Source organism: Hyalangium versicolor, from assembly GCF_020103695.1.
Taxonomy (GTDB): Bacteria; Myxococcota; Myxococcia; order Myxococcales; family Myxococcaceae; genus Hyalangium; species Hyalangium versicolor.
The window spans coordinates 57672-115342 of record NZ_JAHXBF010000034.1 but is presented as its reverse complement, the minus strand read 5'-3'; the positions used below and the strand labels follow the sequence as shown (position 1 = coordinate 115342).

42 protein-coding genes (1 of these 42 only partly in view) are annotated in these 57671 nt (G+C 65.9%); 22 read left to right on the top strand and 20 right to left on the bottom strand.

The features are described 5' to 3' along the window. Nucleotides 1-145 precede the first annotated feature (145 nt). On the top strand, nt 146-1411 hold the full coding sequence (locus KY501_RS45620; protein WP_224371093.1) for an alkaline phosphatase family protein: 1266 nt from the start codon (nt 146-148) through the stop codon (nt 1409-1411). A 53-nt stretch (nt 1412-1464) separates the two neighbouring features. Here KY501_RS45620 and KY501_RS45615 read toward each other — a convergent pair whose 3' ends face one another. Continuing rightward, the gene (locus KY501_RS45615) at nt 1465-2928 is read right to left on the bottom strand and encodes an ELWxxDGT repeat protein (protein ID WP_224371091.1); all 1464 of its coding nucleotides are present in this window, start codon (nt 2926-2928) and stop codon (nt 1465-1467) included. Continuing rightward, entirely contained in the window at nt 2925-4304 is a 1380-nt protein-coding gene (locus KY501_RS45610; RefSeq protein ID WP_224371089.1) for an ELWxxDGT repeat protein, read from the bottom strand. The genes KY501_RS45615 and KY501_RS45610 overlap by 4 nt, the downstream gene beginning before the upstream one ends. A 155-nt stretch (nt 4305-4459) precedes the next feature. Between KY501_RS45610 and KY501_RS45605 the strand changes: the two genes are divergently transcribed. Both KY501_RS45605 and KY501_RS45600 read left to right on the top strand, forming a co-directional pair. Beyond that, the gene (locus tag KY501_RS45605) at nt 4460-5188 is read left to right on the top strand and encodes a CTP synthase C-terminal region-related (seleno)protein (RefSeq protein WP_224371087.1); all 729 of its coding nucleotides are present in this window, start codon (nt 4460-4462) and stop codon (nt 5186-5188) included. 159 nt (nt 5189-5347) lie between these two features. Continuing rightward, a complete protein-coding gene (locus KY501_RS45600; RefSeq protein WP_224371085.1) occupies nt 5348-7402 on the top strand; it encodes a secreted glycosyl hydrolase in 2055 nt (684 codons plus the stop codon). Between the two features lie 90 nt (nt 7403-7492). Here KY501_RS45600 and KY501_RS45595 read toward each other — a convergent pair whose 3' ends face one another. Beyond that, the gene (locus KY501_RS45595; protein WP_224371083.1) at nt 7493-8530 is read right to left on the bottom strand and encodes a jacalin family lectin; all 1038 of its coding nucleotides are present in this window, start codon (nt 8528-8530) and stop codon (nt 7493-7495) included. Nucleotides 8531-8923: 393 nt separating this feature from the next. Continuing rightward, a complete protein-coding gene (locus tag KY501_RS45590) occupies nt 8924-10006 on the bottom strand; it encodes an aldo/keto reductase (protein WP_224371081.1) in 1083 nt (360 codons plus the stop codon). A gap of 170 nt (nt 10007-10176) precedes the next feature. Between KY501_RS45590 and KY501_RS45585 the strand changes: the two genes are divergently transcribed. The 5 genes from KY501_RS45585 to KY501_RS45565 all read left to right on the top strand — a co-directional run bounded on the left by KY501_RS45585 (nt 10177) and on the right by KY501_RS45565 (nt 14927). Continuing rightward, on the top strand, nt 10177-11076 hold the full coding sequence (locus KY501_RS45585) for an AraC family transcriptional regulator (RefSeq protein ID WP_224371079.1): 900 nt from the start codon (nt 10177-10179) through the stop codon (nt 11074-11076). Between the two features lie 127 nt (nt 11077-11203). Further along, entirely contained in the window at nt 11204-12181 is a 978-nt protein-coding gene (locus KY501_RS45580) for a siderophore ABC transporter substrate-binding protein (RefSeq protein WP_224371077.1), read from the top strand. A 64-nt stretch (nt 12182-12245) separates the two neighbouring features. Beyond that, nucleotides 12246-13211 carry an ABC transporter permease gene (locus KY501_RS45575; protein ID WP_224371075.1) on the top strand — a complete coding sequence of 322 codons (966 nt, stop codon included), beginning with the start codon at nt 12246-12248 and terminating at the stop codon, nt 13209-13211. Next, nucleotides 13201-14169, top strand: coding sequence for an iron chelate uptake ABC transporter family permease subunit (locus tag KY501_RS45570; RefSeq protein ID WP_224371073.1), 969 nt, complete (start codon nt 13201-13203; stop codon nt 14167-14169). The genes KY501_RS45575 and KY501_RS45570 overlap by 11 nt, the downstream gene beginning before the upstream one ends. Then, nucleotides 14166-14927, top strand: a complete 762-nt coding sequence (locus KY501_RS45565; protein ID WP_224371071.1) for an iron ABC transporter ATP-binding protein — start codon at nt 14166-14168, stop codon at nt 14925-14927. The genes KY501_RS45570 and KY501_RS45565 overlap by 4 nt, the downstream gene beginning before the upstream one ends. A 27-nt stretch (nt 14928-14954) precedes the next feature. On the opposite strand, the gene KY501_RS45560 is transcribed toward KY501_RS45565, so the two are convergent. Both KY501_RS45560 and KY501_RS45555 read right to left on the bottom strand, forming a co-directional pair. Then, nucleotides 14955-15560, bottom strand: a complete 606-nt coding sequence (locus KY501_RS45560) for a hypothetical protein (RefSeq protein WP_224371069.1) — start codon at nt 15558-15560, stop codon at nt 14955-14957. Between the two features lie 111 nt (nt 15561-15671). After that, a complete protein-coding gene (locus KY501_RS45555; protein ID WP_224371067.1) occupies nt 15672-16106 on the bottom strand; it encodes a hypothetical protein in 435 nt (144 codons plus the stop codon). A 262-nt stretch (nt 16107-16368) separates the two neighbouring features. Here KY501_RS45555 and KY501_RS45550 point away from each other — a divergent pair, with 262 nt between their 5' ends. The 6 genes from KY501_RS45550 (at nt 16369) to KY501_RS45525 (ending at nt 22943) form a co-directional block, all read left to right on the top strand. After that, nucleotides 16369-17898 (top strand): hypothetical protein, encoded by a 1530-nt coding sequence (locus KY501_RS45550; protein WP_304608717.1) that lies wholly within the window; start codon nt 16369-16371, stop codon nt 17896-17898. Nucleotide 17899: 1 nt separating this feature from the next. Beyond that, nucleotides 17900-19081, top strand: coding sequence for an ARPP-2 domain-containing protein (locus KY501_RS45545; protein ID WP_224371065.1), 1182 nt, complete (start codon nt 17900-17902; stop codon nt 19079-19081). Between the two features lie 271 nt (nt 19082-19352). Beyond that, on the top strand, nt 19353-19541 hold the full coding sequence (locus KY501_RS45540; RefSeq protein ID WP_224371063.1) for a hypothetical protein: 189 nt from the start codon (nt 19353-19355) through the stop codon (nt 19539-19541). A 144-nt stretch (nt 19542-19685) separates the two neighbouring features. After that, the gene (locus KY501_RS45535; RefSeq protein ID WP_224371061.1) at nt 19686-20099 is read left to right on the top strand and encodes a hypothetical protein; all 414 of its coding nucleotides are present in this window, start codon (nt 19686-19688) and stop codon (nt 20097-20099) included. A gap of 58 nt (nt 20100-20157) precedes the next feature. Further along, complete coding sequence (locus KY501_RS45530; RefSeq protein ID WP_224371059.1) at nt 20158-20514, top strand: AgmX/PglI C-terminal domain-containing protein; 357 nt, start codon at nt 20158-20160, stop codon at nt 20512-20514. A 50-nt stretch (nt 20515-20564) separates the two neighbouring features. Continuing rightward, nucleotides 20565-22943: a sensor histidine kinase gene (locus KY501_RS45525; protein WP_224371057.1), complete on the top strand. Its 2379-nt coding sequence runs from the start codon at nt 20565-20567 to the stop codon at nt 22941-22943. A gap of 14 nt (nt 22944-22957) precedes the next feature. On the opposite strand, the gene KY501_RS45520 is transcribed toward KY501_RS45525, so the two are convergent. Next, the gene (locus tag KY501_RS45520) at nt 22958-25231 is read right to left on the bottom strand and encodes an aconitate hydratase (protein ID WP_224371055.1); all 2274 of its coding nucleotides are present in this window, start codon (nt 25229-25231) and stop codon (nt 22958-22960) included. Between the two features lie 71 nt (nt 25232-25302). Here KY501_RS45520 and KY501_RS45515 point away from each other — a divergent pair, with 71 nt between their 5' ends. From KY501_RS45515 to KY501_RS45505, 3 genes are all read left to right on the top strand, one after another. Continuing rightward, nucleotides 25303-26187, top strand: a complete 885-nt coding sequence (locus KY501_RS45515; RefSeq protein ID WP_224371053.1) for a LysR family transcriptional regulator — start codon at nt 25303-25305, stop codon at nt 26185-26187. 238 nt (nt 26188-26425) lie between these two features. After that, nucleotides 26426-27349 carry a carboxylesterase family protein gene (locus tag KY501_RS45510; protein WP_224371051.1) on the top strand — a complete coding sequence of 308 codons (924 nt, stop codon included), beginning with the start codon at nt 26426-26428 and terminating at the stop codon, nt 27347-27349. 123 nt (nt 27350-27472) lie between these two features. Beyond that, entirely contained in the window at nt 27473-29302 is a 1830-nt protein-coding gene (locus KY501_RS45505) for a bifunctional metallophosphatase/5'-nucleotidase (RefSeq protein WP_224371049.1), read from the top strand. A gap of 301 nt (nt 29303-29603) precedes the next feature. Here KY501_RS45505 and KY501_RS45500 read toward each other — a convergent pair whose 3' ends face one another. From KY501_RS45500 to KY501_RS45490, 3 genes are all read right to left on the bottom strand, one after another. Continuing rightward, entirely contained in the window at nt 29604-31487 is a 1884-nt protein-coding gene (locus KY501_RS45500) for an eCIS core domain-containing protein (protein WP_224371047.1), read from the bottom strand. Nucleotides 31488-31867: 380 nt separating this feature from the next. Then, a complete protein-coding gene (locus tag KY501_RS45495; protein WP_224371045.1) occupies nt 31868-33703 on the bottom strand; it encodes a CBM96 family carbohydrate-binding protein in 1836 nt (611 codons plus the stop codon). A 135-nt stretch (nt 33704-33838) separates the two neighbouring features. Continuing rightward, nucleotides 33839-34450 (bottom strand): DUF4136 domain-containing protein, encoded by a 612-nt coding sequence (locus tag KY501_RS45490; protein WP_224371043.1) that lies wholly within the window; start codon nt 34448-34450, stop codon nt 33839-33841. Nucleotides 34451-34883: 433 nt separating this feature from the next. On the opposite strand from KY501_RS45490, the gene KY501_RS45485 reads away from it, so the two are divergent. Continuing rightward, nucleotides 34884-37064, top strand: a complete 2181-nt coding sequence (locus KY501_RS45485; protein WP_224371040.1) for a mucoidy inhibitor MuiA family protein — start codon at nt 34884-34886, stop codon at nt 37062-37064. 2 nt (nt 37065-37066) lie between these two features. Here the strand turns inward: KY501_RS45485 and KY501_RS45480 are convergent, their stop codons facing one another. The 3 genes from KY501_RS45480 to KY501_RS45470 form a co-directional block, all read right to left on the bottom strand. Continuing rightward, nucleotides 37067-37393, bottom strand: a complete 327-nt coding sequence (locus KY501_RS45480; protein ID WP_224371038.1) for a YqcC family protein — start codon at nt 37391-37393, stop codon at nt 37067-37069. 164 nt (nt 37394-37557) lie between these two features. Beyond that, nucleotides 37558-39243, bottom strand: coding sequence for a M28 family metallopeptidase (locus KY501_RS45475; RefSeq protein ID WP_224371036.1), 1686 nt, complete (start codon nt 39241-39243; stop codon nt 37558-37560). 81 nt (nt 39244-39324) lie between these two features. Beyond that, nucleotides 39325-42084, bottom strand: coding sequence for a YncE family protein (locus KY501_RS45470; protein ID WP_224371034.1), 2760 nt, complete (start codon nt 42082-42084; stop codon nt 39325-39327). Nucleotides 42085-42411: 327 nt separating this feature from the next. On the opposite strand from KY501_RS45470, the gene KY501_RS45465 reads away from it, so the two are divergent. Then, nucleotides 42412-43629 carry a hypothetical protein gene (locus KY501_RS45465; protein ID WP_224371032.1) on the top strand — a complete coding sequence of 406 codons (1218 nt, stop codon included), beginning with the start codon at nt 42412-42414 and terminating at the stop codon, nt 43627-43629. Between the two features lie 10 nt (nt 43630-43639). On the opposite strand, the gene KY501_RS45460 is transcribed toward KY501_RS45465, so the two are convergent. Further along, nucleotides 43640-44977, bottom strand: coding sequence for a DUF1552 domain-containing protein (locus tag KY501_RS45460; protein ID WP_224371030.1), 1338 nt, complete (start codon nt 44975-44977; stop codon nt 43640-43642). An 8-nt stretch (nt 44978-44985) separates the two neighbouring features. After that, nucleotides 44986-46656 (bottom strand): DUF1592 domain-containing protein, encoded by a 1671-nt coding sequence (locus KY501_RS45455; protein WP_224371028.1) that lies wholly within the window; start codon nt 46654-46656, stop codon nt 44986-44988. Between the two features lie 442 nt (nt 46657-47098). On the opposite strand from KY501_RS45455, the gene KY501_RS45450 reads away from it, so the two are divergent. Beyond that, nucleotides 47099-48334, top strand: a complete 1236-nt coding sequence (locus KY501_RS45450; protein ID WP_224371026.1) for an oxygenase MpaB family protein — start codon at nt 47099-47101, stop codon at nt 48332-48334. Nucleotides 48335-48337: 3 nt separating this feature from the next. Beyond that, entirely contained in the window at nt 48338-49066 is a 729-nt protein-coding gene (locus KY501_RS45445; protein WP_224371024.1) for a transmembrane-type terpene cyclase, read from the top strand. 12 nt (nt 49067-49078) lie between these two features. Here the strand turns inward: KY501_RS45445 and KY501_RS45440 are convergent, their stop codons facing one another. Continuing rightward, a complete protein-coding gene (locus KY501_RS45440) occupies nt 49079-49969 on the bottom strand; it encodes an NmrA family NAD(P)-binding protein (RefSeq protein ID WP_224371022.1) in 891 nt (296 codons plus the stop codon). A gap of 77 nt (nt 49970-50046) precedes the next feature. Continuing rightward, nucleotides 50047-51117, bottom strand: coding sequence for a heparan-alpha-glucosaminide N-acetyltransferase domain-containing protein (locus KY501_RS45435; protein WP_224371020.1), 1071 nt, complete (start codon nt 51115-51117; stop codon nt 50047-50049). A 44-nt stretch (nt 51118-51161) separates the two neighbouring features. Between KY501_RS45435 and KY501_RS45430 the strand changes: the two genes are divergently transcribed. Further along, a complete protein-coding gene (locus KY501_RS45430) occupies nt 51162-51782 on the top strand; it encodes a hypothetical protein (RefSeq protein ID WP_224371018.1) in 621 nt (206 codons plus the stop codon). A 25-nt stretch (nt 51783-51807) separates the two neighbouring features. On the opposite strand, the gene KY501_RS45425 is transcribed toward KY501_RS45430, so the two are convergent. The 3 genes from KY501_RS45425 to KY501_RS45415 form a co-directional block, all read right to left on the bottom strand. Then, nucleotides 51808-53649 (bottom strand): class II glutamine amidotransferase, encoded by a 1842-nt coding sequence (locus tag KY501_RS45425; RefSeq protein ID WP_224371016.1) that lies wholly within the window; start codon nt 53647-53649, stop codon nt 51808-51810. 157 nt (nt 53650-53806) lie between these two features. Beyond that, on the bottom strand, nt 53807-57103 hold the full coding sequence (locus tag KY501_RS45420; RefSeq protein WP_224371014.1) for a transglutaminase family protein: 3297 nt from the start codon (nt 57101-57103) through the stop codon (nt 53807-53809). A 202-nt stretch (nt 57104-57305) separates the two neighbouring features. Further along, on the bottom strand, nt 57306-57671 hold the 3' end of the coding sequence (locus KY501_RS45415) for an SDR family NAD(P)-dependent oxidoreductase (protein WP_224371012.1). It continues 534 nt past the right edge of the window; only the last 366 of its 900 coding nucleotides appear in the window; its start codon lies beyond the right edge, outside the window — the gene reads right to left on this strand; its stop codon occupies nt 57306-57308.

Below are 57671 nucleotides of genomic sequence, written 5' to 3'. Positions count from 1 at the left end.
AGCAGGAACTTCGAGGACTGCGCGGGTGTAGGCTGTGAGAATGTGGATACGTCGAAGCCTTCCTGCGCTGATCTCACTGTGCGTTTCTCTCGCCCTGGCTGGATGTGCCCGGTCGGCGCAACGCCCGGCGCGGCCAGATGATTCCGTGCTCCCGGTCATCCTTCTCTCGATCGATGGCCTGAAGCCGGATTATGTGCTGGAGGCGGACCGTCACCACCTGAAGGTACCGAACCTGCGGCGCCTCGTGAGGGAAGGCACCTTCGCTTCAGGCGTCACCGGTGTCGCGCCGACGCTCACCTACCCGAGCCACACGACACTCATCACCGGCGTCTCGCCGGCTCGGCACGGGATCTTCATGAACTCCCCCTTTGATCCTTTCGGCAAGAATCAGGGAGGGTGGTTCTGGTACAGCGAAGACATCCAGGCCCCGACGCTCTGGGATGTAGCGGGCAAGGCGGGGCTGGTGACGGCCAGCATCGACTGGCCTGTCAGCGTGGGAGCCAACGTCCGCTACAACATCGTCCAGTACTGGCGCGCCTCGACGCAGGATGATCACAAGCTGGCGCGGGCACTCTCGACCAGCGGGCTGCTGGACGAGGCTGAGAAGGACTGCGGTCCTTATCCGACAGGCTATGCCTACCTCCTCCCAGACGATGCGCGCCGCGCGAAGTTCATCTCGTGGATGATCGAGAAGAAACGACCGCACCTGCTGACCGGCTATTTCTCCTCGCTCGACGAGGAGCAGCACCTCACCGCGCCTTACAGTCAGGTGACATTCGACACGCTGGAGGGCTTGGACACGCTTATCGGAGAAGTCCGCGCCGCCGCTGAGCGCGCCTACCAGGGCAGGTTCGTGCTCGCCGTGGTCTCGGACCACGGCCATACCCTTGCCGCCAACGAGCTTCATCTGAACGCCGCGCTGCGTGCAGCGGGTTTGATCGAACTGGATACGCAGCAGAAGGTGAAGTCGTGGCGCGCCTTTGCGTGGGCCTCGGGTGGCTCGGCCAGGGTCATGCTCCGAGACGCGGGTGACGAGGATGCGCGTGGCCGTGTTCGCGAGATGCTGAGAAGCCTGGCCGCCAGTTCGAGCAGCGGCATCGAGCGCGTGCTCGAAGGTGAATCGGTGAGCGTGCTAGGCGGCTTTCCGGGAGCAGCGTTCGTCGTCGCGCTCAAGCCGGGCTTCAAGGCTGGCAGCGGTCTGAATGGGGAGACGATGCGGATGGGAAACGCAGGAGGTACGCATGGGTACCTGCCTGGCCCGCGTGACATGGAGGCCGCGTTCTTCATCGTGGGCCCAGGGATCGCGGCTGCTCGGGACCTGGGGAAGATCGACATGCGCGACATCGCGCCGACGCTCGCTGGAATCCTGAGGCTCTCTCTGCCCTCGGAAGGGCGGGATCTCTTTCGCTGAACAACCCGCCGCCAGGGGCACCCTGGGCGGGGTGTGTTCACGTCGGGCGTCTTTCATTCGGCGCAGAGGGGGATGCTCCACAACCCCTCACCCACACCCTCCTGGCTGGCGGCGAAGTAGAAACGTGTTCCCGCAGTCCCCGTGTGAGAGGGATTGGTGAGTTCGTCGTAGGAGACAGTCCCCTCGGGCGTGCCGTCGCTCATCCACGGGGTGATGCTCTTGTTGGGTTTCGCTGCGGAGAAGAAGGCGGACTGGCCCACGAGGGTAAGCTGGTAGATGAAGGAGTCGCGCTGTGCGGGTTGCACATCCGTGAGCCGGAATGTCCCCTCGGGGGTGCCGTCGCTCCTCCACAGCTCCAATCCACTCCCCTCGTCCCTGGCACTGAAGAAGAGCCGATCCTCCGAGGCCGTCAGGTTGTAGGGACCGCTGTTCAAGGGGCCGGCCGGGACCGGGCCGGAACCCGTGGGGCCGGGGAAGATGTCCTTGAGCAAGGACGTCCCTTCGGGAGTCCCGTTGCTCCTCCACAACTCGCTGCCGGCACTCTCCTCGTGAGCGGAGAAGAAGAGCTTGCCTCCCATGGAGGTGAGGTGGACGGGCGGCAGGAAGCGGTTGGTATCCGGAATGCCACCCCTCACGAGCACCGTTCCTTCGGAAGTTCCATCGCTTCGCCACAGCTCAGGGCCAAGGGTTCCGCTCTGTGCGACGAAGAAGAGCACGCCGTTCACGTCGGTGAGTTCGCCTGGAGACGAGCTGGCGATGCCCGGGGCGAGATCCTTCACGAGCACCGTCCCCTCGACGGTCCCATCGCTCTTCCAGAGCTCGTAGCCGCTGCCACCATCCGCGGCGAAGAAGAGCGTCTCTCCAATCACGGCCAACGGATGTTGCGAGCTGGAAGTCTCGCGAGACGGAGACACGGCGTCCAGGGGCCACGTGCCGTCCGGCGTGCCATCACTCCTCCACAGCCGTGGGGCCTGGTTGGCCTGCTCCGAGACGAAGAAGAGTGTCTTGCCCGCTTGGATCAGGTTCAGCACACGCGAGCCGCTAGCGGGAGGGACGACGTCCTTCACGGCCACCGTTCCCTCGGGCGTCCCATCACTTCTCCAGAGTTCGCTCCCTTCGCCCTGGGCGTTGACGGCCAGGAAGAAGAGGGTCCCGTCCATCACGGTCATGTAGCCCAGCGTCGGCCTCGGCGCACAGGGCCAGCTCGGCTTGGGAGGCTGGCAGGAGTAGGAGTCGTTCGCGAAGATCGACTTCACGAGCGTTGTGCCTTGCTCTGTCCCGTCGCTCCGCCACAGCTTGCCCACAGTGTTCGGAGCCGCGGCGGCGAAGAGGAACGCACCCTTCAGGTCGGCGACCTGACGGGGGGCATCGTCGGGGGCAATGGGAAGGGCCTTCACGAGCTGAGGGGGGCCACAGGGCCGGACTCGAGTGGGCGGTACGGGCTCGGGGACGGGGTCCTTCTTGCACCCTGCCGCCAGGCAGAGCAGGACGAGCCACACGGAGCTTCGGGCCATCATGGGGTGCTCCTGGAGATGCAGCTCGCCAGGGAGAGTGCGCGGAGTTCACGTCCGGTGGTTCCGTCCGAGGCGATGAAGAAGAGTTCATCTCTCAGCCGCGTCATCCCCGCCGGGAACGAGCCTGTCAGGCCCGGGAACAGATCTCCCGCACGTCGCGGCTCCTGAGCCGTGCCATCGGTGAACCACAGCTCGCGACCGCCGCTGGCATCATCGGCGTTGAAGAAGAGCCTCCCCTCCACCTCGGTGAACTCGATGGGAGCCGAGCTTGCGGGCCCGGGGAGGAGATCCGCGACCAGGGTGGTCCCCTCCAGGGTGCCGTTGCTCCTCCACGGCTCGCGGCCCAGGCCAGAGGCCTCGGCGCTGAAGAAGAGCGTGGACCCCATGGCCGTAAGGTGCAGGGGAACAGAGCCAGCGGGGCCTGGCTGGAGATCCGCGACGAGCGAGGTGCCGGCAGCGGTGCCGTCGCTGTGCCAGAGTTCGCGTCCCGTCTGTCTGTCTTCGATGGTGAAGAAGACCTGTCCATCGCCCGCGGTCAGCTCTTCGATGTACTGACCCTCGGGAGTGTCGAGGATCTCCTTGACGAGGACGGTTCCCTGCGGCGTCCCGTCGCTCTTCCAGAGCTGGTTCCACCGCGCGAAGAAGACGGTTTCGTTCACAGCGACGACCGAGGACACCTTCCTGACAGAATCCTCCTCGCTCAGCCGGAAGGTGCCGGCGGGTGTTCCGTCGCTCCTCCACAACGTGGATTGAAAGCCGCCGATGAAGAAGAGGGTGTTGCCCACGGCGAGCATGCGGGACGGCGGGGGGGGAAGGCCTTCGAAGTCTGTCTCGTCGAGGGAGAAGGTGCCCGCCGGGGTGCCATCCGTCCTCCAGAGCACGGCGCTGGAGCGCGGTCCCCCGGCACGGAAGAAGAGCAGCCCCGCGGCCGGAACCGGAGTGAGGAGATCTGCCTTGATGATGGGGTGAGTCGGGTCGGCGCTCTCGACGAGGGTCGTGCCCGAGGGCGTTCCATCGCTCTTCCACAGCGTGTACCCACGCCCATCGATGAAGGCCGTGAAGAAGAGCGTTTCCCCCAGGGGCGTGAACTCCAGGGGCGCCGGCCCGTCCGGATGGGGGAAGATGTCCGCGAGGCGCAGGGTGCCGGCGGCCGTGCCGTCGCTTCGCCATGGCTCCGAGCCAGAGCTGCCATCGTTCGCCACGAAGAAGAGCTGTTGTCCCACGGCAACCAGCTCGCCGGGAGGAGAGGTTGCGCCAGGCGAGATGTCCTTGACGAGCCTCACGGGTCCGCAAGCAGGGCGCTCGTCACCCGCGTTCTTCTGCCCAGCCGTCAGAGCGCACAGCATGAGCACGATGGAGCGATAGGACATCATGGCCATCCCTTGCCGCGCCTCCCGCGGCGGCTTCACCCCAGTGTGACCAGAGAGCGCGAGCGCGGCAAGAGTGTCTCTCCTCGCTGCGGGACTCGGGGCTCTTCGCAGGAGTAGGTCTCCGGCCAGGCCCCATGCCATGCTTTCGGTAGAGAGGGAGGCACATGGATATGGACGATGTGACGCAAATCGGCCTCATCGGGGACTGCAGTCCGGAAGTCCGGGCCCATGCCGCCATTCCGTTGGCGCTCCAGCTGGTCTCGAGTGAGCTGGGGCGCATCATCAGCGTGCGGTGGTTCCTCACGGACTCGCTGCGAGCGGAAGGGGGACTGTCCTCCATGGACGGGCTGTGGTGCGTTCCAGGCAGCCCCTACGCGAGCATGGAGGGGGCGCTTCGGGCCATTCGCTTCGCCCGCGAGGAGGGCATCCCCTTTCTGGGGACGTGCGGCGGCTTCCAGCACGCGCTCATCGAGTACTTCCGGAACGTCCTGGGCCTGACCGGCGCTGATCACGCCGAGTCGAATCCCCAGGCGGTCATGCCGGTCATTGCGCCCCTGTCGTGCTCTCTCGTAGGGGTGACGGGAGACATCCTCCTGTCACCGGGCTCTCGCGTCGCGGAGTCCTTTGGAGGGTCCCGAGCCCGGGAGAGCTACCACTGCAACTACGGCTTCAACGCGACCTACCTCTCGCGGCTGCAAGGCTCGGCGTTGAGCGTCTCCGGTGTGGATGAAGAGGGCGCGGTCCGGGCCGTGGAGCTGGCGGATCACCGCTTCTTCGTGGGCACCCTGTTCCAGCCGGAGCTCTCCGCCTTCTCCGGTGTCATTCATCCGCTGATCCGCGCTTTCGTGCGCGCCGCGACGGAGTTTCATCGGTCGCGGCCCGAAGCTCCGTGAGCGACGGCGTCCATGACGCACGACAGCATTTGAGCAGAAATTCCTATCGATTCCCCTCGAAATATTTCATGGTCAGGCTGTCTCTCACCGGTGAGGTTGTCACCTCCGGAGTGACCCGGGCGCGTGAAGCCTCACGTCTCGAAGAGGAGCCAGCAAACGATGATTCGTCCGATCCTCGTATCGATCTGCGCGTGCCTTCTGCTCGCTGCTTGCAACGACGACGACGAGCCCAAGCCCCCCCCTGTCGAAGATCCTGACGACAACCCCGTCCCCCGCGGCGCTACCGTACCCTGGGATGAGTACGAGGCCGAGTCGGGCACTTCCTCGGGTGGCGCCACGCTCGAACAGACCACCAGTGGCCCGTGGCTGGAGGGCACGCTCTCCGGCGAGGCCTCGGGCCGCAAGGCGGTGACACTGCATGGTCCCACCGACGCCGTCGAGTGGACGAGCCGCGTGAAGGCAAACGCTGTCGTGGTGCGTTACAGCGTGCCGGACGAGAAAGAGGCCCATCTGGATGTCTACGTGAATGGTGCGAAGGTCGGCACGCTCACCGTGAACTCGGATTTCGCCTGGCTCTACACCGGCCCGAACAACACCGAGACACACAACGCCTTGCCGCGCCAACAAGTGGATGAACTCCCCCAGAACCCGAGCGCCAGCGACGAGGGCTTTGGGCTGAAGCTGCCTTGGAACTCCGCGCACCACATCTACGATGAGGCGCACGTGCTGTTGGCGACCGACGGCAAGGAGACCATCAAGGTGGGCGATGTCGTGAAGCTCGTCTCGCCAGATGCCTCCGCGGCGCTCCCCGTCACCATCGACTTCATGGACCTCGAACTCGTGCCGGCGCCCCTCTCCGCCCCGGCGGGCTATGTCGTCGTGAGCCAATTCACCGAAGCAGCGGTGGTGCAGGCCCTCCAGGACGCCGTGGCGGGCGGAAAGCCTGGCATCTTCCTCCCGCCGGGCGACTACGTGATGTCGCACGTGGATCCGGCGAAGCCCAAGGTCTACGTCCCCGCCGGCCTGACCGTGCAGGGCGCCGGCATGTGGTACACGCGCATCGTGCCCCCGCCCACGCAGGAGGTGGGCTACAACTACGAGTTCGGTTTCCGTCTGAGTGGCGACAACATCACCTTCCAGGACTTCGCCATCTTCGGAACCTGGCGCAACCGGACGGTGCGCTACAACAAGGCTGCGGCGGATATCGGCAACTGGCCGTGGGACAGCTATGACGGCATCGGTCGCGCATTCGACCGCTACATGCACAACAACGCGGTCTTCAAGCGGCTCTGGATCGAGCGGATGATCGTGGGTGGCTGGGTCGAGGGCGGCAACAACCTCCTGTGGGAGGACTGCCGGTTCCGCAACACCATCGCGGACGGCATCAACCTCTGCAATGGCACCACCAACTCGCGGATCGTGAACTGCACGGCGCGAAACAACGGCGACGATGCCTTCGCCATGTGGTCCGCCATCACCTGGGACAAGGCGCCCATTCCTGAGACGCCCTGGGTTCACCAGCCCGAGGGCCCCGACCAGGGCAACGTCATCGAGCGCTGCACGGCGGGTCTGATCTGGCGGGCCGCTGGTTTCGCGGTGTACGGCGGCCACGACAACGTGATCAAGGACTCGGTGGTCTACGACACCCTGCGCTACCCGGGCATCACCGTGGACAACGAGTTCGCGCCGCAGCACGAGTTCTCCGGGATCACCACCATCCAGAACATGACGGTCGAGCGCTGCGGAGGCCGCATGTGGTGGGACGATGACGGAGTGCAGGGAGATGAGGCCGCGCGGCGGAAGTATGGCGCGGTGTGGTTGTTTGCAGCCAACCCGTATTCTCCGGCGGCGCCGTATTCATTCATCCGTTTCCAGGGCATCCGGATGAAAGACATCGATATCATCGACCCTGTCTATTCCGGGATCCTGGTTCAGACCACGCAGGGGCAGCGGATCGAGAACACCGAGTTCGACGGCATCCGTATCGTCATGGAGAAGTCAGGCGAGGTCGGCATGACGGCCAATGACTCGCACAAGGCACCGCCCAGCCCGCTGAGTGGAAAGATCGCCACCACCGGTTCGATCACCGTGAAGAACTCGAGCATCACCGGCTCCCGGGCAAACTCCGGAAGCCTGATCTCGAAGGATGATGTTTCCACCGGCACGTTCTCGTTCAAGGACGGTGGCGGGAACAGCTGGACGGGCGAGCGGTAGCGATCGGCCGCAAGGGATGAAGCAAGGCCCCGGAGCGCTATCAGGCGCTTCGGGGCTTTCTCTTTTCAGCCGTTCCCCTGTCACAACAGGCTACTGGACCTCGATCTCACCGATGATGGTCTCGGGCCCCGGCGTGCCGTTCACCGTCCACCAGGCCGTGTTGCAGGAGATGTCCTGGCCGTAGTGGACGCGGAGAGTGTAGGTGCCCGGCTGGGTGGGAGCCGGCAACGAGAGCTGGCTGTGCCCTGAGTCACCCGACATGGGCATCCCATCGTACACACACGCCAGGGGCTGTTGCGGCACCGCCGGATCCGAGGACACCAGGCCGACGATGATCTGGTCGTAGCATCCCGGGCAGTTCGTGTCCTGGACGGAGTAATCCAGGTCGAGCAGGAAGTTCTGGCCCGCGGGCACGGTGGCACTCGGGATGATGGAGCCGTTGATGCTCACGTTGCTGAGCGTGAAGTGGAAACCCATGTCGATGGAGGCCGGGCTCGGCACGTTGTCGATCTTGCTGCACAGGAAGCCGACCTGGTCCACCCAGTTCCCCGCATGGCCGTAGATGCCGGTGATGGCACTGCCTGCCGGGCAGGCCTCGGTCCAGAGGTCGCCTTCACGTCCCAGCGGGCTGAGCGTGCTGTCGAAGCCGCCCGTGGCGTCCTTCAGGCGCGTGGCGGTCGAGCACTGGGCGCCCACCTGGCGTGCCCACGGATCACCGCCAAGCAGCTCCTCCGTCATGATCTGATCGTCGGGGCAGCTCCCAGACGAAGGCCATCCGCCCCAGCCACCTCGCTCGGGCGTATAGGCGGTGTCGCCCAGGGTTCCATCGAGGTTCAGCTTGCGGCAGATGAGCTGGACTTGATCCAGCCAATCGCCGCTGCGGATGCTCAAGCCCGTACCCACGTAGCCAACCGGGCACGAGTCCGAAAACTCGTTCCCTCCGCTACCTCCCGTGGGGGAGAGCGTGGTGTGGATCTCGGGATCCACGGTGAGCGGCGCGGCTCGAGTCTCCACGCGCGAGGGTTCGGGATTGCCGGAGGACTCGGACAGTTCGGGGCCACAGCCGACGAGTCCTCCCACGAGGAAGGAGGCGGTGAGCAGGCCAATGCTTCGGTGAATCGACTTCATGGTGTTCTCTCCCATCTGACAGCGAAGGCACCGTTGCCGGTGCGCTGGCGAGGTGAGCCAGCGATGGGAGGCATTGCAGGTGGCGCGCCATCGGTGGCCACAAGGCTACAAACCCATTCATAGAGGGGAGAGCACCCTGCGCGGCGGCAAGTTATTGCCAGGGAGGGTTGCCAGACCCTTCCGTCTGGCAACTTCTTGCGGCCTCTGCTTTTCAGGGAGGGCTGGCAACTCCACGAAGTACGTGGACATAGTCACCAAGCAGGTGGAAGGGCACTTCGCCCGACTATGTCCAAAGAATTCGTGGACACTCCACTAGATAAAAATGGAAACCTTGCTTTGTGCGTCAAAGAGGTGAGCCTGTGCCGAGGAAGCAGCTCGGGCAGACGCGCTGGATCAGTAGCGGACCGGACTCTCGCGCAACGCCCGATAGACTTCCGTTCGCTGGCCGTCGACGGTGGCACCCGCGAAGCCCAGCATCGGTGCGAGGCGCCGATTGTACTCTGCCGGGAAGCTGTGCGTTGGCTTCGAGACCTCGTCGAGCTTCGCGAGTTGATCGCTCGTCAACTTCACGTCGAATGCGGCGAGATTGGCGCGGAGCTGCTCCAGGCGCCGCGCACCGATGATCGTCGACGTTACTCCCGGGCGGCCTTGAACCCAGGCCAGCGCGACGGCGGCGGGGTGGGCATTGGCTTCCGTGGCGACAGCGTGCAGCACGTCGATGACCCGGTAGTCCTTCTCGGAGGGGCTGCCGACCACCATGTCGCGCTTGGTGTCGACGGGGCCCGTGTTCGCACGCGAGTATTTGCCCGAGAGGAACCCGCTCCTGAGCGGGCTCCAAGGCGTCACGCCAAGGCCGTACTCCTGGGCCATCGGGATGAACTCGCCCTCCACGGTACGCTCGAGGAGCGAGTACTCGATCTGCAACGCGATCAAGGGGGACCAGCCGCGGAAGTGGGCGAGGGTCTGCGCCTCGGCGACCTTCCAGGCGGGCATGTCGGAGAAGCCCAGGTAGCGAACCTTGCCCGCGGTCACGAGGTCATCCATCGCACGCAGCGTCTCCTCGACGGGAGCCGTGCGGTCCCAATTGTGGAGCCAGTACAGGTCGATGTAGTCCGTCTGCAACCGGCGCAGCGATGCCTCGCACTGGTGGACGATGCCCTTGCGTCCGGCACCGCCTCCATTGGGGTCGCCGATGTGGAGGTTGCAGAAGAACTTGGTGCCGATGACCACGCGGTCGCGGCGGGCGGGTTGCCGTGCGAAGAAGTCTCCGATGATCTTCTCGGAGTGGCCGTTGGTGTAGATGTTGGCGGTGTCGATGAAGTTGCCGCCGCGGTCGAGGTACTCGGCGAGCATTGCCTCGGACTCCGAGATGCTGGTGCCCCAGCCGTTGTCTTCGCCAAAAGTCATCGCACCCAGGCACAACGGGCTGACGCGCAAGCCCGAACGGCCCAGGGTGACGTAGGAATCAAGTGACACGGTGTCTGCTCCTCCATGCATGTGGCGTTCATCGCCAGCCCTCACAAGAGCACTCCATGGATGAGCATCGGTAGAGCGATACTGCCGGACTCTTGCACGATCCTGCCAGGCCTGGGCGTATCGGACAGAGGCGGGTTGCGCTGCGGCATCCGCGGTGTTTCATTCATCGGATGGACGCACTCGATGACTTGCGCGCACTCATCGCCCTCTACGCGGGTGGGCAATACCGGCAGACCTCACTCGAAGGTTTGAAGGTGATTTCGTCGGACAGGCCCACGCTGCCCATGAGCGGCGTGACGAGCCCTGTGCTCGGGATGGTCGCTCAAGGGTACAAGCGTACGGTGCTGAATGACTCCGTGTTCACGTATGGCCCGGGTCAGTATCTCGTGGCGTCGCTCGAGCTTCCGGTGACCGGGTACATCGTGCGTGCCAGCCGTGAAGTGCCGTTCCTCGGACTGAGCCTGGCGTTGAACCCATCCGTAATTGCCGAGCTCTTGCTCGAAGCGCTCCCCATGGAGCGCGGGGCTGGCCAGGCGTCGGCCATTGGCGTGAGTGACGCATCCGCGGAGTTGCTCGATGCGTTCGTGCGCCTGCTGCGGTTGCTCGATCGACCCATGGACATGCCAGTGCTGGGGCCGATGATCGAACGGGAGATTCTCTGGCGGCTCCTCTCCAGCAGGCAGGGTGCGATGGTGCGGCAGATCGGTCTGGCGGACAGTCGGCTGTCGCAGATCGGGCGCGCGATCCGGCGGATCCGCACGGGCTACGCGGAGAACCTTCGCATCTCCGAGCTGGCGCGGCTCGCCGGCATGAGCGTCACGTCCTTTCACCGGCACTTTCGCGCCATCACCTCGATGAGCCCGCTGCAGTACCAGAAGCAGATTCGGCTGAGGGAGGCGCGAGCACGCCTCATCGCCGAGGCGGGGGATGTCGCGTCGGTGGGCTATGCCGTCGGCTATGAAAGCCCGTCGCAGTTCAGCCGCGAGTACCGGAAGCTGTTCGGTGCTCCTCCTGGAAAGGACGCGGCGCGTCTGCAGCAGGCCTCCTACGAGGTGACGAACTTCGTCTGAGGTGGGCGCAAGTCAGCCGGCGCATCCCATCTTCTGCCTTCAATAATGACGTTGACAATGAGAATCAACGGCATCTATGGTACGCCGCGTTGTTTCCGTGAGCGCTCCCTATCCATGAGGCGAGAACGTGGCACTTGGTCGTTCCCAGAAGATGATCCTCTCGGTGGCATTGCTCCTGGGCGTGACTGCGCTCTTCGTGGCGTTCGCCGTCCTGAAGCCATCGCCGCCCGAGACGTCGCCGGTGGAGAAGGCGCCTCCGTCCGAGCGCAAGGCTGTGCGGCACTCACAGGGCGAGACGCTCGTCGCCATGCGGCCGTCTCGCGTGCTGGTCTTCGATCTGGCCGTTCTCGACATCCTTGATGCGCTCAAGGTCCCCGTTCTCGGCGTGGCCAACACGGTGCGCCCGGAGCACCTCACGGGCTATGGAGACCCTCGCTACCTGCAGGTCGGCACCTTGTTCGAGCCCGACTACGAAGCGGTGAACGCGGCCCGCCCCGATCTGATCCTGATTGGAGGCCGCTCCAGCGCGAAGTACGCGAGCCTCTCGAAGATCGCGCCCACCGTCGATCTGAACGTCGACCCTGGCCACTATCTGGAGTCCGTGCTCGAGAACACCACCCTGCTGGCGGGCCTCTTTGGTAAGGAGGCGGAGGCACAGGCGTTGGGCGACGATGTGCGCAAGCGCGCGCAGGCCTTGAAGGCCGTCGCCGCTGGAAAGGGCAAGGGTCTCATCGTCATGACGACAGGCGGCAAGATGAGCGCCTACGGGCCGGGCTCGCGCCTGGGCGTCATCCACGACGACCTGGGAGTCCCTGCCTCGGTCGAGAGCCTGACACCGTCCAACCACGGCGAGTCCATCAACGCCGAGTTCATCTTGAAGGCGAACCCGGACTGGCTCTTCGTCGTCGACCGCGATGCGGCCATCGGGGAGCAAGGGGGCGCCCGCGCCATCCTGGAGAATGAGCTCGTGAAGCAGACCACTGCCTGGTCGAAGGGCCAGGTGGTCTACCTCGATCCAAGAAACATCTACCTGGCTGGCGGAGGCATCCAAGCGCTCACGCGGCTCATCGAGCAGCTGGACGATGCCTACAGCAAAGCACGCTGAACTCGTGTCGGGTGAGGACCAGCGACCAGTGCCCGCGACCGGCGCCCCAGCGCGGCACGCTCGTGTGAGGCTCGCCTTCTTTGCGGGGCTCGTGGTGCTGTGCGTGCTCGGGCTCAGCAGCACAGCCATCGGCGTCAGCGACATCTCGTGGGGGACGCTCCTGTCAGCAGAGCCGGGCGGGCAATCCATGCAGTTGCTGCTCGTCAGCAGGCTCCCTCGCACTTTCGCGATCGTCCTTTCGGGCGCCGCCTTGGGCATGGCCGGCTTGATCATGCAGATGATCGCCCGCAACCGCTTCGTGGAGCCCTCCACCGCCGGGACCTCGGAGTCGGCGAGCCTCGGCGTTCTGGCGATCACCCTCGTGGCCCCGGACGCGTCGCTCTTCTCGAAGATGGTGTGTGCGGCGAGCTTCGCGCTGGCCGGCACCACGGTATTCCTGCTGATCCTGCGGAGGATCCCCCTGCGCTCGGCGCTGGTGGTTCCCCTGCTCGGATTGATCCTGGGCAGCGTGATCGACTCCGTCACCACCTTCTTCGCCTACCGCTTCGACCTCCTGCAGTCGCTCTCCGCGTGGACCGTGGGAGACTTCTCCAGCGTGCTGAGGGGCCGTTATGAGCTCCTCTGGGGGGCTTTCGCGCTCACCGCGCTGGCGTACCTTGCCGCAGATCGCTTCACCCTCGCGGGGATGGGCGAAGCCTTCGCGACGAACCTTGGCCTCGATTATCGCAAGGTGGTCATGTTGGGCTTGGTCATCGTGTCGATGGTGACCGCGGCCGTGGTGGTGACGGTGGGGATGATCCCCTTCCTGGGAATGGTGGTCCCCAACATCGTCAGCATGGCCTTCGGCGACAATGCGCGCCGCTCGCTGCCCTGGGTTGCGCTGCTCGGAGCCATCTTCGTCCTGGCCTGCGACATCGTTGGCCGGGTCGTTCGTGCTCCCTATGAGATTCCGGTGGGGATGATCGCCGGAGTGCTGGGCAGTGCGCTCTTCCTCGTCCTTCTGCGGAAGCGAGCGGCTCGTGCTTCCTGAGGAGCGCCTCGCGGGTACGCGCGCGACCGTGCTGCTCCTGGCCGTGGTGGCGGTTTGCTGCCTCGCTGTCTTCATGACTGTTGGCGCGAATGGCCAGTGGGACTTCGTGCTCCCTTTCCGGGCCCGCAAGGCGGCCACGATGGCGCTCGTGGGTTTCGCGGTGGCTGTGTCGACGGTGCTCTTCCAGACCATCACCCAGAATCGCATCTTGACGCCAGCGATCATGGGCTTCGACTCGTTCTACGTGCTGCTGCATACCGTGCTGCTGTTCATGCTGGGCTCGAGCACCCTCGCCAAGGTCGATCCCCGCCTCCTGTTCGTGCTCCACGTGGGGTTGATGCTGGCCTTCACGGCGGTGCTCAGGCGCTGGTTCTTCTCCGGCACGCGCCACCACCTGGAACTGCTGGGCCTCGCGGGCATCGTCGTGGGCATCCTGTTCCGCAACGCCTCGGCCTTTCTCCAGCGGCTCATCGATCCCAACGAGTTCGTCTTCCTCCAGGATCGTTTCTTCGCCACCTTCAACAATCCAGATCAGGGCCTGCTCCTCGTCTCTGGCGTGGTGACGCTCGGGGTGTCCCTCTACGGGGTGCGCCTGCTGCCTGCCTGCGACGCCCTGGTCCTGGGACGCGAGGCTGCGATCAGCGTGGGCGTCAGCCACGATCGTGTCGTGGCGCGCGTCCTGATGCTGGTGACGCTCCTGGTCTCGATTTCGACGGCGCTGGTGGGCCCGGTGACCTTCTTTGGGCTGCTGGTGGCCAACCTCGCCTACGTGATGCTGCGCACCTACCGTCATGCGCTGCTCCTGCCAGGAGTGGCACTGCTCGCCGTGAGCCTGCTCCTGATCGGGCAGGTCATCCTGGAGCGGGTCCTCGGGTTCGACGCGAGCCTGCGCGTGGTCATTGAGTTCTTCGGAGGCGTGGCCTTCATCGTGCTGATGTTGAAAGGAGCCAAGACATGATCGAGGCGAGCCGGGTCACGAAGCGCTACGGCGAGTCCATCGTCGTCGACGACGTGAGCATCACGCTGCCCGAGAAAGGGGTCACGTCGATCATCGGCCCCAACGGCGCCGGGAAGTCGACGTTCCTGTCGATGGTCAGCAGGCTCCTCCCCATGTCGGCCGGCGCGGTGCATGTCGATGGAATGGATGTGGTTTCCACTCCGAGCGAGGAGCTGGCCCGGCGGTTGGCCATCCTCCGGCAAGACAACCATGTCTCGGCACGGCTGACGGTGCGCGAACTCGTGACCTTCGGACGCTATCCCCATACTCGAGGGAGGACGCTCGAATCGGACCGTGAGCATGTCGAACGTGCCATCACGCACCTGGATCTGGGCGCCCTGGCGGAGCGCTACCTCGATGAACTCTCCGGGGGCCAGCGGCAACGGGCATTCGTCGCGATGGTCTTGTGCCAGGACACCCACTACGTGCTCCTCGACGAGCCCCTCAACAGCCTGGACCTGCGGCACGCCGTCTCGATGATGAAACTGCTCCGGCGCGCGGCGGACGCATTGGGCAAGAGCGTGGTGGCTGTCCTTCATGACATCAACTTTGCGTCCTGTTACTCGGATCACATCATCGCGATGCGGAACGGCAAGGTCGCGTTCCAGGGGAGCCCCTCGCAGATCATCCGGCCCGAGGTGCTCCGCGAGGTGTATGAGCTCGACATTGATGTACACGCCATCAATGGACGTTCGATCGCGACGTATTACACGGAGTGAGGGGAACCTTCCACCCATTCCCGGTGTTTAGAACATCCCGCGCAGCATCTTGGACTGGGCGAAGGCAGCCATCTGCTGGGCATTGAACCGGCCCTCCGCCACATCCCCCACGACATCAGCGCTCTTGCGCACGGTGTCGACCATGTCCGCGAGCTTGCTCACGCTGGGCGCCGCCCCGAACATCGAGGCCACACCGCCCAGCGGCCCGCCGGCCACCATGGACAGTGCATGATTGAGGAACTTGTCAGCGAACGGCTTGGCCAGCTGGCCGATGCCGAAGGGCATCCGAGAGAGCGCCTTGCCCACCAGGTCCTTGATGGGCGACGTCAGCGCGCTGAGCCCCTTCTCGACGAAGCCGGAGACCTTGCCCAGAGCGCTCGAGATCTGGCCTGCCGCCGCGCTCACTCCGCGCGCGACGCTGCCCACGGCCTTGCCAATCCCGCTCATCGCATTGCCAATGGCCTTGCCGATTCCGCCCAGAGCGCCGCTGATCCCGTTCGCAGCCTTGCCGGCCGTGCTGGTGCCCTTGCTCGCGCTGGTACCCTTGCTTGCGCCGGTACCGCTTGAACCCCTGCTCGCACCGCTCGAACCCCTGCTGCTTCCATTGGACCCGCTTGCTCCGCCGACCGACATGGGCTGACCTCTGGGCTGTCCCGGTGCGCTCCGGAGGATTTTTGGAATGGCACCGGAAGGTGGGGAATACAGAGGGATTATCAGCCCATGTGCGCAGCAGTTGCGTCGGAACTACACGCGATCAGGTCCTCCCTTGGGGATGTGCTTGAGCAGGGCCTGGCTCTTCTCATCCTGCGCAGCCACGGGCTTCTGGTTCTCGTCGCCTCGAAGCGAGGGCTTGCCGGTAGCCTCCTGCGCGGGCTCATACCCGGTCTTGTAGGAGGAGGGCTCGCCCAGGCCTAGCTCTCCTCGGACACCGGCGAGGAAGAAGCCGGCGACCTTCTCGGCGCTGGGAGGGTTGTAACCGGCCTCGCGCAGCTCCTCGTCCGAGGCCACCAGAAGCTGGGGCTCCTTGTCCGGGTTGCGGGCATAGTCGAGCACCAGCTCCACATAGTCTTCCAACCTCATGTCCAGCGATTGGGCGATGCGCTGGGTGTCGGGATCCGCAAGGAGCTCGGCGCGTACGTTCTCCAGGGAGCGCTTCAGGGAGGGCTTGTGCTCGGACATGGGGCTCCCAGGAACAGCGGTGAGGGGACGAGCCAGAACCCTACTCAGACACGAGCGGTTCAGGGAACAGGCCGATAACCCTGGGCTGCCTGGCGGGCCTGTCAGCTCATCCAACTCGGCCCGTGGTAATCTGAGAGCGCCGCTCGCGGGACTGCGATGCGACTTCCGAACCGAGCCTTTGTAGCTTGACTAGCTGGTCGTGTCCTCACTCCCCGAGCGGCGCTCGTGCCCACCTGAATCCCTTGGGCTCTGGGAGGTCGTCTTGAAGGAGCTGGCAGGCGCGCTGCGGGCCGAACAGGTCGCACGCGAGGATCTGGTGATGTTCGTCAACGCGTGCTTCTCCTGCACGGGGCAGCACGAGTTCTACAATGACGCGCACGGTCAGGCTGTCTCCATCGAGTTCCTGCACGAGTACATCCTGGGCAACTACCGCCGGCTCTACACCCGCACGCTGGCGGCGGGCATCAACCACTTCAACCGGGCGCAGATCGTCCTCAACCTGCTGGCGACCGGCCGTGACACGCCGCCAGCGGACCGGCGCGAGGAGGGGGCGCTGATCGCGGCCACGCTCCGCGCGCTGCCGCCTCCGCGGGCCTACCGAGTGCTGGAGCTGCTGCGCTCGCGGCGCATCAACAACCGCCGTTCGCGCGCGATCGTCCGCGAGTACCTCGCGGGGCGGCCGGACCTGGACTTCGACGCGGTGAAGTATCGCTCCAAGCTGCGCTCGGCGGTGGTGCACTCGCACCTGAAGCTCGACGGCGAGCGAGGCCCATTCCTGTTCCACGGCTGGCGCAAGCGCGTGTACACCCGCCCGCTGCTGGAGAAGTTCCGTCAGGCCCACTACACCCAGGAGGCGCTCTTCGAGCTGCCTTTCACCATCGCCGAGGGGTTGGCCTACAAGCACGGCATCCCCCGGGCGGTGTTCCTCGAGCGCATCGACCCGCGCCTCACCCAGGCCGAGCGGCTCCGCTTGCAGGGGGCTGCCGCGCGCGCGGATGGTGTGGAGCTCTCCGTGGAGCTGTCGCGGGTGCCGCTCACCCGGCTGGCGTTGTACGCGCTGTCGCTCTCACCGCAGGCACGGCAGGAGCGGCGGGAGGAGTTGCACGCCGCGCTCGGGCAGGCCGCGGCGCGGACGTTGGGGAGGGCTCCGATCGCCCTGGGCCGGGTTGCCGCGGTGCTGGACAACAGCTACTCCAGCTCGGGCTCCCGCGAGAAGCGCCGCCGCCCGTACGGAGTGGCGCTGGCCGCGCACTACCTGCTGGGCGCTGCCGCTCGGGAGTACCGCGCCTTCTGGACGACGCCTGTCGCGGATCCACTCCTGGACAGGCCGCGCGGGCAGACGGATCTGGCCACGCCGCTGCTCGACGCACTGGAGTGGGGGGCAGAGCTGGTGGTCGTCGTCTCCGACGGCTACGACAACGGGCCTCCCAACGCGGTGGCGGATCTCACCCGAATCTTCCGCACGAAGCTGGATCCCAAGCGCCGCACGTCCCTCATTCACGCCAACCCCGTGTTCGACTCGGAGCTGTTCGCTCCCCGAGGGCTCGGGGCCAGCGTGCCCACGGTGGGAGTGCGGGACGCGGAGGATCTGCCGACGGTGCTCGGCTTCGCGCGGTTCGCCGAAGGCGCGGCCCCGCTGTCCGAGCTGGAGCATTACCTGGCTGCACGCGTGCGTGGCCTGCTCGAACGCGATGCGCGCAAGCGGGGAGTGCCCTCGCCGTTGGCCTCCGAGGTTTCGCCGCAAGCCCTCCCCGAGGAAGAAGAGCCCGCCGAGCCGGAAGAGGAGGTGTGAGATGGGACGCCGCAGCGTGGTGACAAAGCAGATCGGCCTCCAGGGCCTGCGGGTGGCGCCGTCCCAGGTGTTCGGCAACTTCCGGCTGGTGCCCGTCCTGAGGGACACGGTGCGGGGAGACCTGCGCCTGAGCGCACGCAAGTACGGCGATGACCTGGCTGTCGTGTCGCTGGGCGGCGAGCCGATGGCACCTGGGCTCAAGTACGCCGCGTACATCCCGCACGGACTGGTGATGTCCTGGGACAAGCAGCAGGTGGAGGCGTCGGTCGAGACGCAATTGAGCAAGCCTGACGGCAAGCAGTTGAAGGTGGGGCCCTTCTCGGTGCGGGTGCTGCACCGGATGGTGCGCCGCGAGGACCGGCAGCAATTGCGCCTGTTGCCGATGCACCTGGCGATGGAGGGCTTCCTGGCCCTGCACTTCGCGGGGCCGGAGATTGCATGGCATGAGTACTCGCGGGAGTCGCTGTCCACCGGGCTGAGTCCGCGCATCGAGCAGTCGGTGCCGGGCTGGGCCAACGCGGCGTTCGCGCAGGCGCTGCGGATGTTCGAGATCCATGAGCAACAGGTGGGCGTGCTCATCTACCGGGCGGATGTGCTGCTGTCGGCCTTCATCCTGTCGCACCCCGAGGATTACCGCGTGCTGCACCGGACCCTGCTGGAGGACTTCTACGGCGAGCTGCTGCTGCAGTATGGCTTCCTGGAGAAGGTCGAGCCGTTGGGAGGCTCCATGGATGCGCGGCGGGTGTCCTCGCTGAAGGACCTGCGGGCCGAGGTGGAGCGCCTGCGCCAGGACTGGGCGGACTTCCTCCAGGAGGTGATGGGAGGGGGCTTGCTGCGGACGCACGTCTCCGCCACGCCTGTGTATGAGGCGGGGCCGTTCACCCTGGAGCGCTTCGTCACCAGCCTGGAGCCGTCGGCGGAGAATCACATCGGCGAGATGATCCTCCGGGAGGAGGACGGCACGATCGAGTACCTCAAGACGTACCGTTTGTCGGCGGCACAGACGCGGCGGGCCTATCTGCTCAAGCAGCTGGCTGCGGCGGGGTGGAACCTCGACGATGCGGCGCGCAACCTGAAGACCACGAAGCCTGAGCTGATCGTGCGCATCCACAATGCCGGCTTCGAGCACCTGCTCAAGCCCGAGGTGCTGGAGAAGGCCCTTCGCCAGCACTCCCGGCGCTGACAGGAGTGTGCGGCGAGGGCTGGCGCGGGTGAGGCAGTGCCCACAGTCGCGCAGAACATCGCCGTACTCCGTGATGGGGTGACGAAAGGTAGGGTTCCCTCGGCCTGGGGAGCGTTTCATCAGGCGGGCAGAGAGAGTTGAGGAAAAACTCCACACCGGAAGAAGCCGATAGTCATGAATTCAATGGGTTCCCCGTGGCACGGCGGATGCTCTCTTCCTCCACGACGCGGCCGCATCTCGCGCCGTGTTTGCCCCCGTGGAGATTCCCGTCATGAAGAAGCTCATCGTCGCCGCCCTTCTGATGTCCGCTCCTGCGTTTGCCACCAAGCCCGCCGAGGCCAAGAAGCCTGCGGCCGAGGCCAAGCCCGAGGCCAAGGCCGAGGAGAAGAAGGAGGCCAAGACCGAGGCGAAGACCGAGAAGAAGGACGAGGCCCCGAAGGCCGCGGCCGAGACCAAGTAGTTCCCGCGCTCCCTCTGGGAGTGACATGGGGGCGTCCTCCCGAGGGAGGGCGTCCCCTTTGTGTTTTTCTGGGGTGTAGAATCTCGCGAAGGTCTGCGGCGGGTCTTCTGCAGACTCGCCGCGGTTCTAGCGAGGCGGGGGACCGTGCAGAAAGCAGCCAAGAACCTTGTAACCCTTCTCGTGCTCGTCCTCGTCGCCCTCGTCATCTACATCGCGGCGAAGGTGGTGCCCTTCTACGTGGACAACATGGATGTGGAGGAGGCGGTGAGCGCCAGCTTCACCCTCGCCGGCCAGACGCAGAACGACGGCGCGCTGCGTGCGGAGATCCGCTCACGCACCACCCGGATGGGCACCCATGTGGAGACGGACAGTTGGGGGGTCGACCACGTCGTTCCAGGTCTGGGGCTGACGGACGATCAGATCGATATCGAGCGCAGCCGCGTCTACGATGACGTGCGCATCCAGGTGACCTACCAGCGCGAGGTGGACTTCGCGCTCTTCAACCACACCCACGTCCTCGAGTTCCGCGTCGTCAGGGAGGGCGTGCCCCCGCGCTGAGCTCAGCAGGGCAGCCGCAGCACCTGGATCTGACGGGGCGTGTGCTAGATCCGCAGGCATGGCACACCCCGTGGCGATGGCGCTCCTGGCCCTGTCCTTGAACAGCACCCCACCCGAGCCTCCCTCTCATGAGGCAGCGGATCTCAAGGTGATCCGGCAGAACACATCCCAGGTCCAGGGTTGCTACGAGAGAGCGCGCGCCAAGTCCTCCAGGACCCAGGGCGAAGTGATCGTGGAGTGGGACATCACGACTTGGGGCGGCGTCGACAAGGCGCGGGTCACGAGCAACACGACAGGCGACAAGGAACTGGCCGACTGCCTCCTCCAGGCCGTGAAGACCTGGCAGTTCGAGGCCCGGGAGTCAGACGCTCCCACGCACATGAGCCACCCCTTCCGGCTGCTGGTTGCTCAGTAGGGAACTTGCCGAGGCTCTTCGCCAGCTCGCCACCCGCCAAGGGAGGACACATGAGCGTGCCGCCGGACAGAAGCGCCGCCGAGCCTGTGTCATTGCTGCGGCTCATCTGGCGCTCCTATCTCACGAGCGCGCTCGCCCCGGTCTTCTTCATCGAGCTGGCACTCATTGCCGCCTACTTCATCACCAACAGCGTCATCCGCGAGCAGAACATCACCACCCTGCAACGGCTGGCCACCGAGCAGCTCCAGGACATTGCCCAGCAGCATGCCGAGCACATTGGCTCACAGCTCGCGTCGGTGACCTATAACGTGGACCTGTTGCGCCGCCATGCCGAGCGGGCCTTCGTGACGCCGTTCGTCCCGGATGCCGAGGAGCGCTCGCGCTATCTCCTCTCCGAGGAGGGCGGTGCGTTCTACACGAATCGTGCGCTCCCCGGCCGGGCCGCGCTCATCTACACCCGGCCTGGCCGAATCACCGAGTCCGAGCAGGCTCGCGCACTGCAACTGGCACAGTTGGATCCCTTGCTCGAGAGCATGGTGGAGACGCATCCGCTGATCTCCCAAGCCTATCTCGACACCGCGGATCACATGACGCGGCTCTATCCGTATCGGGAATACCAGGAGGTCATCGCGGCGTCAGGCCCGGGCTACGACTTCTCCGTGTTCGCCTACTATTACCAGGCAGACGCGAAGCACAATCCGGACGGCAAGGTCGTCTGGACGGACGTGCACGTCGACACTTCGGGCAAGGGGTGGTTGGTGACGGCCACAGCTCCGGTCTACCCCAGGGGCGGCGATCGCATGGAAGGGGTGGTGGGCCTGGATGTCCCCATCAAACGCTTCAGAGAGCAGGTGCTCCACCTCCAGTTGCCATGGAATGGCTACGGGATGCTGATAGGGCAGGGCGGCACTATCATCGCACTGCCCGGACAGGCAGAGCCGGACTGGGGGCTGAAGGAGCTCACCGACTACGCCTACCAGAAGCCCATCGAGCAGGACATCTTCAAGCCCGACACGTTCAATCTGCTCAAGCGCGAGGACAGTCGTGCCCTCGGCGAGAAGATGGCGTCCGTGCAGCACGGGGTCGAGCCTGTCACCTTGGCAGGGCGCAGCAAGCAAGTGGCCTGGGCCACCGTGAAGGGCACGGGCTGGAGATTGCTGGTCGTCGTGGACGAGGCGGACATCCTCGCGGAGGCTTATGCGCTCAACAGGCGCGTCCTCCACGTGGGCCTGGGGCTGGTCGCCGGGCTGATCCTCTTCTATGCCCTGTTCTTCTCGTGGCTCTACCGGAAGGTGCGCCGGATGAGCAGCCTGCTGGCCGAGCCTCTGCTGGATCTGGGCGCGATGATGCAGCGGATTGGCCAGGGTGAGTACGCGCAGCCTCGGCCGGCCTATCCCATCATCGAACTGCAGCGTACCGGTGAGGGGCTGGTCCAGATGGGACAGTCCCTGGGGCAGAGCAACACCTCTCTGCAGCAGGCCCGCGAGGACCTGGAGCAGCTCAACCTGAAGCTGGAGGACCGCATCCAGCACCGCACCCGCGAGCTGGAGTTGGCCAACGCTGCGCTCCACCAGGAGAACACGGTCAATCAGTCCCTCATCCAGGAACTGCAGCGCACGCAGAATCAGCTCGTCCAGTCAGAGAAGCTGGCGTCCCTGGCCCAGCTCACCTCAGGCATTGCGCACGAGCTCAAGAACCCGCTCAATTTCATCAACAACCTGTCCGAGGCCAGCATCGAGCTGTCGCAGGAACTGGAGCGGACCCTGAAGGAACAACCCCAGACGCTCCTGTGCGAGGTCCAGGACATCATCGCGGACTTCAAGCAGAACGCGGCCACCGTCTACCAGCACGGTGTGCGGGCGGACCACATCATCCGGAGCATGATGGAGCACACCCGGCGCCGCTCCGGGGCGCTCGAGCCCACGGACGTCAACCCGCTCATGGAGCATTACCTGAAGCTGACCTACTACGGGGAGCAGGCCCGCAATCCGGAGCTGGAAGTGACGTTCGTGCAGGAGTTCGATGCGGGGGTGGGGATGGTATTGGCGATGCCTCAGGAGCTGGGCCGCGTGCTCCAGAACCTCATCCACAACGCCATCGATGCGGTGTCGATGAAGCAGAGCGAAGGCTCCCAAGGCTATGTCCCCACCATCACCCTGCGCACCTGCCGTGAGAGCGCCCATGTTCTCCTCCAGGTAGACGACAACGGGCCTGGCATCCCGAAGGACATCCAGGGCCGCATCTTCGAGCCCTTCTTCACCACGAAGCCACCAGGCGGCGGTAATACCGGCCTGGGCCTGTCGCTGAGCTACGACATCGTCAAGCTCCATGGAGGGAGCCTCATGGTGGAGAGCGAGTGGGGCCAATACACGCGCTTCACAGTGCGGCTCCCCGCAGTCGACAGTCTCCAGGCCCTCACCGCGGGATAGCGCGGTGCGTGCGCTCAAGCCGCGGAGACCAGGTTGAGCGCGGAGCCTGCTCGGAACCAGTGCAGCTGGGAATTGCTGTAGCTGTGCTCGAGCAGGAGCGTCTCCACTCTGCCGTCACCGTGCACCACCCTGCACTCGACGGGCTTGCCGGCTGCGAGGTGGGAGAGGTCGAGCAGGCTGATGCGGTCGCCCTCCGAGATGCGCTCGTAGTCGTTCGGGTCCGCGAAGGTCAGGGCGAGCACTCCTTGTTTCTTCAGGTTGGATTCATGGATGCGCGCGAAGCTGCGGGCGATGATCGCCACGCCTCCGAGGAGACGGACGGAGAGCGCGGCGTGCTCCCGGCTGCTGCCTTCACCGTAGTTCGCGTCTCCGATGACGATCCATTTCATGCCTTCGGCCCGGTAGTGCCGGGCGGCTTGGGCCACAGGCTGCGATTGTCCCGTGAGGGCGTTCCGAGTGGTGCCCCGTTCGCCCGAGAAGGCGTTCCGGGCCCCTGACAGCAGGTTGTCGCTGAAGCGATCCAGGTGCCCGCGGTACTTGAGCCATGCCCCCGCGGGGGAGATCTGATCGGTGGTGGTCTTGCCTTGCGTCTTGATCAGCACCGGCATCCCCTGGAAGTCCTGGCCGTCCCACGCGGGCCAGGGCTGGAGCGCCTGCAGGCGCTCGCTGCTCGAAGCAATCTCGATCCGGATCTGGCTGCCATCCTCGGGCGGAGACACCAGGAATGCGCCTGCGCGCTCGAAGGGATGGGCTGGGACTTCGGGTGCATTGCCAGGAGGACTGAGCCGGAAGGGCGTGCCATCCGCTGCCTTCAGGAAGTCGGTGAGCGGATTGAAGGAGAGCCTGCCCGCCAACGCCATCGCGGTGATGATCTCGGGGCTGGCGATGAAGTTCATCGTCTCGGGGCGCCCGTCGTTGCGGCCCGCGAAGTTGCGGTTGTACGACGTGACGATGGTGTTGGCGCCCTGCGCTGGGGCGACATCCCGCCGCCACTGCCCGATGCAGGGCCCGCAGGCGTTGGCCAGCACTCGGCCACCGAGCGCCTCCAGCTTCGCCAGTTGTCCGTCTCGCGCCAGCGTCGCTCGGACCCGCTCCGAGCCCGGTGTGACGAAGAAGGGCACGCTCGTCCTCAGGCCATGGGAGAGGGCCTGCTCCGCCACCGCCGCTGCCCGGCTCATGTCCTGATAGGAGGAGTTCGTGCAGCTGCCAATGAGCGCCGCGGCGAGCGCGTCACAGATGGCTCCGGATGACTCGGCCACCTCCTTGGCAAGCTGGGAGATGGGCCTGGCACGGTCAGGAGAGTGCGGGCCCACGACATGCGGCTCGAGGCTCGAGAGGTCGACCTCCAGGACCCGATCGTAGAAGCGAGCAGGTTCCGCTTCGACCTCGGGATCCGGGGCGAGCAATCCGCTGTAGCGTTCGATCCAGGGCACCAGCTCGGAGCGGCCGGTGGCGGCCAGGTAGCGCGCCATCGCCTCGTCGGCGGGGAACACGGAGGTGGTGGCGCCGAGCTCCGCGCCCATGTTGGTGATGGAGGCCTTCCCGGTGGCGCTGAGCGTCCGTGCGCCCGGTCCGATGTACTCGATGATGCTGTGGGTGGCTCCCGAGACCGTGAGCTTTCCAGCGACGTGGAGGATGACATCCTTGGGCGCCGTCCAGCCGTTCAGCTGGCCCGTGAGGTAGACGGCGATGCGCTTCGGGTAGCGCAGCTCCCACGGGAGCCCGGCCATCACCTCCACCGCATCCGCGCCGCCGACTCCGACCGCGCAGGCTCCCAGGCCGCCCGCGTTGGGGGTATGCGAGTCGGTCCCCAGGATGAGCTGGCCGGGGAACGCATAGCTCTCGAGCACCACCTGGTGGATGATGCCCGCGCCTGGAGCCCAGAAGTCCGCGCCGTGGCGTGCGGCCGCCGAGCGCAGGAAGGCGTAGATCTCCTCGTTCTCATTCAAGGACTCCTGGAGGTCTCGCGCCGCCGCGACGCGTGCCTGGATCAGGTGGTCGCAGTGCACGCTGGTGGGCACCGCCACCCGTCCCCGGCGAGTCTGCGCCAGTTGGAGGAAGGCCGTCTGCCCCAGTACGTCCTGGAGGACCACGCGGTCCGGGCGCAGGGAGAGATTGCTGCGTCCTGGTTCCAGCGATGCGTGCGCCGGGTCCTCCAGGTGGCCGAGCAAGATCTTGTCGGCCAGCGTGAGCGGCCGGCCAAGCCGACCACGCACTACAGCGAGGTTCGCCTCCATCTTCGCGTAGAGCTCCTGGGCCATTCGGTGGGTCGCTTCGACAGCGGTCATGGGCTTCCTCCTCAATGAGATGGGAAGACCGTAACCGTGGAATGGGATGAATGGATGGCATACAATCAAGTATGCTCAGGAATATATTGGATGGGATCGAAGCGCTGGCGACGCTCGAGCGGTTCGGGACCGTCAGCGAGGCGGCGACCCGATTGCGGCTGACCCAGTCCGCGGTGAGCAAGCGGCTCCAGGCGCTTCAGCGAAGCGTCGGGTTCCGGGTCGTCGAACCCGAGGGCCGCCGGCTGCGGCTCACGGCGGAGGCCCTCGAACTCCTCGAACGCGCCCGGCCCCTGCTGGCCGAGCTGCGCGCGCTGGCATCTCCGAGCAAGGCCGAGATGGGCTCTAGCTTTTCCCTGGCGCTCGCGGACTCGATCGCCGCGTCCTGGGGCCCGGCGGTGGTGGCGAAGGCGCTGAGCGAGCTGAGCGACGTACAGGTCTCGCTGCACGCCCACCGGAGCGTCCTGCTGATGGAGAGCGTGCGGCTCGGCCGGTATCAGGTCGGGCTGAGCACTGAGGCACCAACCCCCCCCGACGTGCTGCACTATCCCGTGACGGAGGAGCCGATGGTCCACATCTACTCCAGCCTCGGCGCGAAGCCCGGCAAGGCGGCGCCCCTCATCACCATCGAGCCCGGGTCCGCGACCTGGCGAGCCATCGAGGCGCAGCTGCGCCAGCACCAGCCGGAGCTGCTCAGGCGGGCGCTCGTTCCCGTGGAGTCCTTCAGCGCCGCGCTCCAGATGGTGAAGGCTGGATTCGGAGATGGGTTGGCACCGCTCGGACTGGCCCTGGAGATGCGCCTTCCCCGGAGTTCCTACCGCGAACTTCCCGGGGTCCGGCGGCGGGTGTCCCTGCTCACGCGCAAGACGGTGCACCACCTGGCGAGCTTCGGCCGCCTCCGGGATGGGATCATCGCCGCCGCCGCGGAGTATTTCTCGAAGCGCCGCACCTGGGGGTAACCCTCGGTTGCATCCGTTGGGGGAGCCTCCGGTTGCATCAACTTGGGGGAACCCCTGAGCTCATCTTTTTGTATTCATGGGCCATTTGAAATTTTGTGTTATTTCTGAAGTTGCGGATAAGTACCGCCTGGACGGTTTTGCTTTGATTGCTTGATTTCATGGCCTGTAATCACTAACAGTAAGTGCGGCTGTGAGACTGGTTTCGAGCTGCTCTTTCCCTTCGTCCAGGAGGTCGTACATGAGTCCGAGCATGCGAGTGTTTGCGGTGTCCCTCTCTCTGCTGGCCGCGGCGTGCGGTGCTGGCGAGGAGGTGCTGGAGTCATCGGAGCTCCGCACCCAGGAGTCACGCCTCTCCATCACTGTCGAGGATCAGGTGGTGGCGCGACTGAAGAGCAGCACCGGAGCGCAATACAGCTATGGCGAGTACCTGCCGCCGGGCTACCTGACGTCGACCACGAACTATCCGGTGATCATCCACCTGAACGGAATGAGCGAGTTCGGTACGTCCACCACCGAGGCGGCCCTGCTGGGCGTCGTGACGCGCCACGGAGCGATGAAGAAGATCTACAACACGAGCGCGGGGAAGACCTGGTTCGGTCAGCATCAGGTGATGGTCTTCACGCCGCAGGCTCCCACGAACTGGGTGCCGGCCGAGCTGAATACGTTCCTCGACTTCATCATCGCCAACTACCGCGTGGACACGTCGCGCATCTATCTGACGGGCCTGAGCTACGGGGGCTATGGCAGCTGGACCTACGCCTACGCGTACGGGAGCCGGTTGGCGGCACTGGCGCCCATGGCTACCAACATCGGCGCGCCTGGGCCCACCATCACGCAGTTGCGGAACGTGCCGGTCTGGGCCGTGCACTCGTACAATGATGGCAGCTCGTTCTCGGCGGAGACGTCGTGGATGACGGGCCTGACGAAGAACTATGGGGTGACCCAGCCGGTGAGCGTGCCGACTCCGTCCGCGACGCTGACGTACCTGTTCAGCGCCCCCGCCAAGGCGTGGACCTCGCAGGCGGGCGTGGTGGCGACGGGGGATTCCATCGCGCGGCTCACTGTGATCCCGGGGACCGCGCATGACTGCTGGACCCAGATTTATGACAACTATGATTTCTGGAGCTGGCTGGTTGCCCAGCAGCGCAGCACGACGCCGTAGCGTTCAGGCTTCGCACGCAGCGTGAAGCGCCGCTCAATTGGCACAGAGCGGGTCGCAAACTTGGTAGTAGGGGAGGGGTCCCGGAAATCGGTCTCCGGGGCATCTTCAACTCCCGAGGTCTTCATGCTTCCGCGTTCTCGCAGCGCAGCCCTGCTCTCCCTCCTGGGGGGCTGCGCACTCCTCTCCTTGGCTGGCTGCTACGACGAGCGGCTCCCAGTGATGGTGCACACCTCACCGCGCACGGTGCGGCTGCTGCAGACCAGCGATCTGCACACCAACATCTTCCCGTGGGACTACTTCACCGGCACAGCGGATGCCTCGCGTGGTCTGGCCAAGGTAGCCACCCTCATCCAGAAGGCGCGGGCGGAGAACCCGGACTGCAACCTGCTCATCGACACCGGGGACACCATCCAGGGCACGCCGCTGGGCACCTACTACGCCCAGGTGGACAACACGCCCAGGCACCCCATGGCCGTGGCCATGAATTCGCTGGGCTATGACGCCATGGCGCTGGGCAACCACGAGTTCAACTACGGGCTCGGTGTCCTCAGCAAGTTCAGGGACGAGGTGCAGTTTCCCATCCTCGGCGCCAACGTGCGCAAGGGCGCTGCCAAGGAAGAGGCCTTCACTCCCTACGTCATCAAGAGCGTGTGCGGCGTGAAGGTGGGCATCCTCGGCCTGGTGACGCCCGGGGTGTCGACGTGGGAGCGCAAGGAGAACATCCCCGACCTGAGCTTCGCTGATCCGCTGGAGACGGCTCGTACCTACGTGCCGAAGATCCGCGCGGCGGGCGCCGACATCGTGGTGGTGGCCATCCACAGCGGCCCGGACAAGCAGCCCACGGGCAGGGCGACGGATCCGGCCTCGTGGCTGGTGGACTACGCCGATGACACCAAGTGGGCCGATCGCGGCAACCTGCCTGGGGAGAACGAGGCGGTGCAGATCGCCCAGCAGGTGGAGGGCATCGACGTGCTGCTCACGGGCCACACCCACCAGCCCATCCCCAAGATGCTGCTGAAGAACACCCAGGGCCAGGACGTGCTGCTCATCCAGCCCAACCGGTGGGGCAGCCACCTGGGCCAGGTGGATCTCTCGCTCGTCTACGACGAAGAGGAAGGCCACTGGAGCGTATCGGCCAAGGACTCCAAGCTGCTCGCGGTGGACGCCACCGTCACCGAGGATCCCCAGGTGACCCAGCTCACCCAGAGCTACCATGACACGACGCTGAACTATGTGAGCGCGAAGCTGGGGAGGACCAGCGCCGCCTTCCCTGGAGGCTACGCCGCCCGCTACGTGGACAGCGCCCTGGCCGATCTGATCAACACCGTCCAGGAGGTGGCCGCCGAGCAGAGTGGCCACCCGGTGGATTTCTCGCTCGCTGCCCTGTTCACGGATGAGGGCCAACTGCCCGCGGGGGACATCTCCCTGCGCGAGGCCTACAGCATCTACGTCTACGACAACACGCTGTACGTAATGGAGATCAACGGCTCCATCTTGCGCCGCGCGCTGGAACTCAACGCCCAGTACTTCGTGCAGTGGAACCCCGCCGCTCCTCCGGATGCCTCCAAGCCGGAGACGGCGAAGCAGTCCAACGCGCAGAACTACAACTGGGACCTCTACTCGCAAATCGAGTACGGGTTCGATGTCACGAAGCCGGCGGGCTCGCGGCTGACACACCTGAGGTTCAAGGGGGTTGATGTCACCGACAGCCAGGTGTTCCACATCGCCATCAACAACTACCGGGCCAGCGGCGGTGGCGGCTACTCCATGTTCAAGGAGGGCAAGGTGCTATGGACCTCGGCCGACGGCGTGCGCGACTACATCGCGCGCTACATCCAGGCTCACCCCAATCTGGATCCGGATGCCGTGAACTCATGCAACTTCACGCTCTCGCCGGATCTCTACGCGTACTTCTTCAAGAGTTCCAGCGGCCGGGTGAAGTGCTCGCCGTAGTCCCTAGCAGACGGTGGCCTGCCGCGAGCATGCGGCAGGCTGCCCCTTGTCTCGATGGTAAGCTGGCGGACTTCACTCCCAGTGTGGCGTGCTATCTTTGGCTCCATGCGTACTGAAGCTGCCCGCGCTCCGCGGACCGGGCGGACTTCCTCTTCGAGTTCGACGCACCGGCCTCGGATGGAAGGGACCTGTCACGCATGGTCATCTCCGGCGAGGGGGGCGTGCTCTTCGTCAAGAAGCGGATCCGCTCAACCACCCTGTTCACCTACGGGCCCTGAGGTTGCGGGTCAGGCATTCGTTCCTACCACTCCGCGGAGAGCCGAAGGCCAGCCAGGAGACTGACGTTCTTCTGAGCCTCTGAGCCTGCGGCCAACGGAACGAGCAGCCGGGCATCCGCGCCGATCCGGAAGATGCGGATTCTCCCGCCCAGCGCAAAGCCGGGCACGGCATCGAGACGGAACGAGTCCCCGAACGAATTGCCGAGCGCACCGCTGACACCGAGCCCCAAGCTGGGTTGAACGTAGAAACTCGGCGTCTGGAATTGATAGCCCCCTGTCGTGGTGAACCCAAGCCGTGTTTCGACCTCGCGGCCCTCGATCTCCTTGGGCGTCGTGATGCCCAGTTCGGTCCCCAGCTCGAACTGGTGGGCACCGCCCCGCCCCGCCAGGATGCGGCCATAACGAAGCGAGAAGTAGCCCTGGCCCTTGTGGGTGACGAACAACCCAAGGCCGAGCTGGTTCGCAGGGTACCGTGCGGTCTCGCGGCGCTTCGCCTCCTGCTCATTCCAGCTCCCGAGCCCGAGATATTCCGTTCGCCCCATGAAATACGCGACACGCAGACTCTCCTCATTGGACTTGTCGCGGATCTCTTCAACGCTCGTGACGAGCGATGCGTACGTCTTGTCCTCATATTCCTTGATGGGGTACCAGCCGGGCCGGCCCTGGACGGACTCGCGCAGCGTGTCGTCCTCCGCCGCCTGCTTGGCGATCCTCTCGTAGGTCTGACGCGTGAAGTAAGCAGTGAACCCTTCGATGGGAATGCGCGTCTGCTCCACGAGCCCCGCAGCCTTGCGGAAATCAGGGTGCGTCACGGTGTGCAGCATCTCGTGGATCGTCGATTTCAGCACATCCCATCGGGCCGCGGCGAGCGCGTCTTCCCGGGTATCTCCCTTGCGAGGAGGCATGACACGCAGCTGGATGAATGCAGTGCCGTCATGTTCGTACGCTGGAAAGTTCAGGATGATGGTGCGCAGATCCTGCTCGCGCTTCGACACGATCTGCTCGCGCGCTCGCTCGAACAGCGCCCGATCCCTGCACGCGGAGCTCTCTCCCGGAGCCGAGCAATCGGCGCGCGTTCCCGAGATGACATGGTGATTGGCCATGATGCTCGCGCCCCTGATCTGCATACGCGACTCGACCCAATCGCGAGCCGCGACCAAGGTTTCAGGCGAGTCCGTGGTGGGGATGATGTGGAGGTTGTCCCGCAGGCGGGCAGTCGGCCCCTTCTGCGGGTTGCGAGACATATAGCGGCTATAATCCTTTCCAACCTCCCGCTCGGCGATATCGGCCACGCTCTGGACATCGCTCTTGCTCTGGACAATCCCCGAGTTCTCCCGAGAGCGGGCTGTTGAAGCGGCTTGAGCGATATACGGATCCAACGCGGCCGCCATCTCTTGAACGAAGCCGTCAGGATCGTCGACAGCGGGAGGCTGTTTTCCTGGCGGCACTGACGACTGCACGGGATTGAGCTTGTCCAGGATGCCGGTGCGTTCCTCCACGGTCGGGTAATGGGCCTTGGCCGTGGGGTCAACGTCTCGTTGCACGAGCTGAGAGGGGACTGGCGTCAGCCCGGAGCGTGCCGCCGAGGGCGATTGTTGCACGACGTGCGTGAGTTCGTGCGAAAGGAGCCGCTTCCCTGCTGTCGTGTTGGGCGCGTATTGGCCTCTGCCAAAGACGATGGTGTTCCCGAGGGTATACGCGCGTGCCTGCACGGTGCTCGCTGCGACCGCTGCCTCACTATCGGAATGCACTCGGACCTGGCTGAAGTCTCGTCCGAAGCGCGGCTCGAAATATGCGCGCACCGCCTCGGGGAGCGGCTCTCCGCCGCGCTCGGCAACATGCACGGCAGCCTTCGTATCCAGTGCTGCGTGGGTGTTGGCCGAGCCGATGGGCCCAGGTTCGGCCATGCGCATCACCTTGTCTGAGACTTCGTCTGCTTCGCGCTCGAGCAGATCCCCCGATGCGTGCTGGAGTTCCTTGCGTTGGAGGAGCTGGGGGAGGACCGGTAACCGAGTAAAGTCGAAATGGGAGTCGAGAGCGGCAGGGCGCTCGACGCCTGGGCCCCACGACGTACCGACACGATGCTCGTTGGCAGGCTGCGGCGGCGAGGATTTCGGGGCAGCCACCTGCGCGGAGGGGAGACGCGGCTTGCGGGCGAGCGTGACCATCGAGACCCCTCATGCATTGAGGAATCCGGATTCTACCAGAAGCGGTGGGGCCCCGCACCGCAGGCGATGGGACGTGCCTGCGGTCTCGGTGGGCATGAGGCCATGCTCTCCAGCGGATCTTACTTATTGACGTTGCTGTTGTAGAGGTTCCCGCCGCCGATCCGGACGTCGTCGCTCGCCGTCGTCCCTTGCGCAGCGCTCGTCGCGTACACCACGTATCCCGCTGAGCCATCCAGATTCACGGTGTTGTGCGAGAAGCTGTTGTTGACGCCGGTCGCATAACCGCTGCCATGCGTGCGGACCTGGAAGGCGTCCAGCACGAGGGCGTTGCCGTTCCGGTAGCCCTCGTTGTACCGGATGACGGTGTTGACGCCCTTGACGTCCACGAAGCTGTCGGCGCTGTTCTCTCCAGAGATGCCCGTGCCGTTGAAGGTGCAGTACTCCACCAGCGTTCCGTCGGCGCCCTCTTTGATATCGATATGCTCCGCCGTGATGTCGCCGTCGAAGTTCGTGTATCGGATGACATTGCCGATGACGACATGCTCGTAGGAAGCGCTGGCATCCGAGCCGACGTAGGCTCCTTCACCGTAGGCCGCCTGATAGTTGCCCGTGTCGTAGATCCGAGAATGTTCCAGCGTGTTGTAGGAGCTGCCGTCACGGAAGTGGACGCCCTCATCGCCGATGAGGTGAACCTCGAGGTTGCTCAGCACGTTGTGGTTGCCATTGTCGATCATGATCCCTTTCTGCGCCTGGGTGATGATCAGGTCCCGGATCTGCCAGTAGTCCCCGGTAAGGTGAATGCCGTAGGAGCCGTCATTGACCGCGCTCCCGCGCAGGGTGGCCGGATTGCTCGGGTCGCAGCTCTTCAGGACGATGGGGCTGGAGGCCGTGCCGCTCTTGCCGGAGTAGAACAGGCCCTGCCCTCCGGGATCTCCGCCGGTGGACTTGCTGCCGGTATATGTGCCCGGCGCGATGAGGAGGGTCGCTCCCGGAGCGGCGTTCTGCATGGCGCTCTGGATGGCCGCCGTCGTGCTCAGGGCGTTCGAGCAGGAGGCCGTGCCTCCGCTCGAGGTGGTGGCGCTGACTGTGTTGCTGGGGCTAGAGACATTGCCCGCCGCGTCCCTGGCTCTCACGGAATAGCTGTAGGTCGTCGCAGCAGCCAGGCCTGAATCGCTCGTGGAGGTGCCGCTGACGCTCTTCAGGAAGGTGCCGTCCCGGTAGAGGTCATAGCCCGTCACACCGACGTTGTCGGTCGCCGCACTCCAACTCAGGTTGATCTGGCTGCTGGATGCCGCGCTGGCCGTGACGTTCGCGGGCGCTGTGGGGGCCTGGGTGTCTCCTCCTCCTGTTCCGCTGGCCGTGATCTCCAACTGAGGAGGGTTCGAAGCATTCTCGCTGCTGTTCAACGTGGTGTATTTCCCGACGCTCTCCTGCAGCACGAACGAGACCGTGCCGTCACCGCTCGCCTCGGTGCTCACGTAGGACGTTACGTCGATCTCGTTGTACTTCGCGGTCGTGCCGATCGGCACGCTTCCCACCACGCCTCCCACCGCAGGCTTGTTCGTCCAGTTCAGTGCCAGCTCCGTCCAGGAATCCGTGGTCTGGTAGGCGGACAGCGTCGTGGTGGACGACGCGCTGCCGTAGACCTTCAGCCTGGCGCTGGTCACGCCGGAGACCCCGCTCAAGTTGAACTTCAAGTAGGCGTACCGGGCCGCGCCCGCGTCGGTCTTGAGATACAGCGAAGTGGCCGCTCCGTAATTGGAGGAGGGATTGCTCTCGTGGGCATAGGAGTCATCAGACGCGCTCAACGTCACGAGGGCCTGCCGCGCCGCACCGAAGCGTTCCTCCGCTTCCTTCGTGTCCACTCCGCATGCGACGAGCGCGACAGCCATCCCCGCGAGGGTCAGCTGCCGGTGTACGAGCCAGCGCGATTCACAGCGTCGAAGATTGCCCACGGTCTTGCTCCCTTGTTCAACGGCCTCCTTTCTATTTAGTCAAATTTATTCTGATTCGAAGCTTTTTCTGGTTTTGTGAGCACTCGAGGGACGCCCGGAGGCGTCGAGCACAGCTCCTGGTCGAGGAGAGTCTGGCTACTGCCGCGCCTTGGGCGGGTAGTCTTCCAACGCCTTCCCCACGGCGGTCTGGACCGTCTTCTCGGACACGGGCCGCTGGATGTCCTCCTCGGCGAAGGTGCGCCAGACGGCCTTGCGGGTCTTCGCATCGATGAGATCGATCACCAGAGAGCCTTGGGTGACATCGCGCTCGATCCACCAGTCGTCATAGCCCGGCGCCCACATGGAGGGGCCCCAGAGGAAGCCATAATCCGAGTACATCGAGGGCCCCAGGTTCTCCCACTCCTGCCGCGTGCGGGCTCCGGCCACATAAGTGACGTAGAGATCCGGAGAGTCCTCGACTTCGGTGAGGCCCTTGGCCGTCAGCTCGTGGCGGATCGCATCTTCGATGCGTTGCCGCGCCGTGGACTGAGCGGCAGGGTCCGACACGGATGCCTCGCTGACGAGCCGGCCGGGGCGGATCGTGAAAGTGTGGAAAGAAGAGAAGTCGGCAGTGGCCTCGTAATCCGTGCGCACGGCCGGTCCCGAGGCACATGCCCCCAGACCCAATGCCAGTCCCGCCAGGAGGGCAGTCAGGCAGCTCCACCGCCTGCTCGCCCTATATGGAGTAAACCCTTGCTTCCTGTGCATGGTGCTCTCCCTGTCTGAGACGCGCTCCGTCAAACCGAGCCTCTCAGAGGGAAAGTAGGGTGGTGCACACCGAGTGGAACCCACGCCTCGGAAGGGTAAGCGTGGGCTCCGCTCCCTGGCTGCGGGAGGAGTGGGGGAGCACACCGTCTATGTGCAGGACACGCTGGCTTCCATTGTGACGCAGAATCTGGCCATCTCGCTGAGCCCTGCCGATGGTTCCCCAATGATCCGGGGAACGACGCGGGGGACTTTGTCATCATCAACAACAGCCACTTCGCGGTACGCGCCACGCGCAACTCCAATGGCTCGGCTCGTGAGTGGGACGGCCGGAGCGCTTCGAGGCTTGCGCTCCGGCCAGTCGCTTGCCCGAGAGCAGTGATTGCATTCCGCAAGTGTTATGTGACACGCCCGGCGGAGCTGCCAGCATCGTCGCATGATGCTGCTTGGACTCCTTGGCATTGGGATGCTCGTCACCGGCGCGGTGGATGCGCCCATCACTTCCGTGACTGTCTACAGCGACCGGGTTCGTGTGGAGCGCACCGCGCACCTGACTCTCTCTGGAACGCAGCGTGTGGCGCTCCCGCTGCTGCGTGGAGGAGTGGACCCTGCTTCGATTCGTGTCGAGGCCCAGGGAGCCGAGGTGACACGCGTGGACCTGCGATCCGTGAGCGAGGATGCCTTTGTCCCGGCTGAGGCCCGGAAGGAGCTCGATGCGCTGGACACGCTTGACGCTCAGCTCGAACGCAACCGGGCCGAGCGCGAGGTGTGCAGTGCCCAGATCGCAGCGTTGGGAGGACTGCAGCCCGGTGTGCCTTCTGAGAGCCAGGAGGGCGGTGCGCCACCGCCCCGACTCGATCCCTCTGGCTGGGGTGCCGCCACCACCTTCGTACTGGAGAGCACCAGCAAGCTCCAGGAGCGCCTGCGCGCGCTGAACCTCCGGTCGGAGGAGCTCAGCCGGGAGCGAGAGCTGCGGCTCCAGGCAGCCAGGGAGCTGGGCGCCACACCGCGAGGTCCCGGGCTGGAAGTGGCCCCCACGCTCTCTGGCAACGGACCCGTGAAGCTCACGCTCGCGTACCTCACCGCGAACGCGCGCTGGTATCCGTACTACGAGCTGCAGCTGCTCCCCGCATCCAACCAGGTGAAGGTGTCCTTTTTCGGCCTCGTGAGCCAGGAGACGGGCGAGGATTGGAAGGACACGGAGATGACGCTCAGCACCGCCATCCCCGCTACCGTCACCACGCTGCCCAGGATCGCTACCTGGAAGATCGGTCAGCGCGAGCGCTTCATCCCCACTCCCGAGCCGCTCACCTTGCCCGTTCGCCCTCCGCCGCCCGTGCCGCCCGTGCCTCGGGAGGCGTCGAGTGACATAGATCGGCTTCGGGAGCGTCTCTACGCGCGCATTGGGACTCCTCCTGCTACTGCCTCGCTTCCGGTCTCTACCTCCGCACCTGCTCAGCCCCAGCGAGCGCCAGCTCCGGAGGCGCTCGGGGCCATCTCTGGAGTGGTGACGAGTACCGACGGGCGAGGGCGCATCGCTGACGTGGTGGTCACCGCGACGTCGCCCAGCACTCCGGAGGAGTTCGTCGTGGTGACCGACTCCCAGGGGCAGTACCAGTTTCCCAAGCAGATGCCCCCAGGTGTCTACTCCATCCGGTTCGACAGGGAGGGCTTCAAGCCTTTTGTTCGAGCAGACGTGACCTTGCGTTCCGGGCACTCGCTCCGCGTGGCCGTGGAACTCTTGCCAGAGGCGTTCACGGAAATGATCGAGATCGCAGCCGCTCCCCCCGCTATTGACGTGGGCTCCACGACCACCGGGCTGAACATGGATCAGAAGTTCATTCGCCGCGTGGGGGGTGGCCCCCCTGATGTCAGCGCGGGATCGCCTCGTTTCTCCTCCGGCGAGGACCTTTCGACCGTCACGGTCGGCGTTGGATTGGTTCCCCCTGGGGCGTACCAGCGGCCCATCGTGGATCCGCGCCTGCCGGCTTCCCTCGCGGGGGGATATGACCTGGCCTTCGCGGCGTCTCGTGCGGAGACAGTCCAGAGCGGTACGAGTGGGCGGCAGGTGCCGCTCTTCACCGAGACCTGGCCCGTCAAGGTGGAGCGCAAGCTGTTCCCCGCACTCACGCGCGCGGCCTTCGTCGTCGCCGAGCTCCAGAGCCCGTCAAAGCAGGTTCTCCCAGGGGGGGAAGCGAGCCTCTTCGTCGGAGCCGATCCCGCCGGCTCGGCGTCTCTGGGGCTCGTGTCGCCCGGTGAGCGGTTCACCCTGCCGCTGGGGGTGGATCGGGCAGTGCGGCCGGTCCGCAACGTGACGCTCGTCCAGTCCGAGAAGGGTTTCCTCAGCAAGGCCGAGGAGACCGCCTACCGCGTCACCATCGAAGTGGCCAACCCCTATGCCGTCCCGCTGCCGGTGCGCATCCACGACCAGTGGCCGCTCACTCAGGACGAGCACGTCGAAATCAAGCTCACGCGCACCGAGCCCTATGCCCGGCAGGACAAGGTGAACGGAACGCTGGAGTGGGAGCTCACCGTGCCTGCCTCGGGCCGGACGGTGGCGACGTTCGAGTACACCCTGCGTCACCCCAAGGGGTGGCGCATGCACCAGAGCCAATAGGGCTACTTCGAGGCGAACAGGGCGTCGAACTCGCTCACCAGCGTGGTGAGCCGGGCGGCCCTGTCGTAGCCCGCGAACTCTCGCGTGGCCTGGGCCCCTATGTTGCTGCCCTGGGGGAAGTCTTCACCCTGCTCGATGATGGTGCGCACGCGGGGAATCAGGATGAACTGCAGCCATTGGGTGAAGGACATCGTGTCGGCGGCGAAGGCTCGTTGGAACCGGTAGGCGGATTCGGGCAGTGGCTCCGCGCTCCAGACTCCAATGGCCTTCATCTCGGCTTCGATCGCGGCAATCTTCTGCGCGGCGCGCGTATAGATGGCTCTCTGCATGGTGTCGCCCCTGTCGGCGGGAACAGCTCCGCCGTGGGGGGAAGGCTACCCGCCTCCGAGCAGGGGCAGGTAGCCTTCTTCACAGGGCTCCCAGAGGTACTGCTCCGGTCCACCGCCGCCTTCGTTAGATACGGATGCCCTTCTGGCGCAGCTTGTGCAGAGTGTCACTGACGTGCGCTCGCGGACCGGTCACGCAGTTGCTTGAACTCCGAGCTCTGTTTCCACGCCGGCCAGCGGTTCGATGAGGCCAGGTCGCGGCCCAGTTCGTAGAGCAGTTGTACATCCTGGGCGGCGCCTCGTAGATCCCAGTCGGCGCTCCAGGCGTCGCAGGGCTGGTGGTAGCAGCGAGCAGTGTAATCGGCCACCCAGTGATCACCCGCCTCCCGACCTCCTTTCACCAGGTCATGACCGCCGCCCAGCCCCATCATCAGCAGCACCGGCACGCCGCGCCGGGCCAGAGAGAAGTGGTCGGCGCGATAGAACAGGCCTCTCTCAGGCTTCGCATCGGGTGTGACGGTGCGCCCCTGCCTGGCGGCGGCCTTGGCAAGCGCGTCTTCCAACTCGTTCTGTCCATGGCCTACCAGCACCACATCCCGGGATGGCCCCGCCGTCTGGAGGACATCCATGGTCAGGTTCGCCACCATCGTCTCGAGCGGTTGCAGCGGATGGCTGCCGTAGTACTCCGAGCCGAGCAAGCCCGGTTCCTCCGCGGTCCAGGCGGCGAACGCGATTGAACGCGCGGGTCGAGGTCCCTGTTGAAACGCACGCGCGATCTCGATCATGCCTGCCACTCCGATGGCATCATCTACCGCCCCGTGGCGGACCTTGCTGCCGGAGGCATCGGCTGGCCCGAGCCCGTAGGCATCCCAGTGGGCGCCGTACATGATCGATTCCTGAGGACGCTGTGCTCCTGGCAAGCGGCCGATCACGTTGTGGCTGTCGGCTCGCGTATGGCTCAGGCTGTAGTCCGCCGAGAGGCTTGCGCCTTTCAGGACCACGGGCTCGAAGCTGGCCTTGCGCGCCTCGAGCTTCAGCTTCTCGAAGTCCATTCCCAAGCGGGTGAACAACGCAACCGCGGCGTCGCGGTGGATCCAGCCCTGCATCAGGACCTTCTCCTTCTCGGGTTGGGCTCGGACGATGTCGAAGCTCTGGCCGTTGCCTGCCGTCACCGTGGACCAGCCGTAACCCGCGCCCGGTGTCTCATGGACGATCAACGCCCCGAGCGCTCCACGCCGGGCCGCTTCCTCGAACTTGTACGTCCATCGGGCGTAGTAGGTGGCCGCCTGGCCCCCGAACTTCCCTCGGACGGCTTCGCCCTCCTGGGCCTCGAAGTCGGGATCATTGATCAGGAAGACGGCAATTTTGCCGCGCAGGTCGGCTCCCTTGAAGTCATCCCATCCCCGCTCAGTCGCCGAGACTCCGTAGCCGACGAACACCAGAGGGACCTTGTCGAACTTCACCCGCTTCACGGGACGCTGCGTGTTGATCATCACCTCCTGGCCCTGCCGCAGTGAGACCGTCTTGCCCCCACTCGTCAGCTTCAGGCTGACGTTGTCTCCCACCTGGAAGCGGAGCAGCGGGACCTTCTGCGTCCAGCCGCCGTTCTCGCCGCCGGGTTCCAGCCCCACTTCCTTGAACTGCTGGATGAGGTACTCCAGCGTCTTGGGCTCACCCGGCCCGCCCGGTGCCCGGCCCATGAACTCATCCGAGGCGAGCACCTTGACGATCTGTGACAGTCGCGCCGGATCGATGGGGCCCGTGTCCTGGGCGCGCGCGGCCCCTGCGCCCAACAGGACTGCGATGGCAAGAACGTGGCGGGAGGCTTGCTTCGAATCGTTCCAGAGAATCATGGGGGACGACCTTAACGAAGCTCGGCCAGGAACTCAGCGTCCTGGCTCAAGCCTCGTGCAGACGCACTCCTTCGCGGGACTCTACGGATGGCTGGAGGGATTCGCCGGGTCGCTTCCCGCAACCCGTTCATCTCCATCGAGGTACCCGTCGTAGTCCCGATCCAGACCACAGCGCCACCCGGAGCCCGGCGGAACGCAGGTATAGGTCAGCGCGTTGCTTCCCGAGACCGACGCACGAAGACTCGCGTCGGAGACATAGGGCAGCGCGGCCCGGTCCTTCTTGAACTGCCCGGAGCCCATGTACAGGAAGCCCACTTCCACGGAGCTGATCCGGCCCTCGACGATCAGATCGCACTCTCTTGCGTCCGCGCGCGCGATCAGGAGGTTGAGGCGGGCATTCACGACACTCGAGTTGGTGGCCGTGAGCGTCACCTGCTGGCCCACAATCGGTGCCAGGTTGCTGTCGAAGGCCAGCATGAACGCCTCCAGGTTCCGCTTGGCCGTTGCGCTCGCGGCGGTGGCCGGAAAGCCCACGGGGTTGGCAGCGCTCACATCGAAGCTGGCGTTGAAGCGGAACAGGTCCGGGATGGCGCCGTCATGACCGAAGCCGAAGCCGCGGACCTGATCACCCAGGAACGGATCCGCGGGAACCACCCCGAACGTGTACCCGGCTCCGAACATGCCCACCTTCTGGTACATGTTGCGCAGGTGCGGGATCTTGAAGAACTGGGGCACCGGATCAAACGACGAGCGGCCGTCCGTTCCGAAGAAGCCCGCCATGATGGGCCCCGCGCTCGGATTGGCGGTGGGATCCAGCCGGTGGCACGTCTCGCACGTGCCCTGCGGAGCGACGGTCGTCGCGAAGTAGGTGTCGCGTCCCGCCTGCTGATCGGCCGTGAGCGAGTTGTCGAGGTTCCGGATGGGGTTGGGCGGATAGGCGATCTGAAGGACGAAGTCCGTGAACTGCTGCATCTCCGTGGCCGTCAGCTGCGCGCTCCGCCCGAGCAGATCCATGAATGCCGGGTTGAACTTCTTGAAGGCGGCATTCTCGTCGAATGAACCGTCGTCCGGCTGCGCGCTGGGCTCGTCATTGCCCGCAGTGCGGTCGCCGCGCCAGTGCATGGGGCCCTGGTTTGCCATCCCGCGCAGGCTCTGCGTCGTCAAAGGGCCCTTCAGTGGGTGGAAGCTGGTGTTCTGGCCGAAGGTGGGGTCCGTGCCGAACCCGGCCACGATCGGCGGAGCGTAGGGGCCCGGGTTGGTCCCCACCGTGCCGTCCGGATTGCCCAGGTCCCAGGCCAGGCTGTCGAAGTCGCCGAAGATATGGCAGCTCGCGCAGGACGAGTCCCCATGGCTCGAGCTGTTTCGCGCGTCGTAGAGGAACCGGCGTCCCTGCACCACGCTCGTCGGCTCGGGGCTGTACATCGTCAGGTGCGCGGTCTCCAGGTTCGTGAGTGTGTTGACGGTGGAGATCCCGTTATCGAAGCGCGTCAGCACGTAGATACGGCCGCGCGCCTCGTCCAGCACCATTCCCGTCGGCCCGCCGCCCGTCAGCGCGATCTGGTTCGCCGTGCTCGGCACGAAGGTGTCGGCCTCCAGCGCCGCCGTGGAGTACACCCCCAGCTTCGAGGAACCGAAGGCCGCCACGTACAGCGTGGCACCGTTGGAACTCACCGCCATCCCGAGCGGCTGCGCGAGGCTCTTCTCGTTCTCCGTGTTGGGGATGGCCGTGCAGCAGGTCCCGTAGTTGATGTGCTTGTTGAGGTGCCGCGGGGCGACTCCCGTGGAACTCAGCACCGTGATCCGGCTCTCGTGCAGGTGCCCCCGGAGGCTGCTGCCCGCGAAGGTGCCGGGGCCCTCGAAGCGCAGATCGTTCCGCGCTTCGGTGTTGCTCACGTACACCTTCCCGTTCACCGGATTCACCGCCATGTTGAACAGGATGGTCCCCACGCCCGAGTAGAAGCCCGCCGAGCCCGAGAGCTGGGCCGGTAGGGTGGCCGTGGCATCGATGACGAACACGTCCTTGTCCGGTAGGGAGAACCGCAGCGAGCTGTCCCAGGTGCGGTTGAGCACGTCCACCCAGTGCGTGCCGTTGTACTTGACGATCACTCCCACTTCGGGTGCCGCCACCCCCTGGGTGTTGGTATTCGGTCCAGGTACTCCACCGGCCAACTGCCCTCCGTCCGGTACCAGCAGATCGTGGATCACCGTGGTGCGGTTGCCCGAGTGGAACGCAGCCGCATAGACACGCGAACCATCCGGCGTCACCGCGAGCGCCCGCGGCGTATCGCTGAACAGGGTGAGGATGGTCAGCGGAGTCCCGCCGAGCGAGGTGCCCAGCGCCGTAGCATCGAAGACCCAGACGTCGGCGCGTCCTACGCCCGGCGTGGTCAGCTGGGGATCGAAGGGCGCGTTCTGCCCTCGATGGGCGGTGGTGATGAATGCGCGCGTCTTCCCCGAGCCCGCGAAGACGATGTCACGGGGCTCGTCTCCGACGAGCAGCGTGCGCACGACGAGGCCTCCGTAACCTCCAGGGAAGATCTGCACGACGCTCACGCTGTCGGACAGGTGGTTGACGACCCAGACCTCGTCATTGCTTCGAGCCGCGAGTGCCACCGGCTCGAGCCCGACAGGCACGGAGGCGACGTGCTCGAGTCCCGTCGACTTGACCTGGAAGATCTCGATCGCGTTGTCCGGCGTGTTGACGGCGAAGAGGAGACTCCCATTCGGCGAGAGCGCGAGGGGTCGAACCTGACCACTCTCGAAGAGCGTGTAGGGCTGCGCGGAGGCCTCGGTTCCCACCCACCCCAACGCGAGCAGGACCGTGGCCAGGAGCGTTCTCATGCTGAACCAGCGATATGCGACGCTCAAGGAATCCATAAAGTGTCTCCAGGCGGTAGCGACCTTCTCCCCCCTCATGCACAGGAGAGTCAGGAGCATTCTGCTCCTGCGATGAGTCGCCGCGCAGCCCTCTGCGCGACGCGCTCCATGAGACACTACGCGTATGCCCTGACGTTATGTGACATATGAAACATCTGCTGGCTCACGAGACGGCTCCCGGCCGATTCGCCGTGGGCATGGGTCTCACTCCAGACAGGCAAGCAACCCTGTAGACGGCTTCACTCACATCGCAAGGCGCTGGACTCTCACGACCAGAAAGGGTCCTCGCGCATGTCCTACCCCCGTCGCAACGCGTCTCTGGTCACGAGCCTCGTGCTCGCCGCCATGGCGCTCCCACAGGTGTCCACGGCGATCCCCTACCAGCCGATTCCGCCGCTCATCCCGCTGCACCACACCTACAGCGCGAGCGGGACCGACCACTTCTACACCGTCAACTACGCGGAGTCGTACTACTCGACCCAGATTGGCTACACCTCGCAGGGCATCGCCGCCTATGTCGAGCGCACGGCACAACCGACGGCTTCTCCCTTCCGGCGCTACTGGAAGGGAGCTCCGCAGGTGGAGCATGTCTACCTGACGGATAACTATCCCGACGAGCAGTCCTACGTGCTCAGCAACGGCTATGTCGCCGAGGGGATCGAAGGCTACCTCCACACCCAGCAGGTGCCTGGATCCATCGCTCTCTACCGGCTGGCGAAGTTCAACGCCAACACGGGAGATCTCGTCCACATCTATGTGAACTCGGCGCAGGATGCCCAGAACCTGATGGCGCAGGGCTGGACGTATGATCACATCGCCGGCTACGTCCAGCGCACCTCGACGTTCTCGGGCATTCCCGGCAACGGGCCGGATGGGTTCCCCGTCATTTCGGGGGGCCACTACATGGCGCGGCGCTGCGGCACCAACCTCGGGTGCCAGGGGGAGCCCGGCTTCCGGAACTACTACGTCGGCTATCGCAGCGTGCTCAGCAGCTCCAAGCCCGTCGGCACGAGCCGCCAGACGCTGAGCTTCGATCTGTGGTCACCGGACTACTTCAAGTCGACCCAGCACGAGCACATCGCCATCGGGATCCACGGACAGTGGGCGCTCGACTTCTCGAACATCACTGGCAGCACGGCCCACCACGCTCTCGGCATCATCATCGGAGAGTCCGATTGCGGCCTGGGAGCGACCTCGGTCCGAATCGAGGCCTTCTGGCCCACGGGCAGCACCGTGGTCGGCCGGTGCGTGCCCAACGCCCTGCAGAACAACGTCACGTACTCCTTCCGCATCACCGTGTCGGATGCCGGGGACATCAGCTACACGGTCACCCCGAAGGGCCGCACCGTGCCCCTCATCAGCGACAGCCTCAACGCCGCGGGCTTGTTCTCGGATCCGAACTACCCGTTCCCATCAAACAAGACGGGCTACTTCATCGTGCCCGCGACGATCGCGAACTCGGACTACACTCTGTACTTCACCAACCTCAACGTCTCGTGGCAGCCCTGAGCCGCTCCTGTCAGGTGAGGTTCGGCAGCGGGCCCTTGCAGTAGGCCGGGTTGCCGAACTTCGCCGCTGGTACGCCCATGGCGTTGAGCATCGAGACGAGCAGATCGTTGTGCCAGGCATTCGCGTATTTGAGGTACCGGCCGGTCCGGAAGTAACCGCCGCAGCTCCCCGCGAGCACGAAGGGGATGTCATCCCGGGTGTGGCTGTTGCCAATACCCAGCTCGTTGCCCCACAGCACCGCCGTGTTGTCCAGCAGAGTCTTGTCACCCTCGGCGATGCCGTTCAGCTTCGACAGCAGGTAGGCGAACTGCTGCGCGTACCAGGTGTTGATCAGCGTCAGCTTCTCCTGGACGGCCGTCTCGCTGTCGCCGAAGTGCGACAGATCGTGGTGCCGATCGGTGACGCCCGCCCACGGGTGCGCGACCTGGCTCACGCTCGTGCTCCACTGCAGCGTGGCCACCTTCGTCAGGTTGCACGTGAGCGCCATGGCCAGCAGGTCCATCTGCAGCTTGCCCACGGCGGGATAGTTCTCGTTCTTCATGTAGTCCATCGACGCGGGCTGCGGCGGCTTCGCGCAGAGCGCACCCGGGGCCGTCGCTTCCAGATCCAACCGCCGCTCGATGTCCCGGATGGCCTCCAGGTGCGCATCCACCTTCTGGAGATCCGTGCCCCCCAGCCTCGCCTTCAGCCGCAGGAAGTCATCCTTCGTGCTGTCCAACACCGACTGGCGGCGCACGCGCAGCTCGGCCAGCTGCTGCGCGTCCGTGTTGAAGCTGGCGAAGATGCGGTCGAACATGCCGCGCGGGTTGTCCTCGGGAGGCAGCGGCGTCCCCGGTTCCGAGTAGGACATGCGCGACCAGATGCTGGCGCCTCCCGTCTGCACTCCGAACAGCAGGGACGGGAAGCGGTCGTTCTGCCCCACGTTCCGGGCGATCTCCTGATCCACGGAGATGCCGCCTCCCCAGCCCGCCGAGCCCGAGTCACCTCCCGGGAACATGTCGCCGGTCTGGAGTTCCGTACCCGTGAGCAGCTGGCCCATGCCCTTCTGGTGGGCATCGCCCGGGCCGTGGCCGGCCGACTCCATGTTCAGGTTGTCGAGGATGAGCAGCTTCGACTTGTAGTCGTTCAACGGCGCCAGGATGCGGCCCAGCGTGAACGACGTCTCCGTACCGCTGGGCGTCCAGGTGGGGGGAATCGTGCCGTTCGCGCTGAAGACGAACACGAAGCGCTTGGGCGCGGCGGGCGTGGTGGCGGCGCGGGCCTCCATCGCCTCCAGGAACGGGAGCGCGATGCCCACTCCTGCCAGGCCCCGCAGCAGGGTACGACGGCTCAAAGGTCGGCGGATCATGGCAGTCCTCACTGAGCGGCGAGAGCCGGCTGGCGGTAACGGAAGGCGTCGGACAGGGCGAGCTGCACCAGCAGCTCCCGGAAGTTGTAGCCACTGGCGGCGAACTGGCGCTGGAGCTCCTGCAGCTCGCACTTCTCCGCTTCCACCTCGGCCCGGCCGTTGGCGAAGCGGAACCACTGCGTGGCGATGCAGTCCTTCACGTACTGGCTCTGGGCGAACCGGCGGGACATCTCCACCGCGCCCACGAAGCTCCCATTCGCGTCCTCCGCCTGGGAGACGCCTCCGCTGGCATCCACCGGCAGCGCGCCCTCCTGCGTCCGGTAGCCGCCCACCCCGTCATAGTTCTCGAAGGTGAACCCGATCGGATCGATGAGCGAGTGGCAGCCCGAGCACGCCGGGTTCTTCGTGTGCTCGGCGAAGCGCTGGCGCGTGGTGGAGTCCGGCGAGGGATCCGGCGGCGCGCCCACGTTGTCCGGCGGCGTGGGCAGTTGCTGGCAGAGGATCTGCTTGCGCACGAAGACGCCACGGTGGATGGGCGAGCTCTGGTTCGGCTTGGCATGGCTCGCCAGGAAGGTGGCCTGCGTCAGGAAGCCCGCCCGCTGCGCGGGGTTGACCGTCACCTTCTCGAAGGCCGTCCCCGTGGGGCCGGTGATGCCGTAGAAGTCCGCCAGCGGCTTGTTCACGAAGGTGTAGGGCGCGTCGAACAATTGCGAGGCATTGCCCTCGAAGAAGACGTAGTCCAGGAACGTCTCCGTCTCCGTCTTCATCGCCTCCTTCAGCGTCTCGAAGCCCGGGTAGAGCGTGGCGTCCTTCGTCACCCGGTCGAGGCTGTCCAGCATCAGCCACTGCTTGTGGAACTCGGCCACCATGCGGTGGGCCTTGGGATCGGTCAGCATCCGCCGCGCCTGCGCCTCCACCTCCTCGCGCGTCCCGAGCTTGCCCGCATCGGCTGCCTGGAACAGCGTCTCGTCCGGCATCGTGCCCCACAGGAAGTACGAGAGCCGGGATGCCATCTCATAGGCGCTCACCGCGAGGGGGCCGCCCTGGGCGCTCGGTGTGCCGGACTCCACGCGGTAGAGGAAGAAGGGCGACTGCAAGAGCGACTCGATCACCATCCGGATGCCGGTGGCGAAGTCCTTCCGGGTCAGCCCACTGCGGAACACGGAACCCAGGCGGGCGACCTCCTCGGCCTCCAGCGGACGGCGCCAGGCCCGCTTGCCGAAGCGCTCGATGAACTGGGTGGCACAGGCCGTCTCCGCCCCGGCGGTGGGCTGGCACGGCACGAGCTTCGAGAGATCCGCGGCCGCCGCCAGGGATTCGGCGGCCGTCATCCACTGCTCCACGTGCAGCAGGGTGACGTTGAGCGCATACGCGTTGTTCTTGAAGCCCAGCGCCTCCTCCTCGGGCGCAAAACCCTGCGCGGGGCGCAGCGAGGTGGTGAGCAGATCCCTCACCGTGTTGTCGTACTCGAAGCGGTTGAGGCGGCGCAGCGGCGAGGGGCCCGGCTGCACGGCCGTGGCAGGGCAGGAGGCCGCGGATGGGCCCCCAGGCTCCTCCTGGGAGGGCCTCTGTGGCGCTCCTCCGTTCACGTCCAGATCGGCCTGTCCGAAGCAGCCTCCCAGTGGGAACGCCGCCGCGATCAAGCAGGTGAATCCGAGTGTGCGTAGAGGTGATCTCAAGGGGGCTTCCTCTGGGATGAGGAGGTTGGGGTGCAAATCACCCAGGCAAGACCCGGACCAAATCAGGGATCTCCTGATCTCAATGCCTTGCAGCGGAGTGAACAGTGGCCTCAGACGGCAGGGCACTCCAGGTGGTGTGGACAGTCCTCCACAGTTCCTTCGCGGCTGAGAACTTCCAGAGAAGGCACGGCGTGGGGAGGCTCGCGTGTCGTGCCCACGCGGCAGCGTGCCGAGGACACGCCGGTTGTGGCGGGGAGGCCCGATGCGCCATCCGCGGCTCGTGATGGGCTGAGTCTTTCCACCACGTTACGGCGGTGTCTGCCCCGGTCAGAGTGCTCACTCCGCTGTTGGGCGAGGGCGCGCTGCTGGCACGGCCGGTGCTGAAGGGAGGGCAGGCCCGTTCATGAATGGCGGGCCGCTCCCTGCACCATCGAGAACGCTCATGCAGAACCCTGTCGCGCGAATGCAGCCGAGACGCTGGACCCATGCCTTCATGGACGAGATGCGGTGGAAGATGGATCCGCTCGCTGATCCCGTGATCGAACGGCTGTTCACCGAGGGCCAGGTGGACGGCGTCAACCGCCTGATGCGGACCCTGGTCGAGAACGATGACCTGCCCTCCAGCAGGTTGCCGCCCTACGTTCAGGAGTACCTCGCCCGGACGCAGGCGGAGGTGCCGAGGCTGGATCGCGAGAAGCTTCGCCAGGGGCAGGAGATCTTCGAGCGGTTCGGCCCCGAGGTGATGCTGGTCCTCGGCTTCTACTCGCTGCCAGCGTCCTACGCGGCTCGCAAGGGCGTGCAGGTGCTCTACCGCACCGGCTACCTGCACAAACATCCGGTGCGCCGCATCTTCGAGACGGCGCAGATGGTGTTGGATGTGATGACCGAGGGCGGCCTGGAGCCTGATGGCCGGGGTGTGCGCACCGTCCAGAAGGTGCGGCTGATGCACTCAGCCGTCCGCTACATGATCCGCCACGACACCCGGAACCCGTGGGATGCACAAGAACTGGGCGAGCCCGTCAACCAGGAGGATCTCGCTGGCACGCTGATGACGTTCTCCTTCGTGGTGCTCGAAGGGCTGAAGATGCTTCACATCCACCTCACCCCCGAGCAGCAGGAGTCCTGGCTCTACGCGTGGGCGGCGGTGGGACGCGTGCTCGGCGTGGACCCGAAGCTGGTGCCGACGAGCATGGACGAGGCCCGGCAGCTCACCTTCCTCATCCGCCAGAGGCAGATCGCCGCCTCGCCCGAAGGCGTGAGCATGACGGCTTCCCTCGTCGAGGGCCTGAGGCAGCTCATGCCTGGACTCCTCGATGGTTTGCCCGAGAGCATGATCCACTTCTTCCTGGATCAGGATCAGTGGCAGGGGCTCAACGTCGCGGACATGCTGAAGGTGCCTCGGCCAGACTGGACCTTCCTCATCCCCCACACGCTGAAGCACATCGCTGGGTGGGTGGACCGGGTGGGGGACACCAGCGTCATCGCGGCCCGGCTGCTGCGCTTCCTCAGCAAGAACCTGGTCGAGGGCATGTTGCTGTTGGAGAGCCGGGGACAGCGCACGTCCTTCTCCATCCCGAAGCACCTGTGGGAGCGCTGGGCTCTCGAACCCGCTGCTCGCTTCGCTTCACGCATGAACCCTCCTACCGCCTCGTCAGGCGTCCACATGCAGGTGGCCTGAACCATGACTCCGACCTTCTCCATCGGGCACGTCGACCCCACGGCGTTCGATCCCTTCGCCTGGTTCAACGTTGTCGGGGAATTGGGCTGCGTCTTCTGGGTCGCCGCCTACGTCTTCATCATCTGGCAGTGCGCCAGGGACAAGTCCTACGGCCTTCCCCTGGTGGCCATCTGCATGAACCTGTCCTGGGAGTTCCTGGCCTCGTGGGTCCTCCCCAATCCCGTGCCGCTCTGGCACTTCTTCGATCGGGTGTGGTTCTTCGTGGACCTCATCATCGTCTACCAATTGCTGCGCCATGGGCGGCAGTGGCAGACGATTCCCGAGGTCCGCGACCACTTCTACGCCATCATCGGCGTCACGACGGTGCTCTCGGGCATTGGCCTCTACGCCTTCTATGTCCAGTACTACGATCTGCTGGGACTGGTGGGCGCGTTCATGATCAACCTCGTCATGAGCGTGACGTTCGTCTTCTTCTACTTCTCGCGCCGGCACCAGGGCGGGGCAGGGCTCTCGGTGCCCGCGGCGTGGTGCAAGATGCTGGGCACGTTGGGCACCTCCATCGAGTGCCACTACGTGATTGGCATGAGCCAGCCGTGGCTCGGTGGGCTGCACTTCCTCACCTTCCTGTGCCTCTCCATCTGGCTGGTCGACTGCGTCTACATCTATCTGGTGATGAAGGCGCGGGTGACGGCACGGGTGCCGGAGAAGACTCCGGCCCTGGCGATCGCCTGAGCCCTGGACGGCTCAACGGAAGTCGGCGGCGTGGTCGATGGCCCATTCGCCGAACGTGTGGGCGGGCGCTCCCGTGACTTCTTCGACTGTGCGGGAGACCTGCTCCGGCTCCTTCACGCATCGGGCATGGTAGTCGAGGATTCCATCCACCACGGACGGCGGCATGAAGGCGACCAACTGCTGTCGCATGATCTCCGGCGGGATCTCCTCGAAGCGCGCGGGACGCCCGATCGCCTCTCCGATGAGCCGCACCTGCTCGGCCTGGGTCACCGCCTGGGGACCGGTGAGTACGTACTTCGCCCCCTGATGTCCGTCGCTCGTGAGCGCGCGGACTGCCACCGCGGCGATGTCCCTCTCGTGAATGAGTGACCTGGCCGCTGCCGCGAACGGCCAGCGCACGACACCCTCGGCGCGGATCTGGGGCGCCCACCACAGGGTGTTGGAGGCGAATCCACCGGGCCGGAGAAAAGTCCACTCCAGCCCCGAGCGTTCAATCTGCCGCTCGATGGCCGCGTGGAACGATGTGATTGGATCGGCCTGAACCTCCAGCTCGTCTCGCACTCCGAAGGAGGACAGGTAGACGATGCGGCGTGCATGTTTCGCCAGGGCACCGACTACCCCGGGCGCTGCCTCCGCCGTGAGCAGTGGCCAGAGCAGGAACACGCGCTCGACGCCCTGGAGGGATGCCTCGAAGGTCGCCGGATCGGACAGGTCCCCGCGAACGAGTTCGACCCCCTCCGGGAGGTTCGCGGCACCGGGATTGCGGGTCAACGCGCGGACCGCGATGCCCATGCGTAGCAACTCGGAGATGACGTGTCGGCCGACCTTGCCCGTCGCGCCAGTGACCAGAATCGGGCTGCGCTTCGAGCGCGTGCTGGCGGGCTCGTGGTGAGTGGCACTCATGTGACTTCTCCCTGCCCCTGAAGGGGCACGTGCGAATGCGCTCAACCTACGAGTTCAAGTGAACTTGAAGTCAAGGCTCAGGGCTTCTCCGCCGGGCCCAGTCTGCGCAGCAGGGCCTCGTAGCGGGGGTACACCCACTCCACGCCCTTCAGGAGCAGGGTGGTGACCAGGACCAGTCCCATCCAGCTCACGAGGTAGAGGCCCCACCCCAGCTTGTCCTTCGCGAGCCCTGCGAAGGAGATGCCGCCGACCTGGTAGTAGAGGAGCATCTCGTGGAAGAAGTAGCCCGCGAGCGAACTCATCCCCAGCGTCTCGATGAAACGCACTCCGAGTCCCTGCTTCCAACGCTCCGGCATCCAGGACTCGAGGAACAGCAGCACGATGAGCGCCAGCGACACGATGGAGAAGCGCTGGCCGTGGTTGCCAGGGCTCGTGGCATGGAACATGTGAGGCGGGTAGACGGACGTGAAGAAGGGCCCGAGGCGGGCGAATACGACTCCGATGCTTGCGGTGACAACCAGGAACCACTGGAGGCGCCGGACGCTCCCTCCCACGGCCAGCGCCCCCACGGCGGCGCCCAGGAACACGTAGCCGGTCCACGGCAGCAGCGGGAACACCGCCTGGTGCGGCCCCTTGCGGTTGACCGCGTCCGCCCAGGGGCCCGTGACGAGTTCTCCGTAGGGACTGACCAGGAACAGCCCGAGCGCGATGGCCAGAGCGCACACCGAGAGGAGAACCGGCCGGCGCGCGAGCCCGGCGAGCAGGGGCAGCGCGAGCAGGAGCGACACGCCAATGCACGGCAGGATGTCCAGCCGCAGCAGCCACTCGGGCTGGCGCGTCCATGGAAACCAGATGGCGTTGACGAGGATGCCCACGCCCAGCACCTCGCCAATCCGGCGCAGGCTCCGGCGCACCCTCGGCCAGCGCGGCCCCTGGGCCCCTCGCACCTGCACGAGCGCCAGACTGAAGCCCGCGGCGAAGATGAAGGATGGTGCGACCAGCCCGTTGATCCAGTTGAGCTGGCGCCCCTCCTCGGAGGTCCGAAGCTCCGGGCGCAGCAGCACCAACGCATGGGTTTCGATCATGAAGAGAACGGCCAGGCCTCGGAGCCAGTCGAACGCTTTGATCCTGGAAGAAGTGGGAGCCATGGAAACGTGAGAGGGTAGCGAGCACACGGGAGGCCATGCCTAGGATGGCGCCGCTTCATTCCAACAAACTGGGGGCATGGATGACGAGCTGGCGCATCTTGACGGCAGTGGCAGTGCTGGGGTTCACCGCGGCATGCGGCGGGGATGATGAGGAAGAAAATCCGAACGGTCTTCAGGGGACGAAGATCGACTGTAGCTGGTTTGAGGCCGACAACTGCTACAAGCGGGCGCTGACGGTCGTAGCCGCCTGCGTCCCGGCGGAGTCGGACCAGGGAACCCTGACGGCTGCTGGCGACAAATGCACCTATGGCTCGGGGCACACCGTCGTCTTCAACACGCCGCTCCCCCAATCCTCTTCTGAAGACTATCTGTGGGATTTCTCGCTCTCGTCGGGTGCGAGCCAGTGTGTTGCCTACAAGGAGACCGACCTGGGCTTCAAGCTCACGACGCCCAGCGGCACGTTCTCCGAGGAGTTCAAGGGGCAGTCCCTGCAGATCACCTGCCCGGACGGCAGCAAGTTCTACGTGGAGAATGGCTTCCAAGTGCTGGACTGCAACCTGAGCCATCTTCCCGGGTACTTCTCGAGCGGAGGCTCCTCCGACCCGTCCTTCGGGCTCATTGGCGATGGCTCGGGCGGTGTCTCCGTCTTCTCGTGCTCGCAGTAGGCACGCGGCCCTGACCGCAGGGCGGTCAGGCGATGCGGTCCATCCTCACGTCCACCTCGAGCGTCTCGGGCCCGCCGCCCACGAAGATGGTGCCCGAGGTGGGCGTGGCATCCCCGTAGTTGCGCCCCACGGCGACTCGCACGTGGCTCGTCTGCGAGAGGATGCCGTTGGTCGGGTCGAAGCCACGCCAACCCACCTCGGGCAGGTATAGCTGGAGCCAGGCGTGGGACGCCTCGGCCTGACGCTGGTTCGGGTTCTGCGGACCACAGTAGATGTAGCCGCACGTGTAGCGCGCCGGCACGCCCAGCAGCCGCGCCATGCAGATGAACAGGTTGGTGAAGTCCTGGCAGACGCCGCGCCGGTTCGAGTACACGTTGAAGGGCGTCGTGTGCACCGTCGTCGAGCCCTGCTGGTACGTGTACTCGCGGAAGATGGTCGAGTTGATGTCCAGCAGCGTGTCGAGCAAGTCGTAGTCGTTGCGCTCCACGAAGCTCATCGCGTACTCGGTGAGCTCCATCAGCTCGGTCTCTGGCAGCTCCTGCGGTAGCAGGTACGGCTGCAGCACCTGCCGCTGCCAGGGCATCCACACCAGCGGGATGGAGCTGCGCGCCCGAGGCGCCCGGAACTGGAGCGGATCCGTGTCGTAGAGCTCCACCGTCGAGCGCGCCTCGATGGCGAGTTCCGTGTAGGGCGTCTCGATGTGCACCCGCGTGGCGCGGTTGCCGAACACGTCCTCGTACTCTCGGCGCTGCCCGTCCACGGACACGTGCAACTGGTGGCCAATCACCGCCTGCAGCTCGTCATGGATGGGCCGCAGCCGCAGCACGTGGGTGCTGCGCTCGATGGGGTTCTGGTAGCGGTACACCGTGCGGTGGACCACGGAGAAACGTTGCACCTCGGCCTTCCTGGGCAGCCTCAGGTCCTGCACCCGGGCGATGAACGGTTGCTGAATCACCGGCGCTTCTACCACCGGTGGCGGCGCGGCGGGAGCCGGCGCCGGAGCCGCGAGCTGGGTGTCCGGGATCTGCTGCTGGGTCTGCACCTGCAGCGCCACCTGTACCTGTGGAGGCGGCAGCGTGGCCTCGGCGACGACCGCGCCCTGGCGGATGCGCAGCAGGGTCCCCGGGGTGAGTTGCTTCCAGTCCATCTTGGCGTTGCCCACGGGCTCCAGCGGGTTGGAGCAGATGATGACGCCCTTGCGGCTCTTGATGCCGCGCTTGGTGAGGTCGACGAGCACGTCGTTGTCACCGAAGACGAGGCTGTCGTGGGGCGGCTGCAGCGTCCAGACGTAGAGCGGGTGCGCCGGGTCCCGGTCCGCGTAGACGCACAGGTCCTTGCCGTCCGTGAGGACGGTGGTGACCGAGCCGTGCGCGTTGACGGAGGCGAAGAAGGCGCGCAGCCGCTCCGGGTCGATGTCTCCAAGGGTGCGCCACCCGTTGTCGGAGATCATCGACATGAGCTGGCAGAAGATGAGCTCGGTGTCCGTGGAGCCGATGGGCTCGAAGCGCTGCGGGCCGGTGGGCTCGATGCGGTGGGACAGGCTGCCCGAGTGCGCCATGAGCCAGTCGCGTCCGCCCCACGAGCGGCGGAAGGGCTGGGTGTTGGCGGCGGAGATCTGTCCCCACGTTGCCGTGCGGATGTGCACCAGGAACACGGAGGAGGCCAGGTGCTCCCAGGCCTTCACCAGCTCGCTGCGGATGGAGCCCGGCGGCGGCGCGGCTTCCTTGAGCACCTCCGCGGCGGGATCGCCTCCCGGGTAGTAGCCGATACCCCACCCGTCCGGGGGCTTTCGATCAGGACTGAGACAACGCAGGTCGAACGAGGGGGCAAGCTCCCCCTCGAAACTCATGGCAAGGACGTTCGGCATCCGATGACTTCTCTAAGGTGTGCGCACCAGGCGCGGCGCTCGGAAAATCGTAATCGCGCCGCCCATGTGCAAGAAGGGTTCCCCCCAGCGAGGACTTCGCCGGGGGAGTGCGTCGGGTACGGGACAGTCACCGCCAGACGCCTCGGATGGGCACCACTCAGCCCTGCTCCTGTGCCTCCTCTTCCTTGGTGGGGACGGGGACAGGGTGGTCGATGGGGAGGCGGCGCAGGTCGAGGGTGACCGGGGCCTCGCCGCTGACCGGGGCCGGCTGGGCCTTCACCGGCCACGAGAGCGGTGCCGCGGAGGTGAAGCGCTGCGCGCGGCGGGCCGAGGCCTCGAAGCGGGTGAGGGGCGGGGAGGAGAAGGCCCGGCCCTCTGGATGCCAGACGTGGTAGGCGCAAGCGCCCACCGAGCGCTGCCCCCAGGTGTCGAGCAGGTCGAGCCGGATGGGGTGGTGGATGCCCAGGTGCGCGTGCAGGCTGTGCGGCGGGGCCCAGGCGCGGAACCGCACGCCGGCCACCCACTCGTTGGCCTTCGCGGTGGGCGTGAGCGGCAGAGCGTGGCCGTTGACGAGCAGCAGGTGGCGCTCGGGGACGAGGCCGGAGACGCGCACCTCGATGCGCTCCATGGACGAGTCCACGTAGCGCGAGGTGCCGCCCGCGGTCAGCTCCTCGCCGAGCACGTGCCAGGGCTCGAGGGCGTTGCGCACCTCGATGACGACGTCGCCCATCTGGGCCCGGCCCGCGAGCGGGCAGCGCAGCTCCAGGAAGGGCGTGTACCCCTCCAGCGGCAGGGAGATGCCCTGTGACGCGAGGTGGCCGAGCACGTCCTCCAGATCGCGTCCCAGGTAGTAGGGCAGCAGGTACTTGTCGTGGAGCGACGGGCCGAAGCGCGCCAGCTTCCCCTGGTAGGGCTTCTGGGCGAAGGCGGCGAAGAGCGAGCGCACCAGGATGGCCTGCGCCGTCACCATGCGCGCGTGCGGCGGCATCTCATAGGCACGCAGCTCCACCAGGCCCTGCCGGCCGGTGGACGTCTGCGGATCGAACAGCTTGTCCAGGCAGAGTTCGGCCCGGTGGGTGTTGCCGGCCACGTCCACGAGCAGGTGGCGGAAGAGCTGGTCCACGAGCCACGGCGGCGGGGCGTCTCCCGCGTTGAACGCCTTGGCCAGGGCGATCTCCAACTCGTAGAGCGAGTCGTGCCGGGCCTCGTCCACGCGGGGAGCCTGCGACGTCGGGCCGACAAACAGGCCGGTGAACAGGTAGGACAGCGACGGGTGGTGCTGGGTGAAGGTGATGAGCGAAGCCAGCAGCTCCGGCCGTGTCAGCAGGGGGCTGGTCAGGGGCGTGGAGCCGCCGACGGTGATGTGATTGCCTCCGCCGCTGCCGGCCATGCGCCCGTCGAGCAGGTATCGCTCGCTGTGGAGCTCCGCGTGGAGCGCCGCATCGAACACCTGTTCCACCAGCTCCGTGTACTCGCGGCTGTTGGACACGGGTGGGAGGTTGACCTCGAGTACGCCGGGGTCCGGCGTCACCGCGAAGCGATACAGGAGCGGCGAGGAGGGCGGCGGGTAGCCTTCCAACTGGATGGCGATGCCCGTGCGCTGGCGGGCCCCGTCGATGAGCGTGATGAGCTCGATGAAGTCCTCGGCCCGGGCGAACGGCGGCAGGAACACGTGCACCGTTCCTCCGCGCGCCTCCACGCACAGCGCGGTCCGGACCCTTGCCGGACGGCTGGCGCGCTCCGCGGCGACGAGCTTCCGCTGCTCCGCCTCCTCCTCGGAGGGCGCACGGCGGGGATCGATGGGCTCGTACGGCTCCTCCCAGGGCTCGGAGAGCGGGTCTCCGGCCGACAGCGAGCGCAGCGGCAGCCGCAGGCCGACGGGGCTGTCTCCGGGGAGCAGGAACAGGTGGCGCCTGCGGAACTGCCAGTGCTCGCTCACCCAGCGCCCGTCCGGCTGCCGCGCCAGGGGCAGCACGAAGCCCACCTCCTTGCCAAGCCCGCTGCCGAGCACCCGGGCCAGGCGACGACGCTCCTCGGAGTCCGAGAGGTCGGCGGTGAGCGGATCGATGTCCACCGGCAGGTTCGCCTCGTCCTGGAGGAAGCGCCACGGATCCTCGTACGCGGCGAGCACCTGATCGCCCAGGCCCAGACGTGAGGCGATCTCTCGGACCACCTCGCGCGCCTGTGCGACCCCGGCGTTGTCTCCGGTGGCCACGGCCTCGCCCGTCCAGAGGGGCACCCGGTCTCGTCGGCCGCAGATGTCGAGCGCCCAACGGGGCAGGCTCTCGCCGGGGTAGTGCTTACCCGGGCGCAGCAGCAGGGCGGCTCCAGGCGAGAGCCTCCGCTTGAGCTCCTCGGCGAGCTTCACTCCCAGCTTCCACTTGGTCTCGCCCAGTGCCTCGCCGTTCCACTCCGGCAGCTCCGGGTGCTCGCGCGAGTTGAAGGTCGGCTCGCCGCCGATGGTGAGCTTCACGCCGCGCTCGAGCAGGAGCGCGTCCGCGCGGTCTCCACCCGCACGCAGGGCCTCCCACACCTCCTCGGTGTAGGGAGCCGTGGGGCGGGGCTCGTGACCGAGCCGGCCCACCGTCATGGAGAACTGCACCTCGGCCGCGGCGGTGTCGCTAGTTCCCTCGATGGGGGCCGCCAGCGCCGGGGCCGCCGTCGCGGCGAGGGGAATGTGTCCCTCGCCCGTGAGCAGGCCGCTGGTGGCGTCGAGGCCAATCCATCCGGCTCCGGGCAGGTACACCTCGGCCCAGGCGTGCAGGTCCACCACGTCACGGCCGACGCCGCGCGGGGCGTTGGGGATCATTCCCTCGTCGGTGAGCTGGACCAGGTAGCCACTGACGAAGCGGGCCGCAAGCCCGCGCGAGCGCAGCGCGGCGATGAGCAGCACCGCCGAGTCCCGGCAGCTTCCCCTGCCGGCGGCGAGCGTCTCCTCGGGAGTGTAGATGCCGGTCTCCTCGCGGATGACGTAGCGGATGTGGCGGTTCACCCGCTCGTTGATCTCGATGATGAGGGGGACGGTGGGCCCGGAGCGAGGCAGCTCCTGGAGGAAGGCCTCGAGCCGCTCGCCGCCCTGGAGCTCGGGGGTGTTCACCTCGAGGAAGGGCTTGAGCTCCTGCTGCAGCTCCTGGGGGTAGGTGAACGGCACCGTCTCGCAGCGGTTGTCGACGAAGAAGTCGAACGGGTTGATGGGCCGGATGTCGACGGCCAGTTGCACCGTGACCTGGAACTCCGGGACGCGGATTCCCTGGGGGAAGGTGACGCGGGCCACCCGGTTGCCGTACGGGTCCTGCTGCCAGCGCACCTGACACGTGGAGGGCTCCACCGTGAGGCCGTAGGTCTCGATGGCGGCGCGCGCGTGGACCGCGGGGCGGAGTCGGATGAGGTGGGGGCCGAGTGCAGCGGGCTTCGGGTAGCGATACGTGTTGCGATGCTGGATGAGCAGCCGCACGGAGTCCTCCAAGGAACGCCGCCAAGATACCCCAAGCGGGCTCTCGGGCGTGGGAAGCGTTGCGGGCTGTCAGGCGGGAGCGCGCCACACCGAAGGCGCCTGGGACGGGGCCCCCCTGTCGGCGGAACCTGGAGCCAACTGGTATGACAAGTGGACCAGCTGGTACGAGGCTCGCCCGGGGGGCACTGCGTCCTCTGGGGCTTTAGCGGCTGGTGCTGGAGGAGCCGGAGGGAAGCGAGGGCGCCTTGGCGCTGGTAGCCGCCGCTGCCAGGCTGCGGGGCTTCATCACCTGCGCGCTCATCCGCGCCGTGAAGGCTCGCGGGGCGAAGCGGGGCAGGTGGGATTGGATGAAGTTGCGCCAGCCGGGAATGACGGAGGGATTGCCTCGGTCGAGCGCGCGCAGCCCCGCGAGCACCACGCTCTCGGGAGTGACCATCGTTCCCACGGCCGCCTCCCGCGTACCCACCACGTCGAAGAACCCCGTCTCCACCGGCCCCGGGCACAGCGCGACCGCGCGCACTCCGCGATCGCGGTTCTCCGCCCACAGCGCTTCCGTGAAGGAGAGGAC

Coding starts and splice junctions, on each gene's coding strand:
- KY501_RS45615 (WP_224371091.1), bottom strand. CDS start 2,928: ATGATGGCCCGAAGCTCCGTGTGGCTCGTCCTGCTCTGCCTGGCGGCA.
- KY501_RS45610 (WP_224371089.1), bottom strand. CDS start 4,304: ATGGCCATGATGTCCTATCGCTCCATCGTGCTCATGCTGTGCGCTCTG.
- KY501_RS45605 (WP_224371087.1), top strand. CDS start 4,460: ATGGATATGGACGATGTGACGCAAATCGGCCTCATCGGGGACTGCAGT.
- KY501_RS45600 (WP_224371085.1), top strand. CDS start 5,348: ATGATTCGTCCGATCCTCGTATCGATCTGCGCGTGCCTTCTGCTCGCT.
- KY501_RS45595 (WP_224371083.1), bottom strand. CDS start 8,530: ATGAAGTCGATTCACCGAAGCATTGGCCTGCTCACCGCCTCCTTCCTC.
- KY501_RS45585 (WP_224371079.1), top strand. CDS start 10,177: ATGGACGCACTCGATGACTTGCGCGCACTCATCGCCCTCTACGCGGGT.
- KY501_RS45565 (WP_224371071.1), top strand. CDS start 14,166: ATGATCGAGGCGAGCCGGGTCACGAAGCGCTACGGCGAGTCCATCGTC.
- KY501_RS45560 (WP_224371069.1), bottom strand. CDS start 15,560: ATGTCGGTCGGCGGAGCAAGCGGGTCCAATGGAAGCAGCAGGGGTTCG.
- KY501_RS45555 (WP_224371067.1), bottom strand. CDS start 16,106: ATGTCCGAGCACAAGCCCTCCCTGAAGCGCTCCCTGGAGAACGTACGC.
- KY501_RS45545 (WP_224371065.1), top strand. CDS start 17,900: ATGGGACGCCGCAGCGTGGTGACAAAGCAGATCGGCCTCCAGGGCCTG.
- KY501_RS45540 (WP_224371063.1), top strand. CDS start 19,353: ATGAAGAAGCTCATCGTCGCCGCCCTTCTGATGTCCGCTCCTGCGTTT.
- KY501_RS45530 (WP_224371059.1), top strand. CDS start 20,158: ATGGCACACCCCGTGGCGATGGCGCTCCTGGCCCTGTCCTTGAACAGC.
- KY501_RS45525 (WP_224371057.1), top strand. CDS start 20,565: ATGAGCGTGCCGCCGGACAGAAGCGCCGCCGAGCCTGTGTCATTGCTG.
- KY501_RS45520 (WP_224371055.1), bottom strand. CDS start 25,231: ATGACCGCTGTCGAAGCGACCCACCGAATGGCCCAGGAGCTCTACGCG.
- KY501_RS45515 (WP_224371053.1), top strand. CDS start 25,303: ATGCTCAGGAATATATTGGATGGGATCGAAGCGCTGGCGACGCTCGAG.
- KY501_RS45510 (WP_224371051.1), top strand. CDS start 26,426: ATGAGTCCGAGCATGCGAGTGTTTGCGGTGTCCCTCTCTCTGCTGGCC.
- KY501_RS45505 (WP_224371049.1), top strand. CDS start 27,473: ATGCTTCCGCGTTCTCGCAGCGCAGCCCTGCTCTCCCTCCTGGGGGGC.
- KY501_RS45500 (WP_224371047.1), bottom strand. CDS start 31,487: ATGGCCGAACCTGGGCCCATCGGCTCGGCCAACACCCACGCAGCACTG.
- KY501_RS45490 (WP_224371043.1), bottom strand. CDS start 34,450: ATGCACAGGAAGCAAGGGTTTACTCCATATAGGGCGAGCAGGCGGTGG.
- KY501_RS45485 (WP_224371040.1), top strand. CDS start 34,884: ATGATGCTGCTTGGACTCCTTGGCATTGGGATGCTCGTCACCGGCGCG.
- KY501_RS45480 (WP_224371038.1), bottom strand. CDS start 37,393: ATGCAGAGAGCCATCTATACGCGCGCCGCGCAGAAGATTGCCGCGATC.
- KY501_RS45475 (WP_224371036.1), bottom strand. CDS start 39,243: ATGATTCTCTGGAACGATTCGAAGCAAGCCTCCCGCCACGTTCTTGCC.
- KY501_RS45470 (WP_224371034.1), bottom strand. CDS start 42,084: ATGAGAACGCTCCTGGCCACGGTCCTGCTCGCGTTGGGGTGGGTGGGA.
- KY501_RS45465 (WP_224371032.1), top strand. CDS start 42,412: ATGTCCTACCCCCGTCGCAACGCGTCTCTGGTCACGAGCCTCGTGCTC.
- KY501_RS45460 (WP_224371030.1), bottom strand. CDS start 44,977: ATGATCCGCCGACCTTTGAGCCGTCGTACCCTGCTGCGGGGCCTGGCA.
- KY501_RS45450 (WP_224371026.1), top strand. CDS start 47,099: ATGCAGAACCCTGTCGCGCGAATGCAGCCGAGACGCTGGACCCATGCC.
- KY501_RS45445 (WP_224371024.1), top strand. CDS start 48,338: ATGACTCCGACCTTCTCCATCGGGCACGTCGACCCCACGGCGTTCGAT.
- KY501_RS45440 (WP_224371022.1), bottom strand. CDS start 49,969: ATGAGTGCCACTCACCACGAGCCCGCCAGCACGCGCTCGAAGCGCAGC.
- KY501_RS45435 (WP_224371020.1), bottom strand. CDS start 51,117: ATGGCTCCCACTTCTTCCAGGATCAAAGCGTTCGACTGGCTCCGAGGC.
- KY501_RS45430 (WP_224371018.1), top strand. CDS start 51,162: ATGGCGCCGCTTCATTCCAACAAACTGGGGGCATGGATGACGAGCTGG.
- KY501_RS45425 (WP_224371016.1), bottom strand. CDS start 53,649: ATGCCGAACGTCCTTGCCATGAGTTTCGAGGGGGAGCTTGCCCCCTCG.